We start from the raw sequence: 57,054 nt of genomic DNA on the forward strand, positions 1-57,054 counted from the left end.
ACACCTGTTCGTGTCGACTCCGGCCGTCCTCACACGCGCGGTTACCAGTTGCCTGCGCGCGGCACCAGAGGGCTTCGTGAGCAGAAATGGTCGAGTCCCACGCGCGGACCCGACCTTTCCTGCTCACGAAGCACATCGCCGGGCGACAGCGTCAGTCGACGGGCTTCGTCGGGACGTCGTCGGCGTCGATCTCGAGCGCCGCCGGTTCACCGCCCTGTTCTTCCAGGTTCTCCTGGTCGGTGTCCGGCTGCTCCGGCGTCTCGCTCTGGGTGGTCTCTTCGGCTGGGTCTGGCTGGCTGTAGCTCATGCGCCGGACGGTACGCCGAACGCGCTGACGACGTATCGGGTCTCCGTGCACGGCGCGTTAGTGTCGGACGGCCGGTCGACGCCACAGGAGGAACGATGCCGCACACGCTCGTCGGGCTGATCGGCGCCGGACTGCAGCGGTCGCTGACTCCCCTGATGCACGAAGCAGAGGGCCGGGTGCTCGGACTCGACTACGAGTACCGCCTGCTCGACCTCGACGTGCTGGGCCGAACTGCTGCCGATCTGCCGGAACTGCTCGCCACCGCCGAGGCCGAGGGGTACCGCGCGGTCAACGTCACGCACCCCTGCAAGCAGGCCGTCGTCCCGTTGCTCGACGCGCTCGACCCGCGGGCTGTCCGGATCGGTGCGGTCAACCTCGTGCTGTTCCGCGACGGCCGCCGCATCGGGTACAACACCGACGAGACCGGCTTCCGGATCGCCGTGGAGCGCGGTCTCGGATCGGTCGCCGGGCAGCACGTCGTGCAGTTCGGTGCCGGTGGTGCCGGCTCGGCGATCGCCCACGCGCTCGTCGGACTCGGTGTCCGGCGGCTCGACGTCGTCGATGCGGACGTCGGCCGCGCGGAGGCCCTCGTCGCGACGCTCGAGCCACCGCCCGACTCCCCCGTCGACGCCCGCGTCCTGGCGATGACCGATGCCGACGAGGTGCTCGCGACGGCGGACGGAGCCGTCAACGCGACACCGCTCGGCATGAACGACGACCCGCGGCAGGCCTTCGACCCCGCGCTGCTCCCCCGAGGCGCCTGGGTCTCCGACGCCGTCTACTTCCCGCTCGAGACGCCGCTCGTCCGGGCGGCACGTGCGGCCGGATGCCGGGTGGTCGACGGTGGCTGGATGGCCGTCGGGCAAGCGGTCGCGAGCCTCCGACACATCACCGGGCTCGAGCCGGACCTCGACCGTGTGCGCGCCGCCTTCACCGGGTTCCTCGCCGAAGGGCGAACCGCCGGTGACCGGACCGGGCGCGAAGCCATCGGGTGAGCAGAAGAGGTCGAGTCCGGATGACGGACTCGACCTCTTCTGCTCACGATGCACGCCCGCGGACGCACCGAGTGCGCCCGCGAACGGGCTCCATCACGACTGGGTGAGGATGACCGCCGTCAGGATGTAGCCGACGATGCCGATGACGATCGCGACGGCCGACAGGATGATGCCGGCGAGGACGGTGCCGCGGCTGCCCCCACGCTTGCGCGCCAGGATGCCGAGCACGAGCCCGATGATGCCGGCGATGATGCCGATCAGGGCGATGAAGATGCCGCCGACGACGCCGACGATGCCGAGCACCAGGGAGACGACACCGAAGGTGTTGGACTGAGCGGGCGCGTTGCCGGGGTTGGACATGGGAGCTCCTTCGATCAGGACGCCGATCCAGGCCGGGTAGCCGATCGTGAGCGTCGATCAAACGCTATCCGAATCGCACCGGCAACGTTCAGGTTCCGTGCACGAACCTGTCCCCTGCTTCAGGCGCCGACGTAGGTCGCCAGGTGCTGGCCGGTCAGTGTCGAGCGGGCTGCGACGAGGTCGGCGGGCGTGCCCTCGAACACGATCCGGCCGCCGTCGTGCCCCGCGCCGGGCCCGAGGTCGATGATCCAGTCGGCGTGCGCCATCACGGCCTGGTGGTGCTCGATCACCACGACGGTCTTGCCCGAGTCCACCAAGCGGTCGAGCAGCCCGAGCAGCTGGGCGACGTCCGCCAGGTGCAGTCCGGTGGTCGGTTCGTCGAGCACGACGATGCCGCCACGCTCGCCGAGGTGGGTCGCCAGCTTGAGCCGCTGCCGTTCTCCGCCCGACAGCGTCGTGAGCGGCTGCCCGATGGTCAGGTACCCGAGTCCGACGTCGGCCAGGCGCGCCAGGATCGTGTGCGCAGCAGGCAGCGCGGCAGGACCATCGGCGAAGAACGCCACGGCCTCAGCGACGGACATGCCCAGGACCTGGCTGATGTCCTTGCCGCCGAGCTGGTAGCCGAGCACCGACTGGTCGAACCGTTTGCCGTCGCACTCCACGCACGGGGTGGCGATGCCCGCCATCATCCCGAGGTCGGTGTACACGACACCGGCGCCGTTGCACGCGGGGCACGCACCCTCGGAGTTCGCGCTGAACAGCGCGGGCTTCACGCCGTTGGCCTTCGCGAACGCCTTGCGGATGGGTTCGAGCAGCCCGGTGTAGGTCGCCGGGTTGCTGCGTCGGGAGCCGCGGATCCCGCTCTGGTCGATGGCCACGACACCCTCGCGATGCGCGAGCGAACCGGGGATCAGCGTGCTCTTGCCGGATCCGGCGACCCCCGTCACAACGGTGAGCACCCCGGTGGGGACGTCCACGTCGACGTCGTGCAGGTTGTGCGCCGACGCACCGCGGATCGCGATCGCCCCGTCGGACCGGCGGACGGCGGTCTTCACCGAGACGCGGTCGTCGAGGTGCTGACCGGTGATGGTCCCGCTCCCCCGCAGCCCCTGCACCGGGCCCTGGTAGCAGAGCGTCCCGCCGCCGGAGCCGGCGCCCGGGCCGAGGTCGACGACGTGGTCGGCGATCGCGATGACCTCGGGCTTGTGCTCGACCACGAGCACGGTGTTCCCCTTGTCACGCAGCCGCAGCAGCAGGCCGTTCATCCGCTCGATGTCGTGCGGGTGCAACCCGGTGCTCGGCTCGTCGAAGACGTACGTGACGTCGCTGAGGGATGACCCGAGGTGCTTCACCATCTTGACCCGCTGCCCCTCTCCCCCGGACAGTGTGCCGGTCGGGCGGTCGAGCGAGAGGTAGCCGAGACCGATCTCGACGAACGACTCGAGCAGGTCGCGGAGGCCGTCGAGCAGCGGCGCGACGCCGGGGTCGTCGATGGCCCGCAGCCACGGCACGACGTCGGTGATCTGCATCGAGCAGACATCGGCGATGCTCTTCCCGCTGATCTTCGACGAGCGGGCGACGTCGTTCAGCCGGGTACCACCGCACGCCGGGCACGTCGTGAAGGTCACCGCACGGTCGACGAAGGCGCGGATGTGCGGCTGCATCGCCTCGCGGTCCTTCTGCAGCATCGAACGCCGCACTCGGGGGACGAGCCCCTCGTACGTCATGTTGATGCCGGCGATCTTCTGCTTCGTGGGCTCGCGGTAGAGGAAGTCGGCGCGTTCCTGCTCGGTGAAGTCGCGGATCGGGGTGTCCTTGTCGAAGTACCCGGACTCCGCGTACATCCGGACGTTCCACCCGTCGGTGCCGTAGCCGGGGATCGTGATCGCCCCGTCGCCGAGCGCCTTCGAGTCGTCGAACAGCTGCGTCAGGTCGATGTCGTTGACCAGCCCGCGCCCCTCGCAGTCGGCGCACATGCCACCGAGCCGGGTGAACGAGACCTTCTCGGCCTTGGCGTCCTTGCCCTTCTGCACCGTGATCGCTCCCCCGGCGGTGACCGTCGCCAGGTTGAACGAGAACGCGTTCGGACCACCCACGTGCGGGTCGCCCAGACGGCTGAAGAGCACGCGCAGCATCGCGTTCGCATCGGTGGCGGTGCCGACGGTCGACCGCGGGTCGGCGCCGATGCGCTCCTGGTCGACGACGATCGCGGTGGTCAGGCCGTCGAGCAGGTCGACGTCGGGTCGTGCGAGCGACGGCATGAAGCCCTGCACGAAGGCGCTGTACGTCTCGTTGATCATCCGCTGCGACTCGGCGGCGACGGTGCCGAACACGAGCGAGCTCTTGCCGGACCCGGACACACCGGTGAACACCGTGAGTCGACGCTTCGGCAGGTCGACGTCGATCCCCTGCAGGTTGTTGGCGCGGGCACCGCGCACGCGGATCCGATCGTGGCCGTCAGCGGCGTGCACGCTCCGGCTCGGAACGCCGTCGTCGCCGGAACTGGTATGCATGTCGATCAGCGTACCGACGGGTACCGACACCGACAAGACAACCCGGCACCGTGCGGTGGACGCACCCCACCACCGGACGGGAGGCACGGGTCACGCCCGCACCGCGCCTCCCGTCAGCACCGTGCGCACCTTCTCACCCCGTGCGCGGTTCCACGCACCGTGCAGCGCCACAAGCGCGCACCACACCACCAACCCCGCACCGGCCAACGGACCAGGCACCGTGCGGTGGACTCGACCCACCACCGGACGGGAGGCACGGGTCACGCCCGCACCGTGCCTCCCGTCAGCACCGTGCGCTCTTTCTCACCCCGTGCGCGTTTCCGCGCACCGTGCAGCGCCACAAGCGCGCGCCACGCCACCAACCCCGCACCGACCGACGGACCCGGCACCGTGCAGACGACGGCCGGGTCAGACGACGGCCGAGTCAGGCGGCAGCGAACCGACGCACCAGCTCCGGCAGCTCCGCCGGTTCGAACGGTTCATCGGTGGCGTCGAGCTCGTCGGCGGTCCACCAGCGCGACGCGAGGATGTCGACCCGCTCGTCGTCCGTCCACTCGGCGTCCGACAACTCGAAACCCGGGGTGCGCACGACGTAGAACTCGCTGTGGCCGCGGTCGTGGTCGGCGAGGTCCCACTCGACGGTGAAGTCCCATGACCACACGGACTCGCCCGGATCGTCGATGACGATGCCGGTCTCCTCGCGAAGCTCGCGGATCGCCGCGTCGCGGTGGTCCTCGCCGGGGTCGACCCCGCCACCCGGCGTGATCCACCTGTGCGCGCCGTCCGACGACGGCGAGTTCGTGTCCATCAGGAACACGCGACCCTCGGGGTCGAGCAGGATGATGCGGGAGGTTCGGCGCAGGCCGGGCTTGGCAGTCACCCGCCCGACGCTAGCCGACGAAGCCGCTGACGTCGCCGACGAGCTTGGTGTGGTCGGCGGGGATCGGCTCGATCGCGGCGAGGGCGATCTCGGCCGCGAACTCCGACACGCTGTAGAGCTTGCCGACCTCCTGCCGACGCCCCTCGATCGCGCCGGGGTTCAGGCGGTTCAGCAGGGTGGCGGTGATCGTGCCCTCGATCATGTCGCCGGAGACGACGACGAACTCGATGCCCGCGGCCTCGAGCTGCGGGACGAGCTCGCGCAGGGCGAGTTCGCCGGCGCGCTTGCTCTTGGCGACGGGGACGTACTCGTCCATCGTCTCGGCGGTCTCGACGAAGTGGGCCTGGTGGCTCGTGACGAAGACGACGCGCGACCCGGCGGGCATGTGCGGCACGGCGGTCTGGAGCATGTCGACCTGCGCGTCGCGGTTCAGGCGGAGCGCGTAGTCCTCGCCGAGGCCGGACTCCATGCCGCCCGAGGCGTTCAGGACGAGCAGGTCGATGCCGCCCCACTCCTGCACGACGGTGTCGACGAGCGCCTGCACCGACTCGTGCTCGGTGAGGTCGGCGCCGATCGCCAGGGCGGAGCCACCGGCTGCGACGACCTTCTCGGCGATCTGCTCGGCGCGCTTGGCCTTGTTGCGGTAGTTCACGACGACCTTGGCGCCGGCCTCGGCCAGGTACCCGACGGTGTCGGCGCCGATGCCGCGCGACGAGCCGGTGACGACGGCGCGCGTGTCGGTGAGGGATCCGGGGGCGAGGGGGTTGCTCACAGTCGTGTTCTCCAGGTCGTGTTCCGGCCGGTCGGCCGCACCGAGCCTACCAATCGCCTGCACGGCCGACCGACCCTCCTGATATGTTGAACGGAGTTGTACCGGCCGTCGCGACGCTGCGAGCCACGGCGCGCGACCGAGGGAGGGAGATCGCGTGAACGGAATCGATTGGATCCAGACCATCGTCTGGATCGGACTCGTGTTGCTGCTGGGAGTGGTCGAGATCTTCACCCTCGACTTCATCTTCATCATGCTCGCGGCCGGAGCCGCCGGTGGGTTGATCGCTGCCCTGCTCGGCGCCCCGTGGTGGCTGTCCGCCATCATCTCCGCCGTGCTCGCGCTCGTGCTGCTGTCGCTCGTGCGACCGCGCCTGCTGCTCATGCTCGGCCGAGGCGCCGACCCGCACCGCACGAACATCGAGGGGCTCATCGGGCTCCCCGGCACCGTCGCCGTCGCGTTCACATCATCTGCTCCCGGTCAGGTCCGCCTGGCCAACGGCGAGACCTGGAGCGCACGGTTCGCCGTGGGCGCCATCGACCGCACACCGCCACTCGGCACCCCCGTGGTCGTCGAGTCGATCGAGGGGTCGACCGCGGTCGTGCGCCTCGCAGAAAGGGCCACCTCGTGACCATCACACCCGGGACGATCGCACTGCTCGTCCTGATCCTCGTCGTCGTCATCTTCGTGATCGTCGTCCTGGCCAAGGCGATCCGCATCGTCCCGCAGGCCACCGCGGGCATCGTGGAACGCCTCGGCAAGTACCACAAGACGCTCTCGCCGGGCCTGAACCTGCTCGTGCCGTTCATCGACCGCCTGCGGCCCCTGCTCGACATGCGTGAGCAGGTCGTGTCGTTCCCGCCGCAGCCGGTGATCACCGAGGACAACCTCGTGGTCTCCATCGACACCGTCGTGTACTTCCAGGTCACCGACGCCCGCGCGGCGACCTACGAGATCGCGAACTACCTCGGCGCCGTCGAGCAGCTCACCACCACCACGCTCCGCAACGTCGTCGGTGGCCTCAACCTCGAAGAGGCCCTGACCAGCCGCGACAACATCAACGGTCAGCTCCGCGTCGTGCTCGACGAAGCGACCGGCAAGTGGGGCATCCGCGTCGGCCGTGTCGAGCTCAAGGCGATCGAGCCGCCCGTGTCCATCCAGGACGCCATGGAGCAGCAGCTGCGTGCCGAGCGGAGCCGTCGTGCCGCGATCCTGCAGGCCGAGGGCACCAAGCAGTCGCAGATCCTCGAGGCCGAGGGGCAGCGGCAGGCCGCCATCCTCGCGGCCGAGGGTGACGCCAAGGCCCAGGTGCTCCGCGCCGAGGGTGAAGCCTCCGCCATCGCCACGGTCTTCGAGGCCATCCACACCGGTGACCCCGACGACAAGCTGCTCTCGTACCAGTACCTGCAGATGCTCCCGAAGATCGCCGAGGGCACCGCGAACAAGCTCTGGATGATCCCGAGCGAGTTCACCGAGGCGCTGTCCGGCATCGCGAAGGGCTTCTCCGGCGGACGGAGCGGCAGCGGCCCGGTCGCCGGCGCCGGTTCGGGCGGGGACTTCCTCTCCCGCATCTCCAAGCTCGCGAACGAGAGCCTGGCGAACACCGCCGCTGCCGGGTCCGCCGGCACGACCATGCCGCGTGCGGACGCGACCGCCGCGGACATCGTCCCCGAGTCCGACCTCGACGCACGACTGGCCGAGTCGAACCGGAGCGTCGACGCGCACCTCGCAGCCGCCGACGACGCGACCGCCGAGAAGGTCGACGACGCGCCGGCTCCGCAGGCCGACGCCGCGCAGCACCCGAACGACGAAGCGTCGGGGCACCGCACCAGCGACGGCTCCGGCCGACGCTGACCCGCACCACCACGAACGACGATGCCCGCCCCGGGGAACCGGGGCGGGCATCGTCGTTCGTCAGGTGGTGGTGTCAGGCACCGCGTCGTGCACGGAGGACCTGCAGGCGCTCTTCGAGGAGCTCCTCGAGTTCCTCGCGCGAGCGACGCTCGAGCAGCATGTCCCAGTGGGTACGGGGCGCCTTGACGTCCTCTGCTGCGACCTCGACGGGGATGCCGTCGTCACCGAGCAGGCGGCCTTCGCGGCCGGAGCGTGGCTCCGACCAGGTCTGGGGCACGTCTGCGTCAGCGGAGAAGACGATGTCGAAGGTCTCCCCCGAATCCGTCTGGTAGACCGCGCGCTTGCGGTCCGAGAGCTCGACGCCCTCTTCGCTCTGGAGACTCTGACTCCCGAGCCGCATGCCGCGGAGACTCCGATCAGCCATGTGTGTGCTCCTCTCGCTCGTCTGCCCTCCACAACACTGTCCCACGCCCCGTCGTTCCCGACTGGGCGCATTCACAGTCCGTTCCCAGTGCGTGGCCCCGATGCACAGGATCACAGCCTCGGACGGACAGGGACGCGGCGGCGGATCAGGAGCGCTTGCGGCGTCCCCACGGTGCACAGGCGAGCAGCACGAGGAGCCCGCCGAGCGACAGGAACAACGCGATCGACCCCGAAGCAAGCGACGCCGGGGTCGTCGAGGTGCCGAGCGGCACGTCGGTCACCATCGAGGTCGCGGTGTACTCGGGGACCCGGTCGATGGTGCGTCCGGACGGGTCGATGACCTGCGAGGCGCCGACGGTCGAGATGTTGACGAGGGACCGACCGGTCTCGATCGCCCGCATCCGTGCGATCTCGAGCTGCTGCAGGTTCTCGTCGGTGCCGGAGAAGTCCGCGTTGTTCGTCTGCGCGAGGATCACCTGCGCTCCCCCGCGCACCATGTCGCGGGTCAGCCCGTCGTCGACGATGTCGAAGCAGATCGCGATGCCCGCCTCGATCCCCGCCACCGGCAGGACGTTCGGCTTCGTCCCCGGCGTGTAGTCGCGCTGCAGCAGGCCGATCAGGGACGGCGCGAGCTTCGAGAAGAACCACCGGTCCGGCACGTACTCGCCGAAGGGCACCGGGCGCTTCTTGTCGTAGGACGACTGCCAGCCGTCGGCGGTCCACACGAACGACGTGTTGTGCAGCACCCCGGACGGCGTCTGCGTGATCGCTCCGGCGACCAGCGGCGCACCGACCGAGTCGACGACGGCGTCGAGCGACGATGCGATCACGGGCTGCTGGCGCGGGTCGAACTCGGCGGAGGCCTCGGGCCACACGACGAGGTCGACGCCCTTCGCATCGACGTCGGTCGCCGCGACCTGCGCCGCCAGGACCTCGCCCGGCGCAGCACGGTCGAAGTACCCGGCCGGCCCGTTGCCCTGCACCGACTCGATCCGGATGGTGCCGGAGGTCGCGGTCGGCCAGGCCGGCACCGCCAGCACGGCGGCGACGAGCAGCCCGGCGGTCGCGACACGGACCGGCAGCCGCAGGGTCGCGCCCGGCACCCGCGGGGTCACGAGGGCGAGCGACACGACCACCGCGACGCAGTAGACGACCACGAACGTCACCCCGAGGACGCCGACGTACGCCGCGAGGTGGGTGAACGGCCCCTGCGACTGCGACAGGCCGACGCGCCCCCAGGCGAAACCGCCGTACGGCCAGCTCCCCGAGAACCACTCGCGTCCGGTCCACAGTGCGGCGACCACGGCCGGGAGGCCCCACACGCGTCCGGCGGTCGAGGGCACCACGCGCGCCACCCAGCGGTACGCGAGGGCGATCGCGACGCTGCCGAGCGCGAAGAACGCCGCCTCCAACAACGCCAGTGCGAACCACGGGACGGGCCCCAGGTAGCGCCCGGCCCACGAGATGGCCGGGATCCAGAACGCGGCACCGGCCAGGTAGCCGAGCCACGCGGCCCTACGGGCGCGTTGCCCCATCGCCGCGAGGAGCATGCAGGCCAGCGCCGGGAAGGCCAGGAACCACCAACCGGGCGACGGGAACGCGAGCGCGAAGAGCAGCCCGCCGATGACGGCCAGGGCCAGCGCGCTGCCCAGCGGGAGCGCCGCGAACGGGCCGTCCGCGACCGCACCGCGGCCCACTCGCGCGGGCACCCCGCGCACACCGGTCTCCGGAACCCGCACCGTGTCTCCTGTCAGACCGCGGCGTAGGCGACGATGCCGCGGCGCACCGCGTCGGTCGCACGTCGGGCGGTCTGGGCGAGGTCGTCGTCACCGGCGTTCCGGATCTGGTCGAGCAGGTCGATGACCTGCTTCGACCAGCGGACGAAGTCGCCGGCGGGCAGGTCGAGGGTGCGCAGGACGTCGTCGAGGGCCGAGCCGGAGGCCCAGCGGAACATGCCGACCGCCATCGCCGGGGTGGGCGGCACCGACCCGGCCAGACGGGCGTCGCGCTCGATGTCGTCGAGGCGCGACCAGATCGTCAGGGTCTCGTCGAGCGCCGGACGGAACGCGCCGCGCGGCAGTGCGTGCTCGGTGCCGGGGGCGTCGTCGCGGCGGGGCTGGTAGATGATCGTGGCGGCCATCGCGGCGAGCTGCGCCGGGGTGAGGTCCTTCCAGACGCCCGCCTCGAGGCACTCGGCGACGAGCAGGTCGCGGTCACCGTAGATGCGCTGCAGGCGGCGACCACCAGCGGCCACGGTGGCCTCGCCGTTGCCGGCGTCGACGAGGTAGCCGAGCTGCAGGAGCACGTCGGTGACCCGGTCGAACGTGGTCGCCACGGCACCGGTGCGGGACCGGATCTGCTGGAGCAGCTTGTCGTTGACGCGCTTGAGCTTCCACCAACGCTCCGCCCATCGAGCGTGCGCCTCGCGGTCGGGGCAGGCGTGGCACGGGTGCCGCTGCATCTGGCGACGGACCGCCGTGATCGCGGCCTGCCGTTCCTGCCGTGCGCCGTGCGAGGCCTCGCGCCCACCGGGCACGTTCGTGCGCTCGAGGTCGGAGAGCTCGCGGCGGAGCGTCGAGTACTCGGTGAAGTCGCCGAGGTGGCACTGCATGGCCTCGCGGTAGCCCTCGAGGGACTCTTGCTGCGAGCGGACCTTGCGGGCCAGGTCGACCACGGACCGGTCGGCCTGGAACTGCGCGAACGAGGTCTCGAGGACCTCGCGCGTGCGCTGCCGCCCGAACTGGTCGATCAGGTTGACGGCCATGTTGTAGGTCGGCTTGAACGACGAGTTCAGCGGGTAGGTGCGCCGGCTGGCGAGCGAGGCGACGGCCTGGGGGTCGAGGCCGTCGGTCCACTGGATGACCGAGTGCCCCTCGACGTCGATGCCACGGCGCCCGGCACGCCCGGTGAGCTGGGTGTACTCCCCCGGGGTGATCGGGACACGGGCCTCGCCGTTGAACTTCTCGAGCTTCTCGAGCACCACCGTGCGTGCGGGCATGTTCACACCGAGCGCGAGGGTCTCGGTGGCGAACACCACCTTGAGCAGCTTGCGCTGGAAGAGGTTCTCGACCACCTCCTTGAACGCGGGGAGCATGCCGGCGTGGTGCGCGGCGACACCGCGCTCCAAGCCCTCGAGGAACTCCCAGTAGCCCAGGACGGCGAGGTCCTCGTCCGGCAGGGTGCGGCAGTGGTACTCCGCGGTCTCGCGGATCTCGTTGCGCTCCGGGACCGTGGTGAGCGACAGGCCGGAGCGCAGGACGTTGCGGACGCCCTGGTCGCACCCGGCGCGGCTGAACACGAAGAAGATCGCGGGCAGCAGCATCCGCTCGTCGAGCATGTGCGCGATGCGTTCGCGGTGCAGTTTCTCGGTACGCGGCCCACGGCGGTCGTGGTATCCCCCACGCCCTCGTCCGCCACGGTGGCCGCCGCCGTGCCGTTCGCTGCGCGAGGCACCGCCGACCATGCGGAGCAGTTCCGGGTTGACGCGGTTCGTCGCCGCCGCACCGCTGGAGTCGAACAGGTCGACCATCTTCGAACCGACCAGGACGTGCTGCTCGAGCGGGACCGGGCGGTCTTCCGACACGATGACGTCGGTGTCGCCGCGGACCGTCTGCAGCCAGTCGCCGAACTCCTCGGCGTTGGAGACCGTGGCGCTGAGCGAGACCAGCCGGACCTCGGTCGGCAGGTGCAGGATCACTTCTTCCCACACCGCACCGCGGAACCGGTCGGCCAGGTAGTGGACCTCGTCGAGGACGACCCAGGCCAGGTCGTCGAGCAGGTCGGAGTCGGCGTAGATCATGTTCCGCAGGACCTCGGTCGTCATCACGACGACCCGCGCCCGCGGGTTCACGTTCGTGTCACCGGTGAGCAGGCCCACCTCGGACTCGCCGTAGACCTCGACCAGCTCGGCGTACTTCTGGTTGCTCAGGGCCTTCATCGGCGTCGTGTAGAACACCTTCGCCGTCGGCTGCCGCATCGCCAGCCAGATCGCGAACTCGGCGACGATCGTCTTGCCCGCACCGGTCGGCGCGGCCACGAGGACGCTGCGGCCCTGGTCGAGCGCGTCGCACGCGGCGAACTGGAACGGGTCGAGGTCGAAGCGCAGGTCGGCGCGGAACAGCTCCAGGTTGCGGGAGCGGTTCCGGACCTTGGCGGCGGCGAAGCGCTCGGCCGCGCTGAGGTCCGCGCCCGTCACAGGCCGTACTCTTCGTCGAGCTTGGCCTGCTTCTTCGCCACCCTGCGGTCGTGGAACCAGGCCACGACGCACGCGGCGATGTAGAGCACCACCATCGGGACGGCCAGCAGGAACATCGAGATGACGTCGGCGCTCGGCGTGACGATCGCGCAGAAGACCAGGATGCACAGGATCGCGATGCGCCAGGACTTGATGATCGCCGCCGCCGACAGGACGCCGACGAAGTTCAGCAGCACGATGAAGACCGGCAGCACGAACGCGATGCCGACCGCGACGATGAGCTTGATGACGAAGTCGTAGTACGCCTTCGCGTCGACGATCGAGGTGTCCTGGCTCGACACGAAGCTGCCGAGGATGCCCACCACGTGGGGCAGGATGTACCACCCGAAGTAGCACCCGGCGAAGAACAGCGGGATCGCGGTGCCGAGGAAGCCCCACACGTACTGCTTCTCGCGCCGGACCAGGGCGGGCACGATGAACGCCCAGATCTGGTAGAGCCACACCGGGCTGGCGATGACGATGCCGATCGTGATCGCGATCTGCAGCTTGAGGTCGAACGCGCCCGTGATCATCGGGAAGTTCAGCTCGGCCGTGTGTCCGCCGACCTTGGCGAGCTCGGCCACCGGTGCCCGGAGCGAGTCCAGCACGAACGGGGTCAGGAACCATCCACCGACCGCGGCGATGACCACGGCGATCACTGCGCGGAACAGGCGGTTGCGCAGCTCGATGAGGTGCTGCCCGAGCGACATGCGGCCTTCGGCGTCGTTGTCACGGCGCCCTTGCCGCCTCGCTCGCCCGCGCGCGGTCGTCGAAGCCATGGGTCGATCCTACGGGGTGGGGACCGACAGTTCGGCGCGCTCCGTGCGAACGCACATGCAGGAGCGGTCCGTCGGCGACGGGGCTGCGACGTCAGCCGGCGGCGAGGGCGGCGGCGGCGAAGTCCCGCACCGCGTCCCGCGCGGCAGGCGGGTCGAGCACCACGGCACGGCCGGGCAGCCCCGCGACGAGCCGGACCACGCCGTCGAAGCCGTTCGACGCCGCGAGCCGGATCCGCACGCGTGCCTCGGCGTCAGGGGCGTCCGCGGTGTCGGCGAGGAAGTCGGCCACGAGCGGCAGCGACGACGAGTCGAGTTCGACGGTGACGATGACGTCCTCTGCCGACTGCTGGAACAGCGTGTCCGGGATCACCACCTGGTCGGCCGACTTCTCCACCGCACGGTCGTCGACGCATGCACCGGACATCCGGTCGAGGCGGAAGGTCCGGAGCGCCTGCCGGTCGAGGTCCCAGGCGCGGAGGTACCAGTCCGTGTCGATCGACTCGACGCGCAGCGGGTCGACCCGACGGGTGCCGCCCTGGGTGCGCGGACCGGCGTACTCGAAGGACAACCCGCGGCCGCCGGCCATCGCACGACGGATCGTGGCGAGGGCGACGTCGTGCAGGTCCTGCCCGACGGCCACCGTCGAGGCGGCACCGCCGGCACCGCGCGACAGCTTCGCCATGAGTGCTCGGATGGCGTCGCGGTCAGCGGCCTCGGGCAGCGCGGAGAGGTACTGCAGCCCGGCGATGAGCGCAGAAGCTTCTCGCGCGGACAGTCGGGGCGAGTCGTCGATGGCGACGAGGTTCGTCAGGACGATCATCTCGTTCTGGTCGAAGTCGTCCCAGGCGATGTCGAACAGGTCGCCGTGCTGGTACTGCATCGTCTCGCCGGGGACCCCCGACACCGCGATGAGCTCCACGGCGCGGCGGATGCGGGCCTCGGGGACGCCGAAGTGGCGCGCGGCCTCGGCCACCGAGACGCGCTCGCGGTCGATCAGGTACGGCACCAGGGCGAGCAGGAAGGCGAGCTTGTCCTGCGCCTGCAGGGGTTGGGCGTCAGCCACGGGCGGACTCCTCTCCGTCGCTGTGGTCGCGCACGAGCGCACGGAGCCGCTCGACGACGCGCAGCCGCAGGTCCTCCGGCTCGAGCACCCGGACCTCGGGTCCGAACGCCGCGAGTTCCTCGGCCAGGATCTGCGGGTCGACGTGGTGCAGCACGAGTGCGCCGTCGGCGTCGGTCTCGGTGTCACGACGGCGGGCGAGCCGCCGCTCGGCGTCGGAGCCGGGGGTCACCGCGATGCGCGCCGTGCGGGCGGACCAGATCCGTTCGAGCTCGGCGAGCGTGCGCTCCCCCGCGCCCACCGGGGCGGTGTGCTGCCCGACGTCGTACTGCGTGACCGGTCCGACGATGCGTGAGAGCAGGTAGTTCTTGTCCGAGTCCGTGGCGAACTCGTGTGCGGCGAGCATCCAGCGGCCGCCGTGCTGCACGAGGGCGAGCGGGGCGACCTCGCGACGACGGGCCTCGTGCTGGCCCGGGGTGATGTAGTCGAACCGGACGGCGGCACCGCGGTCGAGGGCGGAGCGGAGCGGCTCGAACGCCGCGTCGCGGGCCCGGAGTCGCGGGGCGTACGCGTCGACGCCGAGCTGGAGTGCGCCGTCGTCGTCCTCGGAGCCCGCGGACCGCACCTTCAGCAGCCCGCGACGTGAGTCAGCGGACAGGGCGCCTTCGCGCCAGGCCATGGCGGCCAGCGACAGCAGGGCGGACTCGTCCGGGGTGAAGCGGACGTCGACGGGCAGGTCGTACTCGCCCTTCGGGATCCGGTAGCGCAGCGTCTGGTTGTTGCCGGCGGCACCCGGTGTCTCGATGGTCTCGAGCGGGATGCCGAGCTCGCGGACGTCGTCCTTGTCACGCTCGAACTGCCGCTCGAGCGAGGCGTTGTCCCCACCCGGCGTGAACCGCTGGCGGTAGCCCTGCACGTTGGTCAGGATCTCCGCCTTGGTCAGCCCGGACTCCGTCGAGAGCAGCGCGAGCACGAGGCTGAACAGCCGCTCCTCTGCGGGCACACGGGGCACACGGGTCGCTGGCACGAGGCGATCCTACGGCAGCGCGGGTGCACCGGAGTGCACCCGCGCCGCGGTCGGTGGACGGTGTGGGAGCGTCAGCTCGACATCGCTCCGAGCACGTCGATGACGTACGCGTAGGCGGTGCCCTGCTGGTTCACGACGGCCAGGACCTGGTCGCCGACGTGGTGCCCGACGATGGCGTTGCGAACGCCCTCGTCGACCTGCCCCTTGGTGAGCGGCACGGTCTGCGCACCCGAGCCGTCGGTCCAGCTGGAGCCGGCCACGGACGGGTCAGCGCCCCACGTCACGGCGGTGTACTTGATGACAGCGGTGTCCTTGGCGGTGAGCACGCGACCGGACCCCTTGCGGAGCAGGTGCGTCTCGTTCGACTTCGGCGCGTTCCACGACGGGATCGTGATGCCGGGGGCACCGGACGGTGCGAGCACGACGGCGGGCATCTTGTCGCCGGCGAGCTGCGGAGTGCCGGTCGCGCGGGCGTCGAAGGCCCGCTTGACGTCGATGACGGCGATGACGGCGTCCTCGGTCTTCGTCGACGAGCCGCTGTCGGTGGTCGCGCTGGTGTCCGAGCTGCTCAGGGCGCTCTTCGGCAGCGCGACGGCCAGGCGGTCGCCGACCTGCGCGCACTCGAGCGACTCGCCGAGGGCGCCGTAGTTGCTCGCCCCGGCGGTGATCGGGGCCGTCTGCCCGGAGTACCCGCTGGTCTGGGCGACCTCGCCGGTGGCACCGTCGACGAGCGTGTACTCGATCAGGACCGGGGTGCCGTCGTCGATGGTGCGGCCGTCGCCCTGCTTCAGGACGGAGACCTGCGTGCCCTTCGTGGTGAGTCCGCTCGGGATCGACACCTTCGGCTCCTTGCCGAACGCGCCGGTGGCGGTCACCGCTTCGGAGGCCGCACCGGGTGCGGCGCAGCTCGAGGGGGTGGTGCCGGCGCCGTTCGAGGCGCACGCCGTGAGCGACGCCACGAGACCGATGGTGACCAGGAGTGCGGGGATGGTGCGCACGGACCCTCTTTCCGTTCGATGCAGGACGGGCACGACCGTCAGCCTACCGTTCGCCGTCGGTCGGCTCGGACGCGTCGCTGACGGGTTCGGACCCCTCGGCGGCGGCGGCGGCGGACCCGGCCTCGGCAGCGGCGACCTTGCGGGCCTGCGCCGCCGACTGCCGTGCGACCTTGCGGAGCTTCTTGTCGCTCGTCGCGCGCTCGCCCACGGCGCCGGGGGTCCAGGCCTCGATGTCCTCGTCGGAGAACTCGACCTTGCCCGCGCGGCGCTTCAGGTTCGGCAGGACGGTGCCGTCGGCGAGACGACGGGCCGTGATGAGGAACCCGGTGTGCCCGACCATGCGGTGGTCCGGTCGGACGGCGAGCCCCTCGACGTGCCAGGTGCGCACCAGGGTCTCGCTCGGCATCGGGTCGGTGAAGCGGCCGGTGTCGCGCAGGGCCTCGGCCGTGCGGGACAGCTGGGTGACGGTCGCGACGTAGCAGACGATGAGCCCGCCGGGCACGAGGGCGTCGGCTGCGGCGTCGACGCACTCCCACGGCGCGAGCATGTCGAGGACCACGCGGTCGACACTCTGCTCGTCGACGGCGCCGGGCAGCTCCTCGACCAGGTCGCCGACGGTCACCGACCAGTTGTCCGGGACGGCGCCGAGGAACGTGCCGACGTTGCCCTGTGCGATCGCGGCGAACTCCTCGCGACGCTCGAAGGACTGCAGCTGCCCCGTCGGACCGATCGCCCGCAGCAGGAACAGGGAGAGGGCACCGGAACCGACGCCGGCCTCGACCACCCGGGCACCCGGGAAGACGTCCGCGAACGCCACGATCTGGGCGGCGTCCTTCGGGTAGACGATGGCGGCACCACGCGGCATCGACATCACGTAGTCGTTGAGCAGCGGACGGAGCGCCAGGTACTCGTCGCCCGTGCTGGCCCGGATCACCGAGCCGTCGGGCTGGCCGATGACGTCGTCGTGCCGGAGCACTCCGCGGTGCGTGTGGTACTCGCCGGCGGTCTCGAGGGACAGCGTCGTGAGCTTGCCCTTCGGGCCGGTGAGCTGCACGCGGTCGCCGGCCCGGAACGGGCCACGCGGCGGCGTGTGGGGTGCGCCACCGGCGGTGTGCGGCAGGGCCGCTGTCGGGTCGTCGGTGTGGCTCATCGGGTGACTCCCTCGGTGTCCGCAGCGTGCGCCGGGTCAGGAGCCGGGCCTCCCGTCACGGCAGCGCGCGCGGCCAGCGCCGGCCCCGTCAACTCGACCAGGCGGTCGACGTCGACACCCGACAGGGTGGTCAGGTGCACGTCACCGCCGGCGATCTCGGACAGCGGGACGATGTGCTCCACGGCGACCGTGACGGCGCCGGAGGCGACGGCCGAGGCGACGCCGGTGGCGGAGTCCTCGATCGCGACGCACGCGGTCGGCTCGACCCCGAGCTGGGCGGCGGCGGAGAGGTAGGCGTCCGGGTACGGCTTCGGACGGTCGACGTCGTCACCGGCCACGACGACGCGGAACCCGCGCTCGCCCAGTGCCTCGGCCGCGACGAGTGCCATCTTGCGACGGGACATCGTCACCAGCGCGGTGGGGATGCCGCGGGCGTGGAGCTCCTCGACGAGTTCGCGGGCACCCGGGCGCCACGGCAGCTCACCCGCGCGCAGGTGCTCCATCACGTAGTCGGTCATCCACTGGATGATCTCCTCGACCTCCATGTCGACGCCCCTGGCGCGCAGGAGCTCGCCGGAGCGCTCGAGGCCGGAGCCGACCAGGGACAGGCCGTCCTCGTGGGTCCACTCGGCGCCGTAGCGGTTCGTCAGGTCGACCTGGGAGCGCTGCCAGATCGGCTCGGTGTCGATGATCGTGCCGTCCATGTCCCACAGCACGGCTGCGGGCGGGACGAGGGCAGGAGGATGCGCGGTCACGGGCGACGAGTCTACCGGGGCCGTTCCGCTGGGCGCGGACGCGCATGCCCGCGGGCGTCGCCGGGGCCTACAGTGGATGCCTGCATCGTGTCCGGCCGGGTGCCTCGTCGTGCCCGCCCCGCTCCGCTCCACCACCAGGAGGTCCGCTCCGTGCCACAGCACTCCCCCTTCAGCGACGGCCGGTTGCTCGTCGTCGCCTTCGAGGGCTGGAACGACGCCGGCGAAGCCGCGAGCGGACTCGCCCGCCGCATCGTCGAGTCCCTCGGGCTCGACGAGCTGCGCGAGCTCGACGGGGAGCGGTACGTCGACTACCAGTTCAACCGTCCGACCATGGGGTCCGACGAGACCGGCGCCCGTGGGGTGCAGTGGCCCCGCATCGTGCTGCACGGCCCCGGGGCCGAGGGCCGTCCGGTCATCGGCGCCACCGGCTCCCCGACCGACCGCGACGTGTTCGTCCTCGTCGGTCCGGAGCCCTCGCGCACCTGGCGCGGCTTCTGCGCCGAGATCATCGACCTCGCCGACGTGTACTCGATCGACGCCGTCGTCTTCGTCGGCGCGATGCTGGCCGACGTGCCGCACACCCGACCGATCTCGGTCTTCGTCTCGAGCGAGAACGCCGGCGTCCGCACCGCGTTCGACGTCGACAAGTCCTCGTACGAGGGTCCGACCGGCATCCTCGGCGTCCTGGCCGACGCGATGGACAAGGCCGGGCTGACCACGCTGTCGCTCTGGGCCTCGGTCCCGCACTACGTGCACAACTCGCCGTCCCCCAAGGCCACCCTCTCGCTGCTCGACAAGATCGAGGAGCTCACCGACGTCACCGTGCCCCGTGGCACCCTGCTCGACGACGCCACCGAGTGGGAGGACGGCATCGACGCCCTCGCCGCCGACGACGAGGACATGGCCTCGTACATCGGGCAGCTCGAGCAGGCCCGCGACACCGTCGACTCCCCCGAGGCCTCGGGCGACGCGATCGCGCAGGAGTTCGAGCAGTACCTGCGGCGCCGCGAGCACAAGGACGGCAAGGACGGCGGCACCGCTGGTGGCGAGGGGCCCTGGCGGCCCCCGCAGCCGCCCCAGCAGTAGCCGACACCCCGCTCGGTTCCGCCGAGAGGTCGCGGACTGTCGGCTGCCGCCAGCCTCGGCGACAGTTCGTGACCTGTCGCCGGCACGCACGTGACGCGTTGCGACCGCACGGCGGACGGGAGGCACGGGGGGGGTCCGCCACGGGCCTCCAGTCCGGGGGCGCGAACGGTCACGGCACCCCGCTCACCTCCGCAGGGTGGTCGCGAATTGTCGGTTGCCGCTCGCTCAGGCGACAGTTCCTGACCGAACGGCGACCGGCACACGACGTGTCGTCACCTGTCGACGCAGGCCGACAACGACGCCGCCGGCCCGAGCTCAGGCCAGACGGATGCCGAGCAGCGCGTCGATCAGGTCGGCGAGCTCAGGCGTGCACGCCGTGCCCCCGGCGATCGCAGTGTCGACCGCGGCGACCGCACCCGGCGTGTCGAGGTCGTCGGAGACCCGCGCCCGGATCCGGGACGCCACGTCGGCCGCGTCGTCGGCGTGCCCTGCAGACGCACCCGATGCCCAGGCGTCCCAGGTCGCGAGGCGCGTCGTGGCACTCGTGAGCTCGGCGTCGAACCACTCCCAGTCGTCGGAGTACTTGTGCGACAGCAGCGCGAGCCGGATCGCGCGGGGGTCCGCGCCGTCGTCGAGCAGCCCCCGCACGGTGACGAGGTTGCCGAGCGACTTCGAGATCTTCGTGCCCTGGTAGGCGATCATCCCGGTGTGCACGAACGCGTGTGCCAGGGGCTGGTGCGCCAGGGCCGCTGCGTGTCCCGCGCTCATCTCGTGGTGCGGGAAGACGAGGTCACTGCCACCACCCTGCACGCTGATCGGGAGGCCGAGGCGGTCGCCGGCGATGACGCTGCACTCGATGTGCCAGCCGGGCCGGCCGGGGCCGATCTCGGAGTCCCAGCTCGGCTCACCGTCGCGGGCCGCACGCCAGAGCAGCGGGTCGAGCGGGTCACGCTTGCCGGGGCGCTCCGGGTCGCCGCCGCGCTCAGCAGCGAGCGTGAGCATGGTCTCGCGGTCCAGGCCGCTCTCGTCGCCGAGCGACCACGCGTCGGTGGGGTGGTTGACGTCGAAGTACAGGTCGTCGCCCTCTGCGTCCGGCGTGGGGACCTCGTAGGCGGAGCCGGTCTCCTGCAGGAACGCGACGGCCTCGGCGACGCGGTCGACCTCGTCGGTGACGGCCACGAAGTCGTCGGGCGGCAGGATCCGCAGCGACTCCATGTCGCGACGGAACAGGTCGATCTGCGACGCGGCGAGCTCGCGCCAGTCGACGCCGTCGCGGGTGGCGCGCTCGAGCAGCGGGTCGTCGACGTCGGTGACGTTCTGCGCGTACTCGACGTCGAGGCCGGCGTCGCGCCACGCGCGGCCGAGCGTGTCGAACGCCAGGTAGGTCGCCGCGTGCCCGAGGTGGGTGGCGTCGTACGGGGTGATCCCGCAGACGTACAGCGCAGCGCGCTCCTCGCCCTGCGTCGGGTCGACCGGCTTGCCGGTGGCGGTGTCGTGCACGACGGGCCGCGGCGCTGCGCCGGGGACGTCGGGGACGGCCGGGGCCTGCCAGGCCCTCACGGCTGGATCACTCCGAGCGACAACAACACGATGAGAACGATACCGAGTGCGATGCGGTACACGACGAACGGCATGAAGCTGCGCTTGCTGATGTAGTTCATGAACGCCGCGATCACCACGAACCCGACGACGAACGCCACCACCGTCGCGATGAGCGTGTCGGCGAGTCCGAACGGCGCTCCGTGGTCACCGAGGCTCGTCGCGGCCTCGTACAGACCGGACAGGAACACCGCGGGGACGGCCAGCAGGAACGCGAACCGCGCCGCGGCCGGCCGCGTGTAACCGAGCGCGAGCCCCATCGACACGGTCGCGCCGGAGCGGGAGACCCCGGGGACGAGTGCGAGCACCTGGGCGAGCCCGATCAGGATGCCGCCACCGAAGGTCATGTGTTCGATCCGACGCTCCTTGCGGCCGACGACGTCGAGCACCCCGAGCACGATGCCGAAGACGATGAGCACGATCGCGACGATCCAGAGCGAGCGGAACGTGGTCTCGATGGAGTCCTTCAGCAGGAGCCCCGCGATGCCGATCGGGATGGTGCCGAGGATCACGAGCCACCCGAGGCGCACGTCGGGGTCACCCTTCGGGACATCGCGCCGGAACACGGAGCGGAACCACCGCCCGACGATCCGGGTGATGTCCTTCCAGAAGTAGATGAGCACCGCGGTCTCGGTGCCGAGCTGCGTCACCGCGGTGAAGGCCGCGCCCGGGTCCTTCGCGTCGGGCAGGAACAGCCCGACGATGCGCAGGTGCGCGCTGGAGGACACCGGCAGGAACTCGGTGAGCCCCTGGACGAAGCCGAGGAAGATCGCCTCGAGGATGTGCACGCACGGGCCTTTCGGGGGAGGTCGGTCAGGACACCGCCACGCAGGCGACCATGAACAATATCAGTACGTGGCCAGGAGGTCCCCGAGAACACGCCGACCGAAGGCCAGCGAGTCGAGCGGCACCCGCTCGTCGACACCGTGGAACATCGCCGGGAAGTCCACGCCGGCGGGCAGCTGCAGCGGCACGAAGCCGTACCCGGCGATCCCGAGCGTCGACAGCGCCTTGTTGTCCGTGCCGCCGGACAGCAGGTACGGCAGCACCGGGGCGCCCGGGTCGTGGCGGCCGAGGACGTCGCGGACGGCGTCGACGAGCGGTCCGCCGAAGTCCTGCTCGAGACCGATGTCACGGAAGGACATCACGACCTCGACCTCGTCACCGGCGAGCTCCCGCACACGCGCCAGCACCGACTCCTCGTCTCCCGGCAGGCACCGGATGTCGACGAGCGCCTCGGCCGTGTCCGGGATCACGTTGTGCTTGTAGCCCGCGGTCAGGACCGTCGGGTTCGTCGTGGTGTGCAGCGCGGCGTGGATGAACCGCGAGGCCGACCCGGTCGCGAGCGCGACCTCGTCCGGGCCCGTCACGGTCGGGTCGACGCCCAGGAACCGAGCGACCTCGGCGACCATCGCGTCCGTCGTCGCCGACAGGCGCACCGGCCACTCCTCGCTGCCGATCCGGGCGACGGCCGCGGCGAGCTTCGTCACGGCGTTGTCGCGGATGACGTGCGAACCGTGCGCAGCGGTGCCACGGGCGACGAGCTTGATCCACATCAGCGCCTTCTCGCCCGTCTGCAGCAAGTAGGCGCGACGGTCGCCGAGGGTGATCGAGTACCCGCCCACCTCGCTGATCGCGGCACTGGCCCCGGCGAAGACCTCGGGGTGGTGCTCGACGACGTGGTGCGAGCCGAGCACTCCCCCGGCTTCCTCGTCGGCGAAGTACGCGATCACGAGGTCCCGCTCGGGAGCCCCCTGCGCCGCGATGACGTCCGACAACGACGTGAGCATCATCGCGTCCATGTTCTTCATGTCGACGGCGCCCCGCCCCCACAGCGAGCCGTCCTTGACGACACCGCCGAACGGGTCGACCGACCAGTTCGCCGGATCAGCCGGCACGACGTCGAGGTGGCCGTGCACCACGAGGGCCGGCTTGTCACGATCGCGGCCGGGCACCCGCGCGACGACACTGACGCGATCCGGCTCGGACTCGAACAACTGCGGCTCGAGGCCCAGCCCACGCAACTTGTCCTCGACGTAGTGCGCCGCCTCGGTCTCGCCGCGCGACTTCCCCTCGCCCCAGTTCGTGGTGTCGATGCGGATGAGGTCACGCGCGATCGCCGCCGTGGCCTCGAGCTCGGTCGCGGTCGGCTCCGGGTTCGTCATGCCACCACGGTATCGGTCCGCACCGACGCGCCCCGGCCCGGTGACGCCGCAGGACGCGCCGGGAACCCAGCCCCACGGACGCGCCCGGGATGCACGGCCGTGTTCATCGGGCGTTCAGACCCGTGCTAGTGTTTTCTCTCGGCAGGGACGCCGGGGAAACCCGGGGAAATCGCCACACATCCAGTCCGGATGGCGGAATTGGTAGACGCGCTAGCTTGAGGTGCTAGTGCCCGTATTAGGGCGTGGGGGTTCAAGTCCCCCTTCGGACACAGAAACATGCGGTGCCCCCTGACCTTTCGGTCCGGGGGCATTTTCTGTTGCGTCTCCCGGCGAGTGCCGCCATCGCTGCGCTCAGGGCGTCACCGCCTCGGGGATGGCCAGTTCGCTGCGCTCACGGCCAGGGGTGGGGGCACGGCCAGTTCGCTGCGCTCACGGCCACCGCCCGCCAGTTCGCTGCGCTCACGGCCGATGCGTGAGCAAGTTCCGACAGACCACCAGGGGAACGACGCGTGTGCTGTCGGAACACGCACACGCACTGGATGAGTGCGCATCTTCCGACGGACCACGCGTCGATCGACAAGTGGAGCGTCGGAAGATGCGCACGCATACGGCAGCGAGCAAGACAGCGCACGCACGGACGGACGGGAGGCGCGGTGCCGGCTGGCACCGCGCCTCCCGTCCGTCAGGTGGTCGCGTCTAGGACTTCGACGCCTCGACGAAGTTGCGGCGCGGGTCCGTCTCCTTGATGAGCGAGGTCGCGTCGCGGCCCGAGACGGCACCGGTGACCCAACCGATGACGATGCGCGCCTTGCGGTTCAGCGTCGGCATCGCGTACACGTGGTACGCGCGGTGGGCGAGCCAGGCGAGCAGGTTCGTCATCTTGATGCCCTTGATGTTCGCGGCACCCTTCGCGACACCGTACGAGGCGACCGTGCCGATCGAGGGGTGGCGGTACTCCTCGAGGGGCTTGCCGGTGATCGTCGCGACGACGTTGTCCGCCGCGACGACGGCCTGACGGACGGCGTTCTGCGCGTTCGGCGGGTAGAACGCCGGCTGCTTGTCGGCGGTCAGGTCGGGCACCTGTGCGACGTCGCCGAGACCCCAGACACCGGGGACGACTTCGTGCGTGTCCTCGGCCTCGACCTGGAGCTTCGCGTTGGCGGCGAGGTGCCCCTTCGGTCCGCGGGGCAGGTCGGAGGCGTCGAGCAGCGGGTTCGGCTTCACGCCGGCGGTCCAGACGAGCAGCCCGGTGGGGATCTCGTCGCCGTCGGAGAGCTTGACGATGCCACCCTCGGCGCTCGGCATGGTGGTCTTCAGGCGCACGTCGATGCCGCGGGCGCGGAGCGACTCGAGCGTCCACTTGGACAGCTCCGGGCCGACCTCGGGCGCGACACGGTCGAGCGCGTCGATGAGGATCCAGCGGGGCTGCTCCCCCGCGAGCGACGGGTAGGTCTTGATGGCGGCCTGCGAGACGTCGAACAGCTCGCCGATCGCCTCGACGCCGGTGTAGCCACCGCCGACGAAGACGCTGGTCAGCAGACGACGACGCTCGTCCTCGTCACGGGTGGCAGCGGCCTTGGCGATGTTGTCGAGGAGCTTGGCGCGCACGTAGGCGGCCTCTTCCACGCTCTTGAAGCCGACGCCGTACTCCTCGAGCCCGGGGGTCGGGAAGGTGCGGGTGACCGAGCCGAGCGCGACGACGAGCTGGTCGTAGCCGAGCGTGCGGTCGTCGCCACCGGCGGTCGCGATCGAGACGGTCTTGTCCTTCGACGAGATGCCGGTGACCTTGCCCTGGATGACGCGGGTCTTGCGGAGCGCACGGCGCAGCTCGACGGTCACGTCCTTCGGGGCGATGTGGCCGCCGGCGACCTCGGGCAGGAACGGCAGGTACGTGTAGTAGGTGTTCTGGTCCACGAGCGTGATGCGCATGGGCACGGTCGCGGCGTGCTTCTGCAGCTGCTTGACGGTGCTGTAGCCAGCGGAGCCGCCGCCGAGGACGAGGACGTGAGGGATCGAGTCTGCCATTCCTCCGGTCTACCGGATACGGGCCGTCAACGTCATGAACGCCGCACTTCCTGAGCGAATCAGCGCTCTCGGAGTCGCCACCAGGCCGTCTCAGCGAGGTCGAGACCCATGTAGACCCCGTGCGCGGTGCGTCGGGACTCGGTCAGCGAGAACCGTCGCAACCGGTACCCACCGCCGAACCGGTCGATGATCGCCTCTGGGGAGGACTCGGCGTCGCGCTTGACGTACCAGGTGCGGTCGTCGACGGACTCGATCACGGGCGGACCGCCCGGACCGGACCCGTCACCGGCGCCCGCCGATGCGGGAGCGCAGGACGTCGATGCGCTTCTGGATCTGCTCGATGCTCGCCTGTGCCACGGCCGGCCCACCGCTGATGCGCCGGAGTTCGGCGTGGATGGAGCCGTGCGGCTCGTTGGAGTGCCGGGACCAGATCGACACGAGTCGCGCGAGCTCGGTCCGCTGCTCCTTGATGGTCATGTACATCGGGCGGTTCTCGGGCTCGGCGGCCTTCGGTTGGCCGTCCTTGACCGCCCGGCCCTTGGAGCGCTTCGCCTGGGTCGCCTGGCGCGCCCGGAGCAGGTCGCGCACCTGGTCGGGTTCGAGGAGCCCGGGGATGCCGATGAAGTCGAGTTCCTCGAGCGACCCGACCTCGCCGCCGGTGCCGAACTCACCGCCGTCGTAGAGGACACGGTCGAACGACGCCTGTGAGTCGAGCGCCTCGAACGGCTGGACCTCGAGCAGGCTCTCGGACGCGCGGTCTTCCTTGTTGGCCTCGGCCACCATCGCGTCTTCGGGGTTGTACATGCCGTCGTCGGCGTCCTTCGGACGGTCGAGGGCGTGGTCGCGTTCGAGCTCGAGCGTCGCCGCCAGTGCCATCAGTCCGGGCACGCTCGGCAGGAACACCGAGGCGGTCTCGCCACGGCGCCGAGCACGCACGAAGCGGCCGATCACCTGGGCGAAGAACAGCGGGGTGCTCGCGCTCGTGGCGTACACGCCGACGCAGAGCCGTGGGACGTCGACGCCCTCGGACACCATGCGCACGGCGACCATCCACCGCGAGGTGTCGTCGGCGAACGCGCTGATCCGGCTGGACCCGGCGGCTTCGTCGGACAGGACGACCGTCGGCCGTTCCCCGGTGATCTGCTGCAGGATCCGGGCGTAGGCGCGGGCCGTGGTGGTGTCCGTCGCGATGACCAGACCACCGGCGTCGGGCACGCCACGGCGCACCTCGGTCAGGCGCTTGTCGGCGGCGGACAGCACGGCCGGCATCCACTCGCCCTCGGGCGACAGCGCGGTGCGCCAGGCCTGCGCGGTGATGTCCTTCGTGACCTGTTCGCCCAGGGAAGCCGACATCTCGTCGCCCATCCGGGTCTTCCAGCGCATCTGGCCGGCGTAGGCCATGAACAGCACCGGCCGGACGACGCCGTCCTTGAGCGCCCGGCCGTAGCCGTAGTTGTAGTCGGAGATCGAAGTGCGGATGCCCTGCTCGTCGGGGGCGTACTGGACGAACGGGATCGGCGCGGTGTCGGACCGGAACGGCGTGCCGGACAGCGAGAGCCGTCGGGTGGCACCGGAGAAGGCTTCCCTGATGCCGTCGCCCCAGGTGAGTGCGTCGCCGCCGTGGTGGACCTCGTCGAGGACGACCAGGGTGCGCCCGCCCTCGGTGATCTTCTTGTGCACCTCGGGGTTCATGCCGACCTGGGCGTACGTGATCGCGACGCCCTGGTAGTGCCGGCCGAACATGCCGTCGCCGTTCTTGAACATCGGGTCGATGCGGATGCCCACGCGGTCGGCGGAGTCCGCCCACTGCCGCTTCAGGTGCTCGGTGGGGGCGACGACCACGATGCGGTCGACGGTGCCGCGCGCCAGCAGCTCGGTGGCCAGGCGGAGCGCGAACGTCGTCTTGCCGGCGCCGGGCGTCGCGGCCGTCAGGAAGTCACGCGGCTCGGACTCGAAGTACTTCGTGAGGGCTTCGACCTGCCACGCGCGGAGCTTCGACGCGGTGCCCCACGCGGCTCGGTCCGGGAACGCCGGCGACAGGTGCTGGACGGCCGAGTTGCCGGCTGCCTCGGCCAGGGCGGCCGCGTCGGCTTCGTCCCGTGCCACGGCGTCGGCGTGCGCCGATGACTGCGCGGACACCGACGACGAAGACGTCGACGACGTGTGGTCGTCCCCCGACTCGGCCCACAGCGTGGCGGGCTGCTGCTGTTCGTACTCCGCTGCGCTCACTGGACCTGATTCTACCGCCACCGTCAGTCCTGCCTGGCGTGCGGGACGTGGCCGTCGGGGGTCCGGCGGACCAGGGATGCCGGTCGCAGCACGCCTGCGCCGAAGCGCGCGGCGACCGCGTCGACCGTGGTCTCGGTCTCGCGCCACGGCGCGTCGTCGTCCCACAGCGCGTTGCTCGCGGCGGCCGGCATGAGGTTCTCGCCGCGGACCCCGATGAGCCGGATCCGGTTGCCCGGTCGGTGCAGCACGTCGTACAGCTCGACGGCTTCGCGGTGCAGCCGCTTGGCGACGTCGGTGGGCTCGGCGAGGGTGCGCGACCGGGTCAGTGTGGTGAAGTCGGTGTAGCGGACCTTGAGCGCGACGGTGCGTGCCTGCACGTCGGCGTGGCGCAGGCGGACGGCGACCTTGTCGGCGAGGCGCAGGAGCTCGCGCGCGACGTCGTCCCGCTCGGTCAGGTCGTGGCCGAACGTGACCTCGTGCCCGATGGACTTCTCGCCCACGCCGGTGTCGACGACGCGTGGGTCGCGCCCCCAGGACAGGTCGTGCAGGCGCTGGCCACCGGCTGGCCCGAGCGCGGACACGAGTGACCCGAGGGGCGTGTTCGCCAGGTCGCCGACGGTGCGGATGCCGCGGCGCTCGAGGGTCTCCTGCGTCTTGCCACCCACGCCCCACAGCGCCGAGACCGGCTGCGGGTGCAGGAACGCGATGGTGTCGGCCGCGGGCACGACGAGCAGCCCGTCCGGCTTGGACCGGCTCGATGCGAGCTTCGCCACGAACTTGGTCGACGCGGCGCCGACCGAGCAGTGCAGGCCCGTCTCGGCGTGGACCGTGCGCCGGATGGCCCGGCCGATCTCCCACGGCGTGCCGTACAGCCGGAGCGCGCCGGCGACGTCGAGGAACGCTTCGTCGATGCCGAGCCGTTCGACCCGCGGCGTGAACCGGTCGAAGACCGCCATCACCGCGGCGGACTGGTCGCGGTACTTCTCGAAGTGCGGCTCGACGATGATCGCGTTCGGGCAGCGGCGCTTCGCGATGGCCATCGGCATGGCGGAGTTCACGCCGTACCGACGGGCTTCGTAGGTGGCAGCGGTGACCACGGAGCGGTCGGAGTCGTGGCCGACGATGACCGGCAGACCCACCAGGTCGGGTCGGTCGAGCAGTTCGACGGACGCGAAGAAGGCGTCCATGTCGACGTGCAGCACGGTCGCCGAGACGTCGTCCACTGGCGCGTCGGAGACGAGCCGGTTGCTTCCGTCCTGCTTGCTCACACCGAGATGATGCCAGGGACCACCGACATCGCCGGGCTCACCGTGCGCCGGGGGCCGCCGAACGCGTGGCGGTCTCGCCGAGCACGGGCGCCCGGTGCCGGTCGGCTAGCAGCGCGAGCGCCTCGTCGATGCGGCCCAGCGCGTGCGCCGCGACCTCGACGGTCTGCTGGTCCGGACCACCCGCCGCCGCGCCCACCGCCGTGTCGAGCTGGTCGCCGACCCGCGCCCACACCGGCGCCGGCGCGGCGGACCGGGGCCCGGCCACGATGCCGTCGGCCAGGTCCGCGATCGACGCGGCGAGGCGGTGGGCGGCACCGACCAGGGCGGCGGGCGGGTCCTGCGGGGGCGAGCCGAGCCTCCCGGCCGCCTCGCGCGCGAACGTCGCCGCCGCCTGCAGGGACGTCCGGGTCCTGGCGTCCGCGCGGGCGGGTCCGCCCGTCGGGAACCGCACCATCGGGCGCAGGACGGCGTCCAGTTGGTAGGTCGCTGCGTCGACGGCGCGCGATCGTGCGCGCAGATCGGGTGCGGCGGCGTCGATGGCCGGTTCGGCGGACCGGGAGGCCCGGATCGCGCCCGCACCGTCGGTCGCGTCCGCCTCGGCGTCCGCATCGACCCCGACCAGCGCGAGCACGAACGCCCGGACCGCGGTCAGCTGCCGGCGCACGGCCCGTCGGATGACGGCCCGGGTGGCGATCGGGAGGACGACGGCGCTCACGAACACGGCGACCGCGGCGCCGAGCAGGTTCTCGGCGAGGCGGATCGGGATGAGCGAGTCCGTGAAGCTGCCGGAGAACGCGTACACCTGGCACAGGACGACGACCAGGCACGCGACCCAGACCGAGTAGACGCCGCCGAAACCGTACGTGCCGACCGCGAGCAGGACGCACACGAGGACGAGCGTGAACCAGGGGTGCGCCGTGCCGACGACGTGCACGAGGACGATGCCGACGGCGCCGCCGACGACCGTGCCGACCGCGCGGTGCAGGCCCTTGCGGACCCGCTCGTGCGTGGTGTTCGTGCCGGCGAGGACGATCATCACGCCGATCACGCCCCAGTAGAACCGCGGGCCGTCGAGCAGCAGCGCGAGGGGCTCGACGATCGCGACGGCGATCGCGGCGTGCACCGCGGTGCGCAGCGAGACGGAGAGTCGCCAGCGGCGCCAGGGGCCGTCGGCGACGGTGTCGGCGAGCACCGGCACGGCCCCGGCCGGGCGGCCGCCGGCGAGGACGACGGGCGTGACGAAGGGCGCTGCCAACGCGACGCCGTCGCCGCGGCGCGGCAGTTCGTCGCGGAGCTCGCGCCACCGCAGCCCGGCGCCCTGCAGGTCGGTGAACTCGGCGGCCATCCGACGGACGACGGCCGTCGTGCGCGAGCCGGGGTCGCCGACGGACGCCGTGATGCCGTAGCGGGCGAGCAGTGTCTGTGCGGCGTCCTCGCCGTGCCCGCCGCCGTGGCGCAGGACGATCGTGACGGCACGGAGCGCGGCGTGCCGAACGTCCGACGGCGCGCCGTGCTCGACGAGAGCACCGGCACCGCGCCCGAGCTCGTCGACGGCGAAGTGCGTGTCGAACACGAGCCGGTGGAGTTCCTCCGCCGTGGTGTCGGCGTCCACCCCGCTCGCGGCGAGCATCCCGTCGACCGTCAACGCGATCTCGTGGTACCGGTCGCGGCTGCGACGGAGGCGGCGCAGGGTGCGGCGTCGTGCGGCCGGGTCGTCCGCCGCGGCGAGGACGGCGGCAGCGGCCTCGAGCACGGCCGAACCACGGGCGACGAAGCCACGGCGGGTACGCAACAGGGCACGGTGCGCGTCCGGTCGGAGCACCAGGCGGACCAGGACCGTCGCGGCGAGCGAGGCGGCCACGACGAGGCCGAGCGGCACGACGCTCGTCTCGGGCAGCGGGAGGAGCAGCCCGCACAGGTACCCGGCGAACCCGACGATCGCGGCGTCGGCGGCCCACGCGCCCCACGCGGCCGCGGCGAACTGCAGGAACAGCAGCACGACGATGAGCACGAGCTCGAGGAGCCGGAACGGCTGCAGGGCGATGCTGCCGGCGAGGGCGACGACGAACGGCACGAGGACGGCTCCGGTGCGGGCAGCCGTCCGGCCGGTGCTCGGATCGACGATGACCAGGCAGGTGATGAACGCGGGCATCGCGCCGATCATCACGCCCAGGATCGCGGGCAGGCCGAACGCTGTCGCGACGGCGTACCCCACGGCCATGCCGGCGGGCACCGCGACCAGGGTGCGGAGGGCGCCGTCGGTCTTCACGAGCCCGGGGTCGAGCGCGAGGACCGCGTCGGCGAGCCGCCGGGAGCGGGTCCGTCGACGGGGAGGGGTCCGGTTCGTGGTGTCGGTCCTCGGCACGAGTCGGCCGCCTCCTCTGCGCTCGGGAGGCCAATCGTACCGGATGCTAACTATCCGGTCGTGCGGTCGGCAGCCGCACGGTGCGGCCTTCGGCGCTCGGTGCGAGGTTGATCGCTCGGTGCGGCGCTACAGGGCCGCACGGAGTGATCAACCTCGCACCGGGGCACGCGGCCAGGCCGCGCGCGACCGCGTCAGGCGGGCGGGCCGAGCACCGACGCCGCGAGCGTGCGCGCCGCCGAGTCCCGCGACGACGGGTGGTACTGGCCGGCCCGGACGTCGCGCGCCAGGCGGGCGAGTTCGCTCGAGGACCGGAACGCCGAGCCCCCGACCACCCGCATGGCCTCGTCCACCACGTGCTGCGCGGTGTCCACCGCCCGCGCCTTCGTGCCGACGAGCAGCGGGAACCACCGGGCACCGAGGTCGTCCTGTTCGTCCACCGACCGGGCGAGCGCGTCGACCTGCAGGGTGATCGCGTCGACGCCGCCGCGCATGTCCGCGATCGCACGCCGGACGTCCGGGTCCTGCGACCGGAGCGAGCCGTCGGCCGCGACGCGACGTCCGACGCCGGACACCGCCAGCGTGATCGCACGTTCGGCGATCCCGACGTACACCGAGGCGATGAGCAGCTCGAACGCCGCGAAGACCCCGAACACGAGCGGGTCCTGGTTCGGCCCGACCGGCAGCGACCGGACGATGCGGTCGGCGGGGACGTGCACGCCGTGCAGCTTCGTCGTGCGGCTCTGCGTGGCCCGCATGCCGAGGGTGTCCCAGTCGTCCAGGTGCTCGACGCCGCCGTCGGACCGGAGCACGAAGCCGTGCACCAGCCGCGGTTCCGGGCCGGAGGTGTCCTTGCCGAACACGCTCAGGACGTCCCACGCCGGTGCGAGCGAGGTGAAGACCTTGGTGCCGGTGAAGCGGTACCCGCCGTCGCCGTCCGGCTCCGCCGTCGTCGACGAGTCGAACAGGACGGCGTCGTTGCCGGGTTCGCTCACCCCGAACGCCAGCAGGTGGTCGTCCGACGCGTGGTCGGTGACGGCCTGGAGGAACGACGCACCTCGCGCAGTCACGGCGCGCGCCGCCTGCACCCACACCTGGTGCATCCCCAGGCCGAGCGCCGTCGCCGGCGCGGCCTGGGCGAGGGTCCGCTGGACGGCGGCCGTGGCGCGGAGGCCGAGCCCGAAGCCGCCCCGCTCCACCGGAACCCCGATGCGCAGGTAGCCCGCGGCGCGGAGTTCCTCGAGGTCCTCGGCGCAGAACGCGTTCGCGGCGTCGTACCCGGGGGCGCGTTCGGCGATGCGGGCGAGCAGGTCGTCCGGCACGGTCCAGGCCGCTGCGTCCGTGCCGGCGTCCGCTCCGGCGGCTGCGCCCGTGTTGGCCTTCGTCATGGCACGAGACTATGGTCCGGAGCGTGTCAGATCGTCATCCGTGGTCCAGGTACGTCGCGATCGGTGACTCGTTCACCGAGGGGATCGGCGACCCCGACCCCACCGTCCCCGGGGGCAACCGGGGCTGGGCGGACCGGGTCGCCGAGGTGCTCGCCCACGGGTCCGACGACTTCGCGTACGCCAACCTGGCGATCCGCGGGCGGCTGCTGCAGCAGATCATCGACGAGCAGGTGGAACCGGCGCTCGCGCTCCGTCCGGACCTGGTCACGGTGTCCGCCGGGGGCAACGACATCATCCGGCCGGGCTCCGATCCGGACGAACTCGCCGAGCGGGTGGACGCCATGGTGTCCAGGCTGCGGAGCGACGGCGCCACCGTGGTGCTGTTCACCGGGCCCGACGTCGGCATGACGCCGGTGCTCGGCATGGTGCGCGGCAAGACGGCGATCTACAACGAGAACCTGCACGCGATCGCCCTGAAGCACGGCGCGCTGGTGGCGGACATGTGGGCCCTCCGGGTGCTCCGCGACCCGCGCATGTGGGCACCGGACCGGCTGCACCACTCCCCCACGGGGCACGCCACGATCGCCGCCGCGGTGCTCGACGCCCTCGGCGTGCCGCACGGCCTGGAGCCGTTCAACCCAGAACCGCTCGAGGCGCGGCCGTGGCGCGAGGCCCGCGCCGAGGACCTCGGCTGGGCGAAGGAGTACCTGGTGCCGTGGGTCGTCCGCCGCATCAAGCACACCTCGTCGGGCGACGGTGTCTCCGCCAAGCGCCCCGAGCTGCAGGACGTCGTCGAGCACAAGTCCGACACCCCGTAGCGGAACGAGGGCCATCCGAGTCCGCACGCCTCCCCGACCGCGCCCCACCACGGTCATCGCGCCCCGACTCCCCAGGGCGCGATGACGGCACGGGGGCGCGAACCGGGTCGTGCACCCTGTGGTCGGCGCAGGTCAGTCGGCGGGCCGGTGCAGCGTGAGCGCGCCGTCGTGCAGCGGTTCGGTCTCCCACGTCGTGCCGACCGTGCCGGCAGCGAGGTCGACACGGAGCCACAGCAGGTGCGGCGTCTCCACGAAACGGAGCCCGACGAGCACGGTGCCGTCCGACTGGGTCGCGGCGCTCGCTGCGAGGGCACCCTCGACGGCCCACTCCCCCTCGCCGACCGGCACCGACGCCGACGCTCCGTCGGCAGACACGGTCAGCCGGATCCCGTGGGCCCCGCGGTCGAAGCCCACGGCGTCGAGCGCCGCACCGGGCAGCACGCGGAGTGCACGACCGGCCACGTGCTCGGAGACCGCGGCGCCACTCACCGCGGGCAGCCCCAGGGAGGTGAGGCGGGCCTCCAGGGCGGTGTCCGAACCCGTGTCGGACGGCCGGTCGACGGCGGGCAGCAGGTGCTGCCAGGCCGCGTCGAGGACCGCCTGCATGTCGAGGCTCTGTCCGGTGATCGCGAGGACGACGTCGTGCTCCGGCAGGACGACGCAGAACTGGCCGTAGGCGCCGTCGCCGCGGAAGCCGTGGCGGGCCATCCAGAACTGGAAGCCGTAGCCCTGCGACCAGTCCGGGTTCTCCTCGTCGAGGTTGTCGATCTGCTTGCGCGTGGCGGCCGCGACCCAGTCCTCGTCGAGGATCCGCTCGCCCTCCCAGACGCCGCGCTGCAGGTACAGCTGCCCGAGCGCGGCGACCGCCGACGTCGTGGTGTAGCAGCCGCTGAAGCCGAGCTCACCGCCGGACTCGTCGCGGCGCCAGGCGAGGTCGTCGATGCCGAGCGGGTCGAGCAGCCGGGGACGCAGGTAGTCGACCAGCGAATCGCCGCTGACCCGCCGGACGATCGCGGCGAGCGTGTACGTGCACGGCTGGTTGTAGGTGAAGAGCGAGCCGGGTTCCTCGTCCGGCGGCAGGAGCAGGAAGCCACGCACGACGTCCATGCGGTCGGCCTCACGGGCCCGGTCGATGGCGTCCTCGCGGTGCCCGCTCGCCATCGCGAGCAGGTGCCGGACCCGGATGCGACGGCTGCGTTCGTCCGTGATCTCGTCGTCGAGTTCGGGGAAGTACGACAGCGCGGTCGCGTCGAGGTCGATCAGTCCCTCGCGCACGGCGATGCCGACCGCCGCTGCGGTGAAGCTCTTGCTGAGCGAGTAGAGCAGGTGCACCCGGTCGGCCGCGTACGGCTGCCACCACCCCTCGGCAGCGACCTGGCCGTGGCGGAGCAGCATCAGGCTGTGCGGCTCGACGCCGGGGGTCGACTCGAGGGCGTCGACGAACGCGAGCACACCGCGGGCGTCGATGTCGAGGGCGGAGGGGGTGGTCCGGGGGAACGTCTTCGTCGTCGTCACCCGTCCGACAGTACGGACTCCGGGTGGTGCGCGTCAGCGCACGAGCACCGTCAGCCCTGGAACGGGTTCGTCCAGCGCCACCAGACGCCGGGGTCGTCGATCGTCCGCTCGAGCACGAGCGGCACCGACACCGGGTCGTGGTTCGTGACCGTGAAGCGGACCTTCCCGACCCGCTCGCCCTTCGTCCCGAGGGTGACCTCGTCGAGGTGCGCCTTCGCCCGGACCTTCGTCTTCCCCCAGACCAGGACCTCGGCCGCCTTCGCGGTGACGGCGTCGGCTTCGTCCTGCCAGGGGGTGGAGAACGTGCCGAAGGTCTGGCCGGCGTGGGTCAGGGGCACGACCTGGAAGTTGTCCGCGACCGACCGGAGCAGCCGTTGCACGTCGACGTCGAGCGAGTCGTGGTCGACCCCGCCGAGCATCACGCCGATGACGGTGACGTCGCGGCCGCCGCGCTCGTAGGTCGCGGCGAACAGCAGGCAGGCGCCGGCCTCGTCGAGGGTGCCGGTCTTGATGCCCTCGATGCCGTCCAGGCCGAGCAGCTTGTTCGAGTTCTCGATCTCGCCGACCGTCGGGATCGTGACGTCCTTGGTGCCGACGATCTCCTTGACGACCGGGTTCGCGAGGGCGAGCTGCCCGAGGTCGACCAGGTCGGTCGCGGTCGAGGTGTTCTGCGGGTCGAGACCGGTCGGCTCGTGGATCGTGGTGTCGTCGAGGTCGTGCTCCTCGAGCCACTTCGTCGCCGCCTGCTCGTACTCGGCGATCGACCCGAAGGCCCAGATGGCGAGGGCGCCGGCGTAGTTGTTCGCCGACTTCATGAGCATCACCTGGAACGCCTGGTGCTCGGTGAGCTTCAGGCCGGCGGGCATCGGCGCGACCTCGCCGTTCATCGCCGCGTACTTGGCGTAGAGCGACTCCATCTTCGGCGTGAAGGTGATCGCCGGGCCGGACTCCCCCGCCGCCATCGGCTTCTCGTCGAGGACCACGAGCGCCGTGACGATCTTGGTGATGCTCGCGATGGACCGGGGCTTCGTGTCACCGCTGGTGCGCAGGCTCTCCGGGAAGTCGGTGGCCTCGACCGCGGTGGCGCCGTAGCCCGGGAAGCTCAGCGCCGGCACGCTCGACGTCGGGGCCGAGTACGTGGTGGTCGCGGCGCTCGCCGGACCGAACGGCACGACGGCGGCGGCCACGAGGTACCCGGCGACGAGCACCAGGACCGCGACGACGGAGATCGTCACGGGCCTCCGGACGGCGGAGCGGGGGCGACGGACGACTCGTGACACGGGAACCGAGCGTACCGGTCGGTGCCTAGACCCTGGCTGCGACCGGCTGCTCGACGGCGGGGGTCGTCGTGGGCGTGTCCGTCGTCGCGCCGGGCTGGGTCGGCCGCGCGAACGTCAGCCGCCGGGACAGGTACGCGAACACCGGACCGAGCGCGTTCATCACGACGACCGACGCCCATGCCGCCCACGCGTTGCCCGGATCGAACCCGAAGCCGCCGAAGCACGTGGCGAAGAAGGACGCGAACCCGAGGAACATGCCGGGCACGAGCCCGAACAGCCGCGTCCGACCCGTGTACATCAGCGCGCAGTTGACGACCAGGATGAGCAGCGCGAGCACGGTGTTCTGCGCGGCCTGCCCATCGCCGAGCACCGTGCCGAACCGCTGGTCGAGCAGCACGATCACGAGGCCGAAGGCCGACCCGATCGGCATCGCCGCCCAGAGCCGGGTGGCGTTCCGGAGCGTGGGCTTCGCCCCGAGCAGGAACATCCCCGCCCAGCTGATGAAGATCGCCCAGGTGGGCAGGTGCAGCGCGTTGCCGCCGATGAACGCCGTGGTGCCGGCGAGGACCGAGGCGACGATCTCGTGCGGGATCCGTTCACGCATGGGTGAGCTCCTTCGATCGAGTGGTGGGTCCGGTGGTGAGTCGGGTGGTCCTGGTGGTCTCCGCGACGACGCGGCCGCGCTTGACCACGAGGTTCCGGTCGGGGCGGTCGAGCAGGACGCCCGCGGGGTCGGTCGTCGACAGGACGACGAGGTCGGCGGCGGCTCCGGGCCGGATGCCGTGGGTGTCCGAGACCCCGACGACGCGGGCCGCGGACGACGTGGCCATCTCGAGCACGCGCCCGAGGTCGGCCGGGCCGGACAGGTGTCCCACCTGCGCGAGCAGCAACCCGATGTCGAGCAGGTCCGCGTTGCCGAACGGCGTGAACGCGTTGCGGACGTTGTTCGACGAGTAGGCGCTCGTGACGCCGGCGTCCCAGAGCTCGCGCACCGGGACGACCCCTCGGCGGACGTCTCGGTCGTCCGAGCGACCGCCGAGGTGCAGGTCCGTGGCGGGCAGCGGCACCACCGCGACACCCGCTGCGGCGAGTTTCGCGAGCACGGCGCTGCGCGAGACCGGCGGCAGACTGGCGAGCGAGGTCACGTGTCCGAGGGCGACCCGGTCCCGCAGCCCGCGAGCGGCGACACGGTCGGCGATGTGTCCGGCGAGGGCGAACCGCGGGTCGGACGTGTCGTCGGCGAAGTCGGCGTGCAGGTCGGCCGGCACGTCGAACTCCTCGGCGAGGTCGAGGACGGTCTCGACGTGCTCGTGGCAGGCGGCCAGGGTCGCCTCGTTGTAGGTGCAGCCACCGATCACGTCGGCCCCGGCGGCGAGCGCCTGGCGGAGCAGGGCGAGCGTGCCCGGCGCCTTCGCGATCCCCTCCTGCGGGAACGCGACGATCTGCAGGTCCAGGGCGTCGCGGTACTCGTCGCGCAGGGCGAGGAGCACCTCGACGCCGGTCAGTCCGACGACGGGGTCGACGTCGGGGTGCGCCCGGACGAGTGTGGTGCCGTTGGCGATCGCCTGGTCGAGCAGGGTCCGGGCGCGGTCGCGGACGGAGTCGTGGGTGAAGCCGCGTTTGAGCTCCCCCGTCACCGCGATCGCGCCGGCGAGGGTGCCGTCGGGGTTCGGTCGTTCGCGGTCGAGCAGTGCCTTGTCGACGTGCAGGTGGGACTCGATGAGCCCGGGGATCACGACGCGACCGGCACAGTCCACGACGCGCGCCGCCTCGGTCGGCTCGACCTCCGTGCCCGCTTCGGCGACCTCCGTGCCCGCTTCGGCGACCTCTGTGCCCGCCTCGGCGACCCGGACGATCGTGCCGTCGGCGACGTGGACGTCGACCAGGCGGCCGTCGGTCAGGCGGGCCGTGCGCAGGATCAGGTCCATGGTGGGGTCTTCCTCGGATCGGATGGATCGGACGTGACCCACCCTTCGCCCGCCGTGTTTCCGACTCGGACGCCACGTGTGACGAGCGTGTAAAAGTTGGTCGTACCAATGAACCAAGCGGACCAATGACCCTAGGCTCCTGTCCATGCAGAGAGGCCGCACCCTGAGCGCCGCGACCGCCGCGCACCTGGCCCGCCTGGTGCTCGAGGACCTGGCACCCGGCGACAAGCTCCCGCCGGAACGGGCCCTGGCCGAGGACCTCGCCGTGTCCCGCACCACGGTGCGTGAGGCCATGCAGGAGCTCGAGCGCCGCAGACTCGTCTCCCGGACACCCGGCCGTGGCACCGTCGTGCTGCCGCGCTCCGAGGAGGCGACCGCCCTGCTCGAACAGCAGACGGGCGCAGCGCACGGCGACGACCTGGCACGGCGGGCCGAGCACGTCGCCGAGTTCCGCACGGTGGTCGAACCCCGGGTCGCCGGTCTCGCCGCCGTCCGTGCCGGCGAAGCGGACCTGCTCGCCCTCGAACGCATCCTCGCCGCCACGCACGCGGGACTCAGTCCCGAGGAGTCGCTGGCACAGGACGTCGCCTTCCACGTGCAGGTCGCGCGCACCTCCGGCAACCCGTTGCTGGTGTCCCTGTGCGAGCTCAGCAGCGGGTGGGTGCAGGACGTCCGTGCCCGGTCGCACAGCACCAGCGAAGGTCGCCGCTCGTCGTTCGTCTGGCACGAACGGATCCTCGACTGCATCCGACGGCACGACGAGGACGGCGCCCGTGACGCGATGACCGCCCACCTCGCCGACGTCGCCCACCTCGTCGAACGGAAGGCCGACCGATGATGACCACACACACCCCCGCGATCCCGACCCTGCAGCCCGGCGCCGGCCCGATCCGGTCCGGCCACTACCTGCCCGTCGACCCGGACACGCTCCTGTGGGGTCGGCTGCCGAACGCCGACGACCGCCCGGTCATCACGATCGCGTCCGGTGAGGACGTCACGATCGACACCGTCAGCCACGAGGGGATCCTGCCCGACCAGGGCAGTGACCCCCGCGCGTACTTCGCGTCGCACGGCGTCGCCGGGGAGCACGTGCTGGACGACGCCGTCGCGATCGCCAGGAGCTGCCACCGGGACCCTGCCACCGACGGCCCGCACGTCGTCTCCGGTCCGATCGCCATCGCGGGCGCCGAGCCGGGCGACGTCCTGACCATGACGGTGCTCGAGACGCTGCCACGGGTGCACTACGGCGTCGTGTCGAACCGGCACGGCCGCGGCGCCCTGCACGGCGAGTACCCGGTCGACGGCACCACGGTGAGCGTCTTCGCCGACGTGGTCGAGACGGCCGCGGGTCAGCGGGGCCGCATCCCCCTGACCGGCGCCCGCGACCGCTTCGCGCACTTCCCGCTCGCCCCCTTCCTCGGGATCATGGGCGTCGCCACCCCCGGCGAACGGCTGCACTCGGTGCCGCCGGGCCGGCACGGCGGCAACGTCGACGTGAACCTGCTGCAGGTCGGCGCGCAGCTGCACCTGCCGGTCCTGGTCCCCGGGGCGCTCGCGTACGTCGGTGACCCGCACTTCGCGCAGGGGGACGGCGAGGTCGCACTCACCGCGATGGAGGCGTCGCTCCGCGCGACCGTCCGGTTCGACGTGACACCCGCCGCCGAGGCAGCGCAGCAGTTCGGCGACCTGGTCTGGCCGCTCGTCGAGACCCACGAGTTCCTCGTGCCGACGGGCATGGACCCGGACCTCGACGAGGCCGTCCGCGCCTGTGTCCGGCACGCGGTCGCGATCCTCGGTGCCCGCTGGGGCATGGAGCCGCACCTGGCGTACGCCTACCTGTCGGCGGCGACGGACTTCAACATCTCGCAGGTGGTCGACCTGGTCACCGGCGCGCACGCCCGCATCCGCAAGGCCGACTTCGAGGAGCCCGCACGATGAGCCCGCACGAGACGAGCACGCACGAGACGAGCACCGCGGCACCGGAGGGCTTGCTCGAGGCGCTCGACGCGTACGAGGCCGCCCTCGCCGCGAACGACCTCGATGCGCTCGACGCCGCATTCGTCGACGCCCCCGGCACGATGCGCGGTGACGACCGCGGCCTGCTCGTCGGGCACGACGCGATCAGCGCGTTCCGCGGGGCACGGGGTGGGGTCCAGGCCCGGTCGCTCACGCGCGTCGAGGTCCGCCCCCTGGCCGAGGGACTCGCCCTCGTCGTGTCGGTGTCCGCGTTCGCGGCGGGCGGGCAGGGCCTCCAGACGCAGCTGTGGCGACGCGACAGCAACAGCAACAGCGACCACGGCGACGCCGGTCCGCGCTGGCGCATCGAGGCAGCCCACGTCACCGGCCGCCCGAAGGCCTTCGACACCACCGTCTGGCGCGCCGTCGGCGACCCGCTCGTCGCCCCCACGGCGTCCGGACCGCTCGACGGGCTCACCGTCGCGGTGAAGGACCTGTACGCCGTCCCCGGCCAGCCCGTCGGCGCCGGCAACCCGACCTACCTGCGCGAGTCCCCCGTCCAGACGACGCCGGCAGCGGCCGTCGCGGCGCTCCTCGACGCCGGCGCCGCGATCCGCGGCATCGCGCGCACCGACGAGTTCGCCTACAACCTGACGGGACGCAACGAACACCACGGCACCCCGCCCAACGGGGCGGTTCCGACCCGACTGCCAGGAGGCTCGTCCAGCGGATCCGCATCGGCTGTCCGTCTCGGCACGGCCGAGATCGGGATCGGCACGGACACCGCGGGATCGGTGCGGGTCCCCGCCTCGTACCAGGGACTCTGGGGCCTCCGGACGACCCACGGCGCGGTCTCCCGCGAAGGGCTGCTCCCCCTCGCGCCGTCGTTCGACACGGTGGGGTGGCTCACCCGGAGCGCCGACGTCCTGCTCGCGGCGCTCGACGCCACGGTGCCGTCGGATCCGGTCGCTCCTGCGGAGCCGGAGCTCTTCGTCCCCGCCGAGCTCCTGGACCTCGTCGAGCCGGCCGTCGCCGAGGCCTTCGCCGCGTTCGTCGCAGGGCACGGCCACCCGATCGGCACCGTGCGGCTCGCCGACCTCGGGATCCCGCCCCTCGACGACCTGCGTGAACTGCTGCGCCTCGTGCAGGCCGCCGAGGCCGTCGCCGCCCACGGTGCCTGGATCGACGCCCACCCCGGCGGCCTGAGCGCCGTCGTCGGCGACCGGTTCGCCGCCGCCCGGGCGAACGACCCCGCAGCCACCGCCGACGCCGTCGCGCGACTCGACGGCGTCCGGGCGACGATCCGCACGGCCCTCGCCGGCCGGACCCTGCTGTTCCCGACGGTCCCCGGGCCGGCACCGCTCATCGCCGCCGACACGGCGGCACTCGAACGCACCCGGACCGCGACGACGGCGATGACGAGCCTCGCGAGCGTCGGCGGCCTGCCGGCGGTCAGCGCTCCCGCCCTCACCGTCGACGGCGCACCCGTCGGCGTGTGCCTGGTCGGGGAACCGGGCACCGACCGTGCCCTGGTGATCCGCGCCGGACGGATGCTGCAGCACTGAGGCGAGTCGGGCCTCCCGGTCCGCCCGTGGCGTGGCTAGGAAGCGAGCCGCTGGGCGTGCGTGACCGCCCACAGACCGACGGCGCTCGCCGCAGCGATGTTGAGCGAGTCGACGCCGTGCGCCATCGGGATCCGCACCGTGGTGTCGGCCGACGCGATCGCGGCGGGCGTCAGTCCCTGCCCCTCGGTGCCCATCACGAGCGCGACCTTGCCGGGGACGTCGCGGACGAACTCGGCGAGGTCGACCGACTCGTCGGTCAGCGCCATCGCGGCGAGGTGGAAGCCCTGCGCACGGAGCTCCTCGCCCGCTGCCGGCCAGTCACCGATCCGGGTCCACGGGACCTGCAGGACCGTGCCCATGCTCACCCGGACGCTCCGGCGGTACAGCGGGTCCGCGCAGCGCGGGCTGACCAGCACGGCGTCGGCGCCGAGACCGGCGACGCTACGGAAGACGGCGCCGACGTTGGTGTGGTCGACGATGTCCTCGAGCACGACGACGAGCTTCGCGTCACGGACCACCTCGGCGACGGTCGGCAGCTCGGGGCGCTGCACGGCGGCGATCGCGCCACGGTGCATGCGGAAGCCGGTGAGCTCCTCGAGCAGGGCGTCCGGGCCCACGAAGACCGGGCCGTCGTGCTCCGCGACCAGGGGCAGCACGCTGTCGAGCCACTTCTCCTGCACCAGGATGCTCCGCGGGGTGTGCCCGGCACGGACCGCGCGCTCGATGACCGTGTTCGACTCGGCGATGTACAGGCCGCCCTCCGGTTCGCTCACCCGGCGGAGCGCCACGTCGGTCAGACGGGCGAAGTCGTCGAGGCGGGGGTCGTCGAGGGAGTCGATGCGGACGGGGTGCACGGGGCTCGTTTCGGTGTGGTGCAGGTGGTGGGCCAGCTGGTGTCTCGCCGCGTCTCGCCGAAGGGGGAAGCGACCGGGACGGTCGGCTGTTGAGGGTACCGTGAACAGGGTGCTGGATGATGCTGCGTCGACGACCGGACCGCCCACCGGGGCGCCGACCGGTCTGCCGACCGCGGCGGACCTCGACCGCGTGCTCGAGGTGCTCGCCGGCAAGCGCGTCGCCGTGCTCTCCGGGGCCGGCCTGAGCACCGACTCCGGCATCCCCGACTACCGCGGCGCCGGGCGGGTCGTGCGCAAGCCGATGACCTTCCAGGAGTTCCGCGCCGACGCCGCCAAACGGCAGCGGTACTGGGCCGGCTCGCACCTCGGCTGGCGGAGCTTCGCCGCCGCCCGACCGAACGAGGGGCACCGGGCGCTCGCCGCCCTCGAGGACGCCGGTGTCGTCACGGGCGTCATCACGCAGAACGTCGACGGCCTGCACCTGCGCGCCGGGTCCCGCCGCGTGGTCGAGATCCACGGGTCGATGGACCGCGCCCTCTGCCTGACGTGCGGGCAGGTGTTCTCCCGCGCCGACCTCGCCACGACCATCGACCGCGCCAACCCGTGGATCGACGAGCCCGGCTCGGTGCAGCTGCAGCCCGACGGCGACGTCGAGATCACCGACGTCGAGCGCTTCGTGGTGCCGGACTGCTCGGTGTGCGGCGGGATGCTCAAGCCCGACGTCGTCTTCTTCGGCGAGTTCGTGCCCACCGAGAAGTTCCACGAGGCGGTGTCGATCGTCGCCGACGCCGAGGCGCTGCTCGTGGTGGGGTCGTCGCTGACGGTGAACTCCGGCGTGCGGCTCGTCGACCACGCTGCCCGCCGCAAGAACCCGGTGGTCATCGTGAACCGCGGTGCGACCCGCAGCGACCGCCGTGCCGCCGTGAAGCTCGACGGCGGGACGACCGAGACGCTGGTGCACCTGGCCGAGCGGCTGGGGTCGGGTCCCGCGGCAGCCGGTACCGCGGCGTCTGGGATGATCGACGGGTGACGACGCTCCTGTACCTGGTCCGGCACGGTGAGACCGACTGGAACGCGCAGCGCCGCATCCAGGGTTCCACCGACATCCCGCTCAACGACACCGGGCGGCGACAGGCCGCCGAGGCCGCCGAACTCCTCACCCGCCGGCAGTTCGAAGCCGTCGTCGCCTCGCCGCTGTCCCGCGCCGCCGAGACCGGGACGATCATCGCCGACCGGCTCGGCCTCGCGGCACCCGTGACGTACGCCGGGCTGGCCGAACGCTCCTACGGCGACGCCGAGGGGCTCACCGACACCGAGGTCACGGCGGAGTACCCACACGACGACATCCCGGGCCGCGAGTCCCGGTCCGCGCTGCTCGCCCGCATCACCGAGACGCTCGGTGAGATCGCGGTGCGCTTCGACGGCGGGGTCGTGGTCGTCGCCACCCACGGCGCGGTGATCCGGAGCGTGGTCAACGAGGCGGCGCCCGGCACCGCCGACCGGCACGCCACCCCGATCCGCAACGGCTCGATCCACTCGTTCCGCTGGGACCCCGAACGCTTCCACGCGGAGCTCGTCCGCTTCGACGACCCGATCGACGACGTCTCGGACGGACCCGGGCGGTACGCGTTCGACTACCAGAACCCGCTGGAACGCCGGGGCTGAGGAGCGCCCTGCGCGGACGGGGCGCCGAGCGGCTCCCGCACCACAGTGCGCGGACGGCGCGGCCGTCCTGCGACTAGGCTCCGACGCACCCGAACCAGGGGGCGACATGGTGACCGACGGAACCGACCCGGGTGGCTGGCAAGCCACTGACCAGCAGGACGACGACCTCGACCGTGCCTTCGGCCCCGAGACCGCCAGCGTGCAGACACGCACGATGGGGCAACGGGCACGCACCTGGCTCGTCATCGGCGGCAGCACCGTCGTGGTCGCCGGGGTGATCGCCCTCGTGCTCGGTACCATCATCGGCAGCGTCCAGACCGGCATCGGCGGCGTGTTCCCCCGGCCGGACCTGGCACTCGACCGCCTCGACGACCGGCTCGCCGACGTGCCGGGCGTCACCGAGGTCCGCCACCACCCGGCCGAGAAGACCGGCTTCGCGAGCTACGACGCCACCGCGACGATCACGGCCGACCCGTCGCTCGACCCTGCCGCGCGCACCGACCTGGTCGAGACGCTGAGCCGCGCGACCGACTCGGCCGGCGGCAACGGCGTCCGGGTCGTCGCGATCGCCGACCTCGGCACCCTCGAGGTGGGCGTTTCCGACTCGCGCACGGTGACCGCGAAGCGCCTGGTGCTGGCGGACACGCTCGACCACATCGGCGGGGTCACGGCCGTCCGCTGCTCGTGGGAACGCGGTGGCACGCCGTCGGACCGCGCCGCCGAGCAGTCGATCGTCGTCGAGACCCCGGGGCGAGGGGCCGCCGTCCCGCCGATCGTGGCGCGGGTGACCGAGGAGACGCACAAGGTGTTCCCCGGGGCGAGCGTCGAGGTGGTCGCGGCGAAGTAGCACGACCCGCGCGCGTTCTGCGTCAATCCACGAGTCGATCGACGCGTGGTCTGTCGCAAACCGCGTGCGCGCGTCGCGCCCCCCGCTACCGCGCGCGCCGGTCGGCCACGGCCCGCTCGACCGCCCGCACGACCTGCTCCGCCGAGTCCTGCCACCGGAACCGCGCGGCCCGCTCGACCGACTGCGCCGAGGCCTCGTCCCACCGCTCCTCGACCCGCCGCACCGCAGCCGCCACCGCCGACGGCGACGCCGGGTCGAAGTACTCGGCCGCATCGCCCCCGATCTCGCGGAAGATCGGGATGTCGCTCACGACGACCGGGGTCCCGACGCCCATCGCCTCGACCAGCGGGATGCCGAAGCCCTCGTCGTACGACGCCGTCGCCAGGGCCGTGGCGGATCGGAGCACCGACAGGTACTCCTCGTCGGTCGCACCGTCGTGGAACACGATCGAGCCGGTCGGCGCGAGCCCCTCGATCCGTGCGCGGTCGGCGTCGGACACCCGCGACATGCAGTGCAGGGTCCAGTCCGCTCCGAGGAGCGGCAGCGCGGCCGCCAGCGTCTCGACGTTCTTGTACGGCATGAACGACCCCATGTAGACGAGCGAGCGCTCCCGCGGCGCACCCGCCGCACGCGGAGCCGCCGGGTCGGCAGCGTTGTACGCCACCGTCACCGGACGCTTCGTCAGCCGGTGCTCGGCGATGAGCCCCGCGGTGGTCTCGGACACCGTGACCACCCCGTCGGCGCCGTTCAGCAGGACGCGCTGCGGCACCCACGACAGGTGGAACGCGCGCCACCCGAGCCGGAGCGGCCACGAGAACTCGCGCGGAGGTGTCCGGTTCCGGTAGTAGATCAGGTCGTGCAGGGTGAGCACGAGTGCGTAGTCGCGCCCCCGCGAGCCCATCGTCTGCATCGGCGAGAACACCGCGTCGAGGCCGAGCCGGTTCACCCGCCGTGCGACGAGCGGCTCCCCCGCGTCGGTGGGTGCCGGCAGCAGCTCCCACGGCAGGTCGCGCGGCAGCGACTCGAGCTGGCGCTCGTCGTGGACGAGCAGCACGACGTCGTGCCGGTCGGGCAGGTTCCAGGCCACTCCGGCGGTGAAGCGGCTGATGCCGTCGTGCCGACCGATCCGGACGTAGCGGCAGTCGATGCCGATCCGCAGGCGCGTCACGCGTCGGTCTCCTTCGCGTCGCTCGCCGTCGTCTTCGTCGCGGTCGTCCGGGAGGCCCGGCCCGCGCCCGACGATCGGCCCGCCTTGGTGCCGCGGCCCCGTCCAGGGCGCGCGGCCGTGTCCGCCATCCGGCGCAGCACCGCCGCAGCGGCCGGTGCCGGTGTCTCGTAGTGCACCAGGTGCCCGACCCCGGGGATGACCACGAGTTCGGCATCGCGGAGGCGGGCGGCCAGGGCGCGTTGCTCGGGGACGGCCGTGATGTCGTCGTGCTCCGCGGCGATCATCAGCACCGGCACGTCGATGCGGTCCGCGTACTCGGACACGTCATGGGTGACCGAGGTGCGGAACGCCTCGAGCACGCTCGTGCGGTTCGCGAAGGCCGAGAAGTACCGGTCGTGCTGGTCGTGCACCCAGCGGCGCATCCCCCGGTCGTGCGACTTGAGCATCGCGATGCTCATCACCCGCACGATGGCGGCGTTCCGCAGGATCCCGAGCCCGATCGGCTTCGGCAGCACCGCGCCGGCCTTGTAGTAGCCGATCGCGATCCCGGTGCCCACCGCGCGGGGTCCCTGCAGCGCCGGGGCGGCGATCGGGTTCACGAGGACGAGCAGCCGGGTGTCGAGCCCGGCAGCCACGGTGGCGGACACCACGATCGACCCGAACGAGTGGCCGAGGACGACGGCGTCGCGGCCGAGCCCGAGCGCCTCGTGGAACGCGCGCAGCCAGCCGACGTACGACTCGATGTCCGACACCGGCAACGGGTCGGACACGCCGAAGCCGGGCAGGTCGGGCACGATCACGCGGACGTCCTGCAGGTGCGCGGCGATCGTCTCGAGGCCGTGGTGGTCGCCGCGGAACCCGTGCACCGCCAGGACGGTCTGCGTCGCGTCGGACGGCCCGTACTCCCAGTAGTGCGTGGTTCGGCCGTCGACCTGCACGGACCGGTGGACCACCGGGGTGGCGGCCATGAGCGACTGGTACGGGGAGAGCACGGGCGGTTGCATCGGCGCCAGTCTACGAAGACAACCGCACGAAACCCCGGACACCCGCAGCATCGCGCGCCTATCGTGTCCGGGGCGGGCCGTCGACGGGCCCGTCGATGACGACGAGGAGCACGGTGACCTTCACAGCCCCGATCCAGCTGCCCGGCCTGACGCTCGACCCGCAGTGGTACAAGCGCTCGGTCTTCTACGAGTGCATGATCCGCTCGTTCGTCGATTCGAACGGCGACGGGATCGGTGACCTGCAGGGCGTGATCGGCAAGCTCGACTACCTGCAGTGGCTCGGCGTCGACGCCCTGTGGCTGCCGCCGTTCTTCCAGTCGCCGATGCGCGACGGCGGGTACGACATCGCCGACTACAAGGCGATCCTGCCGGAGTTCGGCACGCTCGACGACTTCCGCGAGCTCGTCACGAAGTCGCACGAGCGCAACATGCGCATCGTCATCGACATGGTGATCAACCACACCAGCGACCAGCACGAGTGGTTCCAGCAGTCCCGCGAGGACCCCGACGGCCCCTTCGGTGACTTCTACGTCTGGCGGGACACCGACGAGGAGTACCCGAACATCCGGGTGATCTTCGTCGACACCGAGGAGTCGAACTGGACGTTCGACCCGGTCCGGCGGCAGTTCTTCTTCCACCGGTTCTTCTCGCACCAGCCCGACCTGAACTTCGAGAACCCCGCGGTGGTCGAGGCCGTGTACGACGTCGTGCGGCACTGGCTCGACCTCGGTGTCGACGGTCTGCGGCTCGACGCGATCCCGTACCTGTTCGAGTCCGAAGAGGGCAACGGCGAGGGCGAACCGGAGACCCACGAGTTCATCAAGAAGATGCGCGCGATGGTGGACGACGAGTACCCCGGCCGTGTCCTGCTCGCCGAGGCGAACCAGTGGCCGCGCGAGACCGCCGCCTTCTTCGGCACCGACGAGGAGCCCGAGTGCCACATGGCGTTCGACTTCCCGGTGATGCCCCGCATCTTCTACTCGCTCCGTGCCCAGCACGCCAAGGAGCTGTCGGCGATCCTGTCGGAGACGCTCGACGTGCCGTCCGCGGCAGCCTGGGGCGTGTTCCTCCGCAACCACGACGAGCTCACGCTCGAGATGGTCAGCGAGGAGTACCGGCAGGCCATGTACGGCTGGTACGGCTACGACCCCCGGATGCGCTCGAACATCGGCATCCGGCGCCGGCTCGCTCCCCTGCTCGACAACTCGCGGGCCGAACTCGAGCTCATCCACGCGCTGCTGTTCTCGCTGCCGGGCTCGCCGTTCCTGTACTACGGCGACGAGATCGGGATGGGCGACAACATCTGGCTGCCCGACCGCGACTCGTCCCGCACGCCGATGCAGTGGACCCCCGACCGCAACGCCGGGTTCTCCACGGCAGACCCGGGCAAGCTCTACCTGCCCGTGGTGCAGTCGCTCGTGTACAACTACGCGCAGGTCAACGTCGAGGCGCAGCTCGCCCAGTCCCGCTCCCTGCTGCACTGGGTGCGCAACGTCATCCACGTGCGGAAGGCCCACCCGGTGTTCGGGCTCGGGACCCTGCACGTGCAGGAGACCTCGAACGAGTCGGTGCTGGCGTTCGTGCGCTCGTGGGAGGGCTCCGGTCAGCAGTTCGGGCCGTCGGCGGAGGACGTGCTGTGCGTGTTCTCGTTCGCCACGAACCCGACGTCGGTCACGGTGTCGGCGCCGGAGTTCGCCGGTCGGCCGCTCTACGACCTGTTCGGCGGCGGTTCGTTCCCCGCGTTCGACGAGGACGGCACCGTCACGCTGACCCTCGGGACGCAGTCGTTCTACTGGCTGCACGTCGGCGCGCCGGTCGGGTAGCACCGGTCGTGTCGGTGCGTCCCGTTAGCCTGACCGCGTGACGTTCCCCACAGCACAGCTGGATCCGACAGCACAGCTCGACACGCCCGCCCCGGCGCAGGACCTCTCCGGACGCCCCTGGTGGCACGCCCTCGGCGTCTTCGACCTCGAGACCACCGGTGTCGACGTCGAGACGGCGCGGATCGTCACGGCGCACGTCGGCCTCATCGACATGACGGGTGCCTCCATCGCCGAGGGTGCGTGGATCGCCGACCCGGGCATCGCGATCCCCGAGGGCGCCGCGGCCGTGCACGGCTACACCACCGAGCGCGCCCAGGCCGAGGGGCGACCCGCGGCCGAGGTCGTCGCCGAGATCATCGCCGCGATCGAGGCGGTGTTCGCCCGCGGCATCCCGCTGGTGATCTACAACGCGCCGTACGACCTGACGGTCCTCGACCGCGAGGCAAAGCGACACGGGTTCGCCTCCCCCGTCATCGGCAACGTCGTCGACCCGCTCGTGATCGACAAGGCGCTCGACACCTTCCGCAAGGGCAAGCGCACGCTCGAGGCGGCGTCCGAGCTGTACGGCGTCACCCTCGACGACGCACACGACGCCGGCGCCGACGCCATCGCCGCAGGTCGGGTCGCCCAGGCCATCGCCGGCAAGTACCAGGACGAGCTCGGCATCTCGGCAGAGGAACTCCACCGCAAGCAGGTCGGGTGGTGCGCCGAGCAGGCGACCTCGTTCCAGGAGTACATGCGCAAGAAGCGCGACCCGTCCTTCACCGCCGACGGTCGCTGGCCGCACCGCAACGGCGCCTGACCCGCGCACCGGCCGCACGACGCAGAACGGGCGGTCCTCCCGAAGGAGGACCGCCCGTTCTGCTGTTGCCGAAGGACTACTTGGAGAAGCCCTTGAAGCGCTGGTTGAACTTCTCGACGCGACCGGCCGAGTCGAGGATGCGCTGCTTGCCCGTGTAGAACGGGTGCGAAGCGGACGAGATCTCGACGTCGATCACCGGGTAGGTGGCACCGTCGAGCTCGATCGTCTTGTCGCTGTTCGCGGTCGAACGCGTCAGGAAGGTCTCACCGGAGGCCAGGTCACGGAAGACGATGGCGCGGTACTCGGGGTGGGTGTCGGTCTTCATGGAGTTTCCTCGATAGCGGTAGCGGTGGTGGGATTGCGCGAGATGCGCGGGAAGTCATCGGCTTGCGCCAGCCGTCAACGTTACCAGACGGACGGCGCGATCGCAGCGCTAGGACGCGCGCGCCGTGTACCGACCGGCGTCCTTCGTGACGGACAGCGCGATGCCGAACGCTTCGGTCAGGGTCTGGTCGGTCAGGACCTCGTCGATGGGCCCGGCGGCCTGCACGTGGCCGTCGGCGAGCACCAGCGCGTGGGTGAACCCGGCAGGGATCTCCTCGACGTGGTGGGTGACGATCACGATGGCCGGCGAGTCGGCGCTCTGGGCGTAGCCGCCGAGGGTGCGGACGAGGCTCTCACGGGCACCGAGGTCGAGCGAGGCGGCCGGTTCGTCCAGGAACAGGATCTCCGGGTCGGTCATGACGGCACGGGCGATCTGGACGCGCTTCTGCTCGCCGTCGCTCAGCTCGCCGAAGGTGCGGTCGGTGAACGACCCCAGGCCCCACTCCTCGAGCACGCGCTGAGCACGGCGGACGTCGAGCTCCTCGTACTCCTCGTTCCAGCGACCCGTGACTGAGTACGCGGCCGTCAGCACGACGTCGATGACCTTCTCGGTCACCGGGATGCGACGGGCCAGGGCGGTCGACGCGAAGCCGATGCGCGGGCGGAGCTCGAACAGGTCGGCGCCGCCCAGCTCGGTGCCGAGCACCTCGACGTCACCCGAGGTCGGGAACGTCTGGGCACCGGCGACCTGCAGCAGCGTGGTCTTGCCGGCGCCGTTCGCACCGAGCACGACCCAGCGTTCGTCGTCCTGCACCCCCCACGAGATCGAGTCGAGGATGATGGCCCCGTTGCGGACCACGGAGACGTCTGACAAGCGCACGACCGAGGGCATGCGACCAGCCTACGGGGTCCGGCCGAGCACCTCGTCGTAGACCTGCCGTGTCCTCGTGGCGATCGCGTCCCAGGTGAACTCGGACTCGACGCGCAGGCGTCCGGCGCGGCCCATGAGCTTCGCGAGACCCTCGTCGGCGAGCACCTCGTTGAGGGTCGCGGCCAGGTCCGCCACGTACTTGTCGGGGTCGGTCGGGGTGCCCGTGCCGTCCTGCGCCTGGTCGATCGGCACGATGCGACCCGTGAAACCGTCCGCGACGACCTCGGGGATGCCCCCGGTGCCGGTGCCGACGACGGGGATGCCGCACGCCATGGCCTCGAGGTTCACGATGCCGAGCGGTTCGTAGATCGACGGGCACACGAACACCGTGCCCGAGGACAGCACGTTCACGATCTCCTCGTGCGCGAGCATCCGGTCGATCCAGACGACGCCCTCGCGCTGCTCACGCAGGCCCTCGACCAGCCCGGTGACCTCGGCGAGGATCTCCGGGGTGTCCGGGGCACCGGCGCACAGCACGATCTGGACGTCCTCGGGGAGCGACGCCACGGCGCGGAGCAGGTAGGGCAGGCCCTTCTGCCGGGTGATGCGACCGACGAAGACGACGCTGGGGCGCGACGGGTCGATGCCGAGGGCGCGGACGGCGTCCTCGTCGACCTGCGGCTTCCAGGCGTCGATGTCGATGCCGTTGTAGACGACGTGCACCTTCGACGGGTCGATCGACGGGTACGAGCGCAGGATGTCGGCGCGCATGGCCTTCGACACCGCGATGACACCGTCGGCGTTCTCGAACGCCTCGCGTTCCATCCAGCTCGACAGGCGGTAGCCGCCGCCGAGCTGCTCGGCCTTCCACGGGCGGAGCGGCTCGAGGCTGTGCGCCGTGACGACGTGGGGGATCCCGTAGGTCAACTGCGCGATCCGGCCCGCCGAGTTCGCGTACCAAGTGTGCGAGTGCACGAGATCGGCGCCCTCGACGTCGGCGGCGATGGCCACGTCGGTGCCGAGCGCCTGCAGTGCACCGTTCGCCTGTTCGAGGCCGGCCGGCGTGCGGTACCCCCAGACGTCGGCTTCGTCGCGGAAGGCCCCGAAGGCCCGGACCCGGACGTCGGTGTCGGTCCCCGACCGCAACGCAGCAGTCAGTTCGGCCACGTGGACACCCGCTCCGCCGTAGACCTCCGGCGGATACTCCCTGGTCAGTAGATCGACTCGCACGGGTTCAAGGTAACCGGTTCCCAGTGCTGACGCCTACTGTGAGCGGCATGGCACCAAAGAAGGTCTTCGGCATCGTGCTCGCTGGCGGCGAGGGGAAACGGCTCATGCCGCTCACGGCCGACCGGGCGAAGCCCGCAGTCCCGTTCGGCGGGAACTTCCGTCTCATCGACTTCGCGCTGTCGAACCTGGTGAACTCCGGTCTGCAGAAGATCGTCGTCCTCACCCAGTACAAGTCGCACAGTCTCGACCGGCACGTCGCCGAGACCTGGCGCATGGAGGGCCTGCTCGGGTCCTACGTGGCGTCGGTCCCCGCGCAGCAGCGACTCGGCAAGCGCTGGTTCGCCGGCTCGGCCGACGCGATCCTGCAGTCGCTCAACCTGCTCCGCGACGAGCGTCCCGACATCGTCGTCGTGGTCGGCGCCGACCACGTGTACCGGATGGACTTCCACCAGATGGTCGAGGCGCACATCGCCTCGGGTCGCAGCGCCACCGTCGCGGCGATCCGTCAGCCCATCGAGCTCGCCGACCAGTTCGGCGTCATCCAGGTGGACGCCGACGACCCGACGAAGATCGACGCCTTCCTCGAGAAGCCGAAGAACCCGGTCGGGCTCGCTGACTCCCCTGGCGAGGTCCTCGCCTCGATGGGCAACTACGTGTTCAACGCGGACGCCCTCGTCGACGCGGTGCTCCGCGACGGCCAGGTCGAGTCGTCCGCGCACGACATGGGCGGCGACATCGTCCCCGACTTCGTGGACCGCGGCGACGCCGGGGTCTACGACCTGCAGCGCAACGAGGTCCCCGGGTCCACCGACCGTGACAAGTACTACTGGCGCGACGTGGGGACGATCGACTCGTTCTTCGACGCGCACATGGACCTCATCGCCCCGGTGCCGGTCTTCAACCTGTACAACCAGGACTGGCCGATCTTCAACCAGCAGACGAACCTGCCGCCGGCGAAGTTCGTGCGGGACGCCAACGGCAACACCGGCTCGACGGTCGACTCGCTCGTGTCGCTCGGCTGCCTGGTGTCGGGCGCACAGGTCGAACGCAGCATGATCGGCCCGTGGTGCGGGATCGACTCCGGCGCGAAGGTCCTCGACTCGATCGTGTTCGAGCGGGCGACGATCGGCGCCGGTTCGGTCGTGAACCGGGCGATCCTGGACAAGGACGTCGTCATCGCGCCGGGTGCGCAGGTCGGCATCGACCGTGAGGCCGACGAGGCCCGCGGCTTCACCGTGACCGAGTCGGGCATCACCGTGGTCGGCAAGGGCGTCCGCGTCGACGCTTAGGACGACCCGGGGAACCGGTCAGGAGGCACGGCTCGCGTCACGGACGAGGGCCGTGCCTCCGTCTGTCGGTACCGTTGGTCCGTGCCCCGCTTCCTCGTCGTCCTCGATGCCGATTCCACCCTCCTCGAGGACGAGGTGATCGAACTCCTCGCGGACACCGCCGGGACCCGGCCACAGGTCGCGGCGATCACGGAGCGCGCCATGCGCGGGGAGATCGACTTCGCCGAGAGCCTCCGGGAGCGTGTCGCGACCCTGGCGGGCCTCCCGGTCGACGTCTTCCGACGCGCACAGCAGGCGGTCCGCGTGACGCGGGGTGCCGACCAACTCGTCCGCGGCGTGCACGCCGCCGGTGGGACCGTCGGCGTCGTGTCCGGCGGGTTCCACGAGGTCCTCGACCCGTTCGCCGAGCATCTCGGTCTCGACCACTGCCGGGCGAACCGACTCGAGGTGGCCGACGGCGTGCTGACCGGACGTGTGCTCGGCGACGTCGTGGACGCGCACGCCAAGGCCGTCGCCCTGCGCGAGTGGGCCGAGGCCGACGGCGTGGACGCGGTCCGCACCGTCGCGATCGGCGACGGGGCGAACGACCTCGAGATGATGCGCGTCGCCGCCCTGTCGGTGGCGTTCGACGCGAAGCCGCGCGTGCGGGAGCAGGCGGACGTCGCCGTCGTGGACCGCGACCTGTCCGCCGTGCTCGCGACGCTCGGCCTGCGCGGCTGAGCGGACCGTCCGGTTCTTCGCGCTCAGCGACACCTCACGTGCGCGAGCACCCGTGAACCGTCGCTGAGCACGAAACGACGCGCAGGCTGGCTAGTGGCCCATGCCGAGGCCGCCGTCGACCGGGATGATCGCGCCGGAGACGTAGCCGGCCCCGTCGCTCGCCAGGAACAGCGTGGCGTCGGCGACGTCGTCGACCGTGCCGTACCGGGCCGCCGGGATCGCCTTCTTGAACTCGGCCTGCAGCTCCTCGGACAGCGCGGCCGTCATGTCGGTCTGGATGAACCCGGGCGCGACGACGTTGGCGGTGATGCCACGCGAGCCGAGCTCACGGGTGATCGACCGGGCCATGCCGACCAGGGCGGCCTTCGACGACGCGTAGTTGACCTGGCCGATCTGGCCGTAGGCGCCGACAACGCTCGACATGAGCACGATGCGACCGAACTTCGCCTTCATCATGCCCTTGGTCGCGCGCTTCACGACCCGGAACGTGCCGGTCAGGTTGGTGTCGACGACGCTCGTGAAGTCGTCCTCGGACATGCGGAGCAGCAGCTGGTCGTTCGTGATGCCGGCGTTGGCCACGAGCACCTCGATCGGTCCGAGCTCGGCTTCGACCTGTGTGAAGGCGGCGTCCACCGAGGCCGTGTCGGTGATGTCGGCCTGCACGGTGAGGGCCCCTTCGGGTCCGCCCTGTCCGCTGCGCGACGTGACCGCGACGCGGTGCCCGGCGGCGACGAAACGCTCGGCGAGGGCATGGCCGATGCCGCGGTTGCCGCCGGTGATCAGGACGGTACGGGGGGTGCTCATGGTCGCTCCGTTCGGTGGTGGTGTGCGGTCGTGTCGTGCCGACGGGTCGGCGGACACGCCCGAACGAGCGTAGCGGAGCCAGCACCGCAGCCCGTTCGCGCGCGGCGCACCCACGATCGGCCCCGGAGGCTTAGGCTGGACCACGGGTAGACGGAGACCATCTGTATGAAGAGCACGCACACCAGCATCACCACGCTCCCGGATTCGCCGGAGCTGGACCGGGCGCACCGCCTGTCCCGCTACGTGTGGCAGATGGCGATCCGCGTCGTCCTCTTCGTCGTGGCCGTGCTCGTCTACTCCATCTGGCACTCCTGGATCGCCGTCGTGCCCATCGTCCTCGCCGCCGTGATCCCCTGGGTCGCCGTGATCGTCGCGAACGCCGGCAGCCGGACCGAGAGCGACATGATCTCGCCTGCCGGTGCGATGCAGCTCTACGACGCCGTCGACCCCGGCCTCCGCGAGCAGCAGGAAGAGGACCGGGCCCAGGCCTACCGCGACGAGCAGGACCGCCTCCGGCAGCAGGCTCAGCACGCGCAGGACGAGTGGCAGCGCAACGGCGACCGCTCGAAGATGTGGGGACCCCGCTGATGGGCGCGACCTTCGACCTGCACACCGAACCGGGCTCGACCCCAGTCTGCTCCCGAGCCGGCTGCTCCAACACGGCAGCGTGGCGGGTGAACTGGCGCAACCCCCGGATCCACTCCGCCGACCGCGTGAAGATCTGGGCCGCGTGCGAGGAGCACCGCGACTTCCTCGCCGACTACCTGCGGTCCCGCACCTTCCCGGTGCGCGTCACCGGCATGCACGAGGACGTCGACCGGCTCGACGACGAACGCGACCCCGCCTCGTCGCCGAAGAACGACGTCGGGGTGCGCTCCACCGGCACCGGTCGATGACCGACGACTTCGACCCGCACTCCCGGTACGGCCGGAAGCACGCTGCCAAGCTGCAGCGCGCCGCCGACCACGCCCGTCGCTCCGTGCCGGACGACGAACGCCCCACCCAGGACCCGGACGAGCCCTTCGTCGGCTGGCACTTCGTCCGGAGTCGCCGCTGGCTCGGGTACTTCGCGATCGCCGTGGCCTTCGCGATCGTCTGCGCCCTGTTCGGCATGTGGCAGTGGGACCGCCGCAACGAAGCCGTGCGTCAGAACGAGCAGGTCGCCCAGAACTACGACCACACCCCGATCCCCCTCGACCAGGCGCTGCCGACGGCGTCGAGCTGGCAGGACGAGCAGGAGTGGCTCCGCGTCTCCGTGACCGGCCGCTACGACATCGACGCGCAGCTGCTCGTCCGCAACCGCGTGCACAACGGCCAGCCCGGCTTCGAGGTCCTCACCCCCCTGATCACCGACGACGGCCGCGCGTTCATCGTCGACCGCGGCTGGGTCCCCACCGGCAACGCGCAGGACGCCCCCGACCACGTACCCGCTCCCCCGTCGGGCGACGTCACGGCGATCGTCCGGCTGCAGCAGAGCGAGCCCCGGATCCCCGGCCGTACCGACCCCGCGCACACGGACCAGGTGCAGTCGGTGACCCTGGCCGACGTCGCGAAGAAGGTCGACACCCCGATCTGGACGGGTGCGTACGGCGAGCTCGCCTCCGAGTCCCCCGCACCGACCGAGGCGCGCCCACTCGGCTGGGAGCGTCCCACTGCCGACACCGGCCTGCACCTGAGCTACTTCATCCAGTGGTTCCTGTTCGCGGCCGGCGGCTTCGGGTTCCTGGCGTACGTGATGGTGCAGGAGTACCGGAACCTCAACCAGGACGACCCGGAGGAACGCGAGCGCGCCCAGGAGCGGCAGCGCCGCAAGGACGCCAAGCCGAAGACCGACGCCGAGATCGAGGACGACCTGATCGCGTCCCGCCGCTGACGCGCTGCGCCGGGCCGCTCGCCGCGGGCGCGCCGCCGAGCGGTCACGAACCGTCGCCCGTCGACGCCGGTGACGCCACGTGGTGACCACTCGGCGGACGTGAGCGGGTTGCCTTGACCGACGGGACAGCGGACGGGAGGCCCGTGGCGGCGTCGCCACGGGCCTCCCGTCCGTCCTACGGTCACGTCGACCACCGCACGCCGCCCGGCCGCTGGTCACGACGCGCTCGCACGCGTGCCGCCGAGCGGTCACGAACCGTCGCTCGCCGGCGACGGCGACGACACATGGTGACCACTCGGCGAACCTGAGCGGGGTGTCGTGACCGCCCGCTAGGCGAGCTCGATGAGCTCCGCGTAGTCCTTGTTCCAGTGGTCCTCGGTGCCGTCCGGCAGGAGCAGCACGCGCTCGGGGTTGAGCGCCTCGACGGCACCGGCGTCGTGCGACACCAGGACGACGGCGCCCTCGAACCCCGCGAGGGCGTTGAGGATCTCC

General features: G+C 71.5%; 53 protein-coding genes and 1 tRNA gene (1 of these 54 running past the window's edge). 19 read left to right on the forward strand and 35 right to left on the reverse strand.

The features are described 5' to 3' along the window. Window positions 1-151: 151 nt before the first annotated feature. The gene (locus ACIPV1_RS03295) at window positions 152-307 is read right to left on the reverse strand and encodes a hypothetical protein (protein ID WP_159571359.1); all 156 of its coding nucleotides are present in this window, start codon (window positions 305-307) and stop codon (window positions 152-154) included. Between the two features lie 95 nt (window positions 308-402). Between ACIPV1_RS03295 and ACIPV1_RS03300 the strand changes: the two genes are divergently transcribed. Further along, a complete protein-coding gene (locus ACIPV1_RS03300) occupies window positions 403-1,302 on the forward strand; it encodes a shikimate dehydrogenase (RefSeq protein WP_123937913.1) in 900 nt (299 codons plus the stop codon). Window positions 1,303-1,395: 93 nt separating this feature from the next. On the opposite strand, the gene ACIPV1_RS03305 is transcribed toward ACIPV1_RS03300, so the two are convergent. From ACIPV1_RS03305 to ACIPV1_RS03320, 4 genes are all read right to left on the reverse strand, one after another. Continuing rightward, window positions 1,396-1,662, reverse strand: coding sequence for a hypothetical protein (locus ACIPV1_RS03305; protein WP_123294405.1), 267 nt, complete (start codon window positions 1,660-1,662; stop codon window positions 1,396-1,398). Between the two features lie 119 nt (window positions 1,663-1,781). Further along, window positions 1,782-4,175 (reverse strand): excinuclease ABC subunit UvrA, encoded by a 2,394-nt coding sequence (locus ACIPV1_RS03310; RefSeq protein ID WP_123937910.1) that lies wholly within the window; start codon window positions 4,173-4,175, stop codon window positions 1,782-1,784. A 424-nt stretch (window positions 4,176-4,599) separates the two neighbouring features. Further along, the gene (locus tag ACIPV1_RS03315) at window positions 4,600-5,055 is read right to left on the reverse strand and encodes an NUDIX hydrolase (RefSeq protein ID WP_123294404.1); all 456 of its coding nucleotides are present in this window, start codon (window positions 5,053-5,055) and stop codon (window positions 4,600-4,602) included. 10 nt (window positions 5,056-5,065) lie between these two features. After that, window positions 5,066-5,827: an SDR family oxidoreductase gene (locus tag ACIPV1_RS03320; RefSeq protein WP_123937907.1), complete on the reverse strand. Its 762-nt coding sequence runs from the start codon at window positions 5,825-5,827 to the stop codon at window positions 5,066-5,068. Between the two features lie 154 nt (window positions 5,828-5,981). Between ACIPV1_RS03320 and ACIPV1_RS03325 the strand changes: the two genes are divergently transcribed. Together ACIPV1_RS03325 and ACIPV1_RS03330 are read left to right on the forward strand one after the other, a co-directional pair. Continuing rightward, window positions 5,982-6,455, forward strand: coding sequence for an NfeD family protein (locus ACIPV1_RS03325; RefSeq protein ID WP_235035827.1), 474 nt, complete (start codon window positions 5,982-5,984; stop codon window positions 6,453-6,455). Beyond that, window positions 6,452-7,678, forward strand: coding sequence for an SPFH domain-containing protein (locus ACIPV1_RS03330; RefSeq protein WP_123339650.1), 1,227 nt, complete (start codon window positions 6,452-6,454; stop codon window positions 7,676-7,678). The genes ACIPV1_RS03325 and ACIPV1_RS03330 overlap by 4 nt, the downstream gene beginning before the upstream one ends. A 73-nt stretch (window positions 7,679-7,751) precedes the next feature. Here ACIPV1_RS03330 and ACIPV1_RS03335 read toward each other — a convergent pair whose 3' ends face one another. The 9 genes from ACIPV1_RS03335 to ACIPV1_RS03375 form a co-directional block, all read right to left on the reverse strand. After that, on the reverse strand, window positions 7,752-8,102 hold the full coding sequence (locus tag ACIPV1_RS03335) for an RNA polymerase-binding protein RbpA (RefSeq protein WP_111084006.1): 351 nt from the start codon (window positions 8,100-8,102) through the stop codon (window positions 7,752-7,754). Between the two features lie 145 nt (window positions 8,103-8,247). Further along, complete coding sequence (gene lnt / locus ACIPV1_RS03340; RefSeq protein ID WP_260154740.1) at window positions 8,248-9,840, reverse strand: apolipoprotein N-acyltransferase; 1,593 nt, start codon at window positions 9,838-9,840, stop codon at window positions 8,248-8,250. An 11-nt stretch (window positions 9,841-9,851) separates the two neighbouring features. Further along, window positions 9,852-12,296: an RNA helicase gene (locus tag ACIPV1_RS03345; protein WP_123294401.1), complete on the reverse strand. Its 2,445-nt coding sequence runs from the start codon at window positions 12,294-12,296 to the stop codon at window positions 9,852-9,854. Beyond that, window positions 12,293-13,045 (reverse strand): twin-arginine translocase subunit TatC, encoded by a 753-nt coding sequence (gene tatC, locus ACIPV1_RS03350; protein WP_111084003.1) that lies wholly within the window; start codon window positions 13,043-13,045, stop codon window positions 12,293-12,295. Before tatC ends, ACIPV1_RS03345 begins: the two co-directional genes overlap by 4 nt. A gap of 160 nt (window positions 13,046-13,205) precedes the next feature. Further along, window positions 13,206-14,177 (reverse strand): helix-turn-helix transcriptional regulator, encoded by a 972-nt coding sequence (locus tag ACIPV1_RS03355; RefSeq protein ID WP_402725760.1) that lies wholly within the window; start codon window positions 14,175-14,177, stop codon window positions 13,206-13,208. Continuing rightward, window positions 14,170-15,201 carry a YafY family protein gene (locus tag ACIPV1_RS03360; protein ID WP_111084001.1) on the reverse strand — a complete coding sequence of 344 codons (1,032 nt, stop codon included), beginning with the start codon at window positions 15,199-15,201 and terminating at the stop codon, window positions 14,170-14,172. Before ACIPV1_RS03360 ends, ACIPV1_RS03355 begins: the two co-directional genes overlap by 8 nt. A gap of 71 nt (window positions 15,202-15,272) precedes the next feature. Further along, window positions 15,273-16,199 carry a hypothetical protein gene (locus ACIPV1_RS03365; RefSeq protein ID WP_123937902.1) on the reverse strand — a complete coding sequence of 309 codons (927 nt, stop codon included), beginning with the start codon at window positions 16,197-16,199 and terminating at the stop codon, window positions 15,273-15,275. A 43-nt stretch (window positions 16,200-16,242) separates the two neighbouring features. Further along, window positions 16,243-17,349, reverse strand: coding sequence for a tRNA (adenine-N1)-methyltransferase (locus tag ACIPV1_RS03370; RefSeq protein WP_235035825.1), 1,107 nt, complete (start codon window positions 17,347-17,349; stop codon window positions 16,243-16,245). After that, window positions 17,346-18,104, reverse strand: coding sequence for an HAD family phosphatase (locus ACIPV1_RS03375; protein WP_260154738.1), 759 nt, complete (start codon window positions 18,102-18,104; stop codon window positions 17,346-17,348). Before ACIPV1_RS03375 ends, ACIPV1_RS03370 begins: the two co-directional genes overlap by 4 nt. Window positions 18,105-18,254: 150 nt before the next feature. Here ACIPV1_RS03375 and ACIPV1_RS03380 point away from each other — a divergent pair, with 150 nt between their 5' ends. Beyond that, a complete protein-coding gene (locus ACIPV1_RS03380; protein WP_123312593.1) occupies window positions 18,255-19,190 on the forward strand; it encodes a proteasome assembly chaperone family protein in 936 nt (311 codons plus the stop codon). Between the two features lie 315 nt (window positions 19,191-19,505). Here ACIPV1_RS03380 and mshC read toward each other — a convergent pair whose 3' ends face one another. The 3 genes from mshC to ACIPV1_RS03395 are packed head-to-tail and all read right to left on the reverse strand — an operon-like array spanning window position 19,506 to window position 22,954. Continuing rightward, a complete protein-coding gene (gene mshC / locus ACIPV1_RS03385; RefSeq protein WP_123937899.1) occupies window positions 19,506-20,750 on the reverse strand; it encodes a cysteine--1-D-myo-inosityl 2-amino-2-deoxy-alpha-D-glucopyranoside ligase in 1,245 nt (414 codons plus the stop codon). Further along, window positions 20,747-21,577, reverse strand: coding sequence for an undecaprenyl-diphosphate phosphatase (locus ACIPV1_RS03390; protein WP_402725761.1), 831 nt, complete (start codon window positions 21,575-21,577; stop codon window positions 20,747-20,749). Before ACIPV1_RS03390 ends, mshC begins: the two co-directional genes overlap by 4 nt. Window positions 21,578-21,637: 60 nt before the next feature. Next, window positions 21,638-22,954 carry a M20/M25/M40 family metallo-hydrolase gene (locus tag ACIPV1_RS03395; protein WP_123937896.1) on the reverse strand — a complete coding sequence of 439 codons (1,317 nt, stop codon included), beginning with the start codon at window positions 22,952-22,954 and terminating at the stop codon, window positions 21,638-21,640. Window positions 22,955-23,137: 183 nt separating this feature from the next. Between ACIPV1_RS03395 and ACIPV1_RS03400 the strand changes: the two genes are divergently transcribed. After that, window positions 23,138-23,223, forward strand: a tRNA-Leu gene (locus ACIPV1_RS03400). Between the two features lie 427 nt (window positions 23,224-23,650). On the opposite strand, the gene ACIPV1_RS03405 is transcribed toward ACIPV1_RS03400, so the two are convergent. The 6 genes from ACIPV1_RS03405 to ACIPV1_RS03430 all read right to left on the reverse strand — a co-directional run bounded on the left by ACIPV1_RS03405 (window position 23,651) and on the right by ACIPV1_RS03430 (window position 32,226). After that, window positions 23,651-24,979 carry an NAD(P)/FAD-dependent oxidoreductase gene (locus ACIPV1_RS03405; RefSeq protein ID WP_111083993.1) on the reverse strand — a complete coding sequence of 443 codons (1,329 nt, stop codon included), beginning with the start codon at window positions 24,977-24,979 and terminating at the stop codon, window positions 23,651-23,653. A 59-nt stretch (window positions 24,980-25,038) separates the two neighbouring features. Then, a complete protein-coding gene (locus tag ACIPV1_RS03410) occupies window positions 25,039-25,236 on the reverse strand; it encodes a hypothetical protein (protein WP_123294394.1) in 198 nt (65 codons plus the stop codon). Window positions 25,237-25,261: 25 nt separating this feature from the next. After that, window positions 25,262-27,085, reverse strand: a complete 1,824-nt coding sequence (locus tag ACIPV1_RS03415; RefSeq protein WP_374102060.1) for a DEAD/DEAH box helicase — start codon at window positions 27,083-27,085, stop codon at window positions 25,262-25,264. A gap of 146 nt (window positions 27,086-27,231) precedes the next feature. After that, window positions 27,232-28,476: a DNA polymerase IV gene (dinB, locus tag ACIPV1_RS03420; protein ID WP_123937890.1), complete on the reverse strand. Its 1,245-nt coding sequence runs from the start codon at window positions 28,474-28,476 to the stop codon at window positions 27,232-27,234. Window positions 28,477-28,513: 37 nt separating this feature from the next. Further along, window positions 28,514-30,841, reverse strand: coding sequence for an FUSC family protein (locus ACIPV1_RS03425; RefSeq protein ID WP_123937887.1), 2,328 nt, complete (start codon window positions 30,839-30,841; stop codon window positions 28,514-28,516). Between the two features lie 191 nt (window positions 30,842-31,032). Then, window positions 31,033-32,226: an acyl-CoA dehydrogenase family protein gene (locus ACIPV1_RS03430; RefSeq protein WP_402725762.1), complete on the reverse strand. Its 1,194-nt coding sequence runs from the start codon at window positions 32,224-32,226 to the stop codon at window positions 31,033-31,035. A gap of 23 nt (window positions 32,227-32,249) precedes the next feature. On the opposite strand from ACIPV1_RS03430, the gene ACIPV1_RS03435 reads away from it, so the two are divergent. Continuing rightward, a complete protein-coding gene (locus tag ACIPV1_RS03435; protein WP_111084173.1) occupies window positions 32,250-33,044 on the forward strand; it encodes an SGNH/GDSL hydrolase family protein in 795 nt (264 codons plus the stop codon). A 132-nt stretch (window positions 33,045-33,176) separates the two neighbouring features. Here ACIPV1_RS03435 and ACIPV1_RS03440 read toward each other — a convergent pair whose 3' ends face one another. The 4 genes from ACIPV1_RS03440 to ACIPV1_RS03455 are packed head-to-tail and all read right to left on the reverse strand — an operon-like array spanning window position 33,177 to window position 37,767. After that, a complete protein-coding gene (locus tag ACIPV1_RS03440) occupies window positions 33,177-34,559 on the reverse strand; it encodes a serine hydrolase (RefSeq protein WP_123937882.1) in 1,383 nt (460 codons plus the stop codon). Window positions 34,560-34,609: 50 nt separating this feature from the next. Then, window positions 34,610-35,839 (reverse strand): D-alanyl-D-alanine carboxypeptidase family protein, encoded by a 1,230-nt coding sequence (locus tag ACIPV1_RS03445; RefSeq protein ID WP_123294391.1) that lies wholly within the window; start codon window positions 35,837-35,839, stop codon window positions 34,610-34,612. 25 nt (window positions 35,840-35,864) lie between these two features. After that, a complete protein-coding gene (locus tag ACIPV1_RS03450; protein WP_260154732.1) occupies window positions 35,865-36,443 on the reverse strand; it encodes a DUF1097 domain-containing protein in 579 nt (192 codons plus the stop codon). Beyond that, entirely contained in the window at window positions 36,436-37,767 is a 1,332-nt protein-coding gene (locus tag ACIPV1_RS03455; RefSeq protein ID WP_123937879.1) for an amidohydrolase family protein, read from the reverse strand. The genes ACIPV1_RS03450 and ACIPV1_RS03455 overlap by 8 nt, the downstream gene beginning before the upstream one ends. A 145-nt stretch (window positions 37,768-37,912) precedes the next feature. Here ACIPV1_RS03455 and ACIPV1_RS03460 point away from each other — a divergent pair, with 145 nt between their 5' ends. The 3 genes from ACIPV1_RS03460 to ACIPV1_RS03470 are packed head-to-tail and all read left to right on the forward strand — an operon-like array spanning window position 37,913 to window position 41,288. After that, window positions 37,913-38,605: a FadR/GntR family transcriptional regulator gene (locus ACIPV1_RS03460; RefSeq protein ID WP_123937876.1), complete on the forward strand. Its 693-nt coding sequence runs from the start codon at window positions 37,913-37,915 to the stop codon at window positions 38,603-38,605. Further along, on the forward strand, window positions 38,605-39,705 hold the full coding sequence (locus tag ACIPV1_RS03465) for an acetamidase/formamidase family protein (RefSeq protein WP_123937874.1): 1,101 nt from the start codon (window positions 38,605-38,607) through the stop codon (window positions 39,703-39,705). Before ACIPV1_RS03460 ends, ACIPV1_RS03465 begins: the two co-directional genes overlap by 1 nt. Next, window positions 39,702-41,288, forward strand: coding sequence for an AtzH-like domain-containing protein (locus tag ACIPV1_RS03470; protein WP_123937871.1), 1,587 nt, complete (start codon window positions 39,702-39,704; stop codon window positions 41,286-41,288). The genes ACIPV1_RS03465 and ACIPV1_RS03470 overlap by 4 nt, the downstream gene beginning before the upstream one ends. Before the next feature lie 35 nt (window positions 41,289-41,323). Here ACIPV1_RS03470 and ACIPV1_RS03475 read toward each other — a convergent pair whose 3' ends face one another. Then, window positions 41,324-42,142 (reverse strand): RNA methyltransferase, encoded by an 819-nt coding sequence (locus ACIPV1_RS03475; protein ID WP_111083984.1) that lies wholly within the window; start codon window positions 42,140-42,142, stop codon window positions 41,324-41,326. A 109-nt stretch (window positions 42,143-42,251) separates the two neighbouring features. On the opposite strand from ACIPV1_RS03475, the gene ACIPV1_RS03480 reads away from it, so the two are divergent. The 3 genes from ACIPV1_RS03480 (at window position 42,252) to ACIPV1_RS03490 (ending at window position 44,654) form a co-directional block, all read left to right on the forward strand. Continuing rightward, a complete protein-coding gene (locus ACIPV1_RS03480) occupies window positions 42,252-43,172 on the forward strand; it encodes a Sir2 family NAD-dependent protein deacetylase (RefSeq protein WP_402725763.1) in 921 nt (306 codons plus the stop codon). Further along, entirely contained in the window at window positions 43,169-43,807 is a 639-nt protein-coding gene (locus ACIPV1_RS03485) for a histidine phosphatase family protein (RefSeq protein ID WP_402725764.1), read from the forward strand. Before ACIPV1_RS03480 ends, ACIPV1_RS03485 begins: the two co-directional genes overlap by 4 nt. Before the next feature lie 106 nt (window positions 43,808-43,913). Then, window positions 43,914-44,654: a hypothetical protein gene (locus tag ACIPV1_RS03490; RefSeq protein ID WP_123937868.1), complete on the forward strand. Its 741-nt coding sequence runs from the start codon at window positions 43,914-43,916 to the stop codon at window positions 44,652-44,654. 85 nt (window positions 44,655-44,739) lie between these two features. Here ACIPV1_RS03490 and ACIPV1_RS03495 read toward each other — a convergent pair whose 3' ends face one another. Both ACIPV1_RS03495 and ACIPV1_RS03500 read right to left on the reverse strand, forming a co-directional pair. Next, window positions 44,740-45,813, reverse strand: coding sequence for a glycosyltransferase (locus ACIPV1_RS03495; RefSeq protein ID WP_159571301.1), 1,074 nt, complete (start codon window positions 45,811-45,813; stop codon window positions 44,740-44,742). Between the two features lie 5 nt (window positions 45,814-45,818). After that, window positions 45,819-46,826, reverse strand: coding sequence for an alpha/beta fold hydrolase (locus tag ACIPV1_RS03500; RefSeq protein WP_402725765.1), 1,008 nt, complete (start codon window positions 46,824-46,826; stop codon window positions 45,819-45,821). Between the two features lie 113 nt (window positions 46,827-46,939). Between ACIPV1_RS03500 and treS the strand changes: the two genes are divergently transcribed. Then, on the forward strand, window positions 46,940-48,649 hold the full coding sequence (gene treS / locus ACIPV1_RS03505; protein WP_111084171.1) for a maltose alpha-D-glucosyltransferase: 1,710 nt from the start codon (window positions 46,940-46,942) through the stop codon (window positions 48,647-48,649). 58 nt (window positions 48,650-48,707) lie between these two features. Continuing rightward, window positions 48,708-49,451 (forward strand): 3'-5' exonuclease, encoded by a 744-nt coding sequence (locus ACIPV1_RS03510; protein WP_123339893.1) that lies wholly within the window; start codon window positions 48,708-48,710, stop codon window positions 49,449-49,451. 76 nt (window positions 49,452-49,527) lie between these two features. On the opposite strand, the gene ACIPV1_RS03515 is transcribed toward ACIPV1_RS03510, so the two are convergent. The 3 genes from ACIPV1_RS03515 to glgA all read right to left on the reverse strand — a co-directional run bounded on the left by ACIPV1_RS03515 (window position 49,528) and on the right by glgA (window position 51,876). Continuing rightward, window positions 49,528-49,776 carry a type B 50S ribosomal protein L31 gene (locus ACIPV1_RS03515; RefSeq protein WP_017887280.1) on the reverse strand — a complete coding sequence of 83 codons (249 nt, stop codon included), beginning with the start codon at window positions 49,774-49,776 and terminating at the stop codon, window positions 49,528-49,530. A 108-nt stretch (window positions 49,777-49,884) separates the two neighbouring features. After that, window positions 49,885-50,667 (reverse strand): ABC transporter ATP-binding protein, encoded by a 783-nt coding sequence (locus ACIPV1_RS03520; protein ID WP_402725766.1) that lies wholly within the window; start codon window positions 50,665-50,667, stop codon window positions 49,885-49,887. Between the two features lie 9 nt (window positions 50,668-50,676). Continuing rightward, a complete protein-coding gene (gene glgA / locus ACIPV1_RS03525) occupies window positions 50,677-51,876 on the reverse strand; it encodes a glycogen synthase (protein ID WP_131880186.1) in 1,200 nt (399 codons plus the stop codon). A 47-nt stretch (window positions 51,877-51,923) separates the two neighbouring features. Here glgA and glgC point away from each other — a divergent pair, with 47 nt between their 5' ends. Then, window positions 51,924-53,165, forward strand: coding sequence for a glucose-1-phosphate adenylyltransferase (glgC, locus tag ACIPV1_RS03530; RefSeq protein WP_123294454.1), 1,242 nt, complete (start codon window positions 51,924-51,926; stop codon window positions 53,163-53,165). An 81-nt stretch (window positions 53,166-53,246) separates the two neighbouring features. Next, window positions 53,247-53,885 (forward strand): phosphoserine phosphatase SerB, encoded by a 639-nt coding sequence (serB, locus tag ACIPV1_RS03535; protein WP_402725767.1) that lies wholly within the window; start codon window positions 53,247-53,249, stop codon window positions 53,883-53,885. Window positions 53,886-53,975: 90 nt separating this feature from the next. Here serB and fabG read toward each other — a convergent pair whose 3' ends face one another. Then, on the reverse strand, window positions 53,976-54,689 hold the full coding sequence (gene fabG / locus ACIPV1_RS03540) for a 3-oxoacyl-ACP reductase FabG (protein ID WP_071403764.1): 714 nt from the start codon (window positions 54,687-54,689) through the stop codon (window positions 53,976-53,978). Between the two features lie 165 nt (window positions 54,690-54,854). On the opposite strand from fabG, the gene ACIPV1_RS03545 reads away from it, so the two are divergent. The 3 genes from ACIPV1_RS03545 to ACIPV1_RS03555 are packed head-to-tail and all read left to right on the forward strand — an operon-like array spanning window position 54,855 to window position 56,562. After that, window positions 54,855-55,277, forward strand: a complete 423-nt coding sequence (locus tag ACIPV1_RS03545) for a DUF3099 domain-containing protein (RefSeq protein WP_123294380.1) — start codon at window positions 54,855-54,857, stop codon at window positions 55,275-55,277. Further along, window positions 55,277-55,585: a hypothetical protein gene (locus tag ACIPV1_RS03550; RefSeq protein ID WP_374114431.1), complete on the forward strand. Its 309-nt coding sequence runs from the start codon at window positions 55,277-55,279 to the stop codon at window positions 55,583-55,585. Before ACIPV1_RS03545 ends, ACIPV1_RS03550 begins: the two co-directional genes overlap by 1 nt. Next, entirely contained in the window at window positions 55,582-56,562 is a 981-nt protein-coding gene (locus ACIPV1_RS03555) for an SURF1 family protein (protein ID WP_402725768.1), read from the forward strand. Before ACIPV1_RS03550 ends, ACIPV1_RS03555 begins: the two co-directional genes overlap by 4 nt. Window positions 56,563-56,891: 329 nt before the next feature. Here the strand turns inward: ACIPV1_RS03555 and ACIPV1_RS03560 are convergent, their stop codons facing one another. Beyond that, on the reverse strand, window positions 56,892-57,054 hold the 3' portion of the coding sequence (locus ACIPV1_RS03560) for an ABC-F family ATP-binding cassette domain-containing protein (protein WP_123294378.1). 1,436 nt of this gene lie beyond the right edge of the window; the window shows 163 of its 1,599 coding nt (coding positions 1,437-1,599); its start codon lies beyond the right edge, outside the window — the gene reads right to left on this strand; it ends in the stop codon at window positions 56,892-56,894.

The organism is Curtobacterium sp. NPDC089991, assembly GCF_044748425.1.
In the GTDB taxonomy this organism is placed as follows: Bacteria; Actinomycetota; Actinomycetes; order Actinomycetales; family Microbacteriaceae; genus Curtobacterium.

Bases quoted from the DNA above. Each gene is read 5' to 3' on its own strand.
- ACIPV1_RS03295 (WP_159571359.1), bottom strand. From the start codon at position 307: ATGAGCTACAGCCAGCCAGACCCAGCCGAAGAGACCACCCAGAGCGAG.
- ACIPV1_RS03300 (WP_123937913.1), top strand. From the start codon at position 403: ATGCCGCACACGCTCGTCGGGCTGATCGGCGCCGGACTGCAGCGGTCG.
- ACIPV1_RS03305 (WP_123294405.1), bottom strand. From the start codon at position 1,662: ATGTCCAACCCCGGCAACGCGCCCGCTCAGTCCAACACCTTCGGTGTC.
- ACIPV1_RS03310 (WP_123937910.1), bottom strand. From the start codon at position 4,175: ATGCATACCAGTTCCGGCGACGACGGCGTTCCGAGCCGGAGCGTGCAC.
- ACIPV1_RS03335 (WP_111084006.1), bottom strand. From the start codon at position 8,102: ATGGCTGATCGGAGTCTCCGCGGCATGCGGCTCGGGAGTCAGAGTCTC.
- tatC (WP_111084003.1), bottom strand. From the start codon at position 13,045: ATGTCGCTCGGGCAGCACCTCATCGAGCTGCGCAACCGCCTGTTCCGC.
- ACIPV1_RS03370 (WP_235035825.1), bottom strand. From the start codon at position 17,349: ATGAGCCACACCGACGACCCGACAGCGGCCCTGCCGCACACCGCCGGT.
- ACIPV1_RS03395 (WP_123937896.1), bottom strand. From the start codon at position 22,954: ATGACGAACCCGGAGCCGACCGCGACCGAGCTCGAGGCCACGGCGGCG.
- ACIPV1_RS03405 (WP_111083993.1), bottom strand. From the start codon at position 24,979: ATGGCAGACTCGATCCCTCACGTCCTCGTCCTCGGCGGCGGCTCCGCT.
- ACIPV1_RS03430 (WP_402725762.1), bottom strand. From the start codon at position 32,226: ATGACGAAGGCCAACACGGGCGCAGCCGCCGGAGCGGACGCCGGCACG.
- ACIPV1_RS03450 (WP_260154732.1), bottom strand. From the start codon at position 36,443: ATGCGTGAACGGATCCCGCACGAGATCGTCGCCTCGGTCCTCGCCGGC.
- ACIPV1_RS03455 (WP_123937879.1), bottom strand. From the start codon at position 37,767: ATGGACCTGATCCTGCGCACGGCCCGCCTGACCGACGGCCGCCTGGTC.
- ACIPV1_RS03460 (WP_123937876.1), top strand. From the start codon at position 37,913: ATGCAGAGAGGCCGCACCCTGAGCGCCGCGACCGCCGCGCACCTGGCC.
- ACIPV1_RS03465 (WP_123937874.1), top strand. From the start codon at position 38,605: ATGACCACACACACCCCCGCGATCCCGACCCTGCAGCCCGGCGCCGGC.
- ACIPV1_RS03470 (WP_123937871.1), top strand. From the start codon at position 39,702: ATGAGCCCGCACGAGACGAGCACGCACGAGACGAGCACCGCGGCACCG.
- ACIPV1_RS03490 (WP_123937868.1), top strand. From the start codon at position 43,914: ATGGTGACCGACGGAACCGACCCGGGTGGCTGGCAAGCCACTGACCAG.
- ACIPV1_RS03500 (WP_402725765.1), bottom strand. From the start codon at position 46,826: ATGCAACCGCCCGTGCTCTCCCCGTACCAGTCGCTCATGGCCGCCACC.
- ACIPV1_RS03515 (WP_017887280.1), bottom strand. From the start codon at position 49,776: ATGAAGACCGACACCCACCCCGAGTACCGCGCCATCGTCTTCCGTGAC.
- ACIPV1_RS03520 (WP_402725766.1), bottom strand. From the start codon at position 50,667: ATGCCCTCGGTCGTGCGCTTGTCAGACGTCTCCGTGGTCCGCAACGGG.
- glgC (WP_123294454.1), top strand. From the start codon at position 51,924: ATGGCACCAAAGAAGGTCTTCGGCATCGTGCTCGCTGGCGGCGAGGGG.
- fabG (WP_071403764.1), bottom strand. From the start codon at position 54,689: ATGAGCACCCCCCGTACCGTCCTGATCACCGGCGGCAACCGCGGCATC.
- ACIPV1_RS03545 (WP_123294380.1), top strand. From the start codon at position 54,855: ATGAAGAGCACGCACACCAGCATCACCACGCTCCCGGATTCGCCGGAG.
- ACIPV1_RS03550 (WP_374114431.1), top strand. From the start codon at position 55,277: ATGGGCGCGACCTTCGACCTGCACACCGAACCGGGCTCGACCCCAGTC.
- ACIPV1_RS03555 (WP_402725768.1), top strand. From the start codon at position 55,582: ATGACCGACGACTTCGACCCGCACTCCCGGTACGGCCGGAAGCACGCT.